This is a genomic window from Nocardia sp. NPDC057353, assembly GCF_042667085.1.
Classification (GTDB): domain Bacteria; phylum Actinomycetota; class Actinomycetes; order Mycobacteriales; family Mycobacteriaceae; genus Nocardia.
The window spans coordinates 57,672-115,342 of sequence record NZ_JBHVAK010000005.1 but is presented as its reverse complement, the minus strand read 5'-3'; the positions used below and the strand labels follow the sequence as shown (position 1 = coordinate 115,342).

Here is a 57,671-nt window from a genome sequence, read left to right as displayed (position 1 = left end):
TTTCCGCCACGAAGTGCGCACCGCCTTCGCCGAGGTGGGGATCGCGCCGGAGGCGCTGCCGGACGCGGGCAGCCTCGGCGAGCTGAGCGACGAGGCGCTCGCGGTGTTGCTGGAGTCGGTCCCCGCCGACCTGGCCGTGCTCACCGCGGACCGGATCCGCCGGATCTACCGGGGCGCGGTGCGCGCGGTGGAGCACGTCACCCGGTACCGCCCCGCCGCCTACGACGGCCGGATCGACTTCGTCGGGGTCACCCGGCTGGACCCGGGCGCCGCGCCGCACGCGGGCGCCGCGGCCTGGCGGCCGTATACCGACCGCCCCGTGGCCGAGCACTCGATCGACTCCACCCATCTGCGCATGATGGAGCCGGAGGCGCTGGTCCAGCTGGGGCCGGTGCTGGCCGGGCTGCTCGGCGCGGACGGTGCCGAGCGGACGGCAGGTACTTCCCGATAGAGTGCGGCGCGGCCATGCCCCCGAGACCGGCGCCCCGGTATCTCGGGTGCAACACGGCCGCTGCGCCGACGATAGAACGAGTGTGCGGCAGGCGGCGACCGCTGCCTACACTGAGAATCTGCTCTGCCTTAGGGGATGCACACGATGGACTCCCACCGCCGTTCGAACCGGGACAGCCGTCGGCGCAAGACGCGTAGCCCGCTGTTCGCTCAGCTGCTGACCGGTGCGGTCGAGGCCGCGGCGGAGTCCGTTGCGATCAGGTACAACCCGACCGGCGAGCCGGGCGACCAGGAGCAGCTGAGCTACCGGGAACTGGACGAGGCCTCGTCCAAGCTGGCCCGCGAGCTGATCAATCGGGACGTCGGCCCCGGCGCGGTGGTCGCCATCGCCGTCACCAGGTCGGTCGAGTCGGTGCTCGCGGTCTGGGCGATCGCCAAGGCGGGCGCGGCCTACGTGCCGATCGACCCCACCTACCCGCGCGAGCGGATCGAGCACATGGTCGCCGACTCCGGTGCCGAGTTCGGGCTCACCCTGAGCAGGCACCGGCCGGTGCTCGGCACCGCCGCCTACTGGATCGAGCTGGACGACCCCACCGTCGCCGAGCGGATCGACCGGCACCCCGGCCACCCGGTCTCCTACGAGGACCGGGTGCGGCCGCTGCACGCCGAGCACCCCGCCTACGTCCTCTACACCTCCGGCTCCACCGGCAAGCCCAAGGGCGTCGTCGTCACGCACACCGGGCTCGGCGCGCTGGTCGCGCACGAGCGCGACCACTACGACGTGCGGCCCGGCTCGCGGATGCTGCACATCTGCTCGCCGAACTTCGATGTCTCGGTGCTGGAGCTGCTGCTCGCCTTCGCCACCGGCTCGACCCTGGTGATCGCCCCGCCCGGGGTCTTCGGCGGGTTCGAGCTGGCCGACCTCATCCGCCGCGAGCGGGTCACGCACATGCTGATCACGCCGGGCGCGCTGGAGTCGGTGGACCCGGGCGGGATCGACGAGCTGCGCTCGGTCATGGTGATCGGCGACCGCTTCGGCCCGGAGCTGGTCCGGCGCTGGGCGGTGCCACCGCGGAACTTCTACAACGCCTACGGCCCGACCGAGGCCACCATCGCCGCCACCGGCACCCCGGCGCTGCGCGCGGGCGAGCCGATCACCATCGGCACCGCCTACCCGGGCGTGCAGGTGTTCGTGCTGGACAGCAGGTTGCGGCCGGTGCCTGCGGGCGTCGTCGGCGAGCTGTACCTGGCCGGGCCCGCGCTGGCCCGCGGCTACCTGAACCGCACCGCGCTCACCGCGAGCCGCTTCGTGGCCTGCCCGTTCGGCGGCGAGCTCGGCGAGCCGGGTGCCCGCATGTACCGCACCGGCGACCTGGCCAGGCGCACCGAGCTCGGCGCCCCCGGGCGCCCCGACGACACCGCGCACGCTCCCCTGGAGTTCCTCGGGCGCACGGACTTCCAGGTCAAGGTGCGCGGCTTCCGGGTGGAGCTGGGCGAGATCGACGCCGCGCTCACCGCGCACGAGGACGTCGACTACGCCGCCACGCTCGGCAAGCTGCTGCCCTCCGGGGTCACCGCGCTGGTCTCCTACGTGCTGCCCCGGCCGGGCGCGGTGCTGGACACCGAGAAGCTGCTGCTCTTCGCGGGGCGCGCGCTGCCCGGCTACATGATCCCGTCGGCCGTCGTCGTGCTCGACCACATCCCGCTGAACCCGGTGGGCAAGCTGGACCGGGCCGCGCTGCCCGAGCCGGTCTTCGCCGCGCGCGAGTTCCGCGCCCCCGACACCGCCGCCGAGCGGGCCGTGGCCGAGTCCTTCGCCGCCGTGCTCGGCGCCGAGGAGCCGGTGGGGGCCGACGACGACTTCTTCGAGCTGGGCGGCAACTCGCTGCTCGCCGCGCGGGCCGCGGCCAGGATCGGCACCGCGCTGGCCGCCAAGGTTCCGGTGCAGCTGCTCTTCGAGGCCACGACGGTGGCCGCGCTGGCCGAGCGGGTGGCGGCCTACGCGGGCACCGGGGGAAGGCCGCCGCTCACCCCGCAGCCGCGCCCGGAGCGCATCCCGCTCTCCTACGCGCAGCAGCGCATGTGGTTCCTGAACCGCTTCGACCCGGCCTCGGCGGTCAACAACATCCCGATGGCGGTGCGGCTCACCGGCGCGCTCGACGTGGCGGCGCTGGAGCGGGCCGTCACCGACGTGGTCGACAGGCACGAGGTGCTGCGGACCGTCTACCCGGAGCTGGACGGCGTCGGCTACCAGGACATCCTGCCGGTGCAGGACCCGCTGGTGCCGCGGCTGGAGCTCGGCAGCGCCACCGAGGACGAGGTGCTCGGGCTGATCGTCGCGGCCGCCGCGCGCGGCTTCGACGTCACCGCGGCGCCGCCGGTGCGGGCGACGCTGCTCCGGCTCGGCCCGGACGACGCGGTGCTGATCTGCGTGGTGCACCACATCGCCGCGGACGGCTTCTCGCTGGCCCCGCTCACCCGCGACCTGATGACGGCCTACCTGGGCCGGGCCCGCGGCGCCGAGCCGGACTGGGAACCGCCCACCGTGCAGTACGCCGACTACGCGCTCTGGCAGCGGCACGCGCTCGGCGCCGAGGACGACCCCACCTCGACCATGGCGCACCAGCTCGGCTACTGGCGGGCCCGGCTCGCCGAGCTGCCGCCGCAGCCGGAGCTGCCCGCCGACCGCCCGCGCCCCGCCGAGGCCTCCTACCGCGGCGACACCCTGCCCTTCCGGGTGGACGCCGCCACCCACGCCGGGCTGCGCAGGCTGGCCGGCGAGCACGACGCGACGCTGTTCATGGTGGTGCACGCCGCGCTCGCGGTGGTGCTGAGCAGGCTCTCCGGCACCGACGACGTGGTGGTCGGCACGCCGGTCGCCGGCCGCGGCGACGCCGCGCTGGACGACGTCATCGGCATGTTCGTGAACACCCTGGTGCTGCGCGCGCGGGTGCACTCCGGGCAGCCCTTCACCGAGCTGCTGAGCGAGGTGCGCAGCGGCGACATCGGGGCCTTCGGCCACGCCGACGTCCCGTTCGAGCGGCTGGTCGAGCTGCTCGACCCGGTGCGCTCACCCGCCCGCCACCCGCTCTTCCAGGTCATGCTGACCTTCCAGAACGCCGAGCGCCCCGAGCTGGAGCTGCCCGGGCTCTCGGTGCGCCCGATCGACCTGCACAGCACCGGCCAGGCCCGCTTCGACCTGCAGCTCACCCTGGTCGAGCACCCCGGCTCCGGGCTGGAGGCGGCGATCGACTTCGCCACCGACCTCTTCGACCCGCCCACCGTGCGCGACTTCGCCGACCGCTTCGTCCGGGTGCTCGCCGCGGTCGCGGCCGACGCCACCGTCCCCGTCGGCGACCTGGACCTGCTCGCGCCGGGCGAGCAGGAGCTGGTGCTGAACGCCTGGAACACCGCGGGCGCGCCGGTGCCCGAGCTCACCCTTGTCGACCTGGTGGCGGCCCGCGCCCAGGCCAGGCCGTACTCGGTGGCCGTGCGCGGCCCCGGCGAGCTCGGCACCGAGCTCGACTACGGCACGCTCTGGGCCCGCGCCGAGCAGGCCGCGCGGGCGCTGATCGAGCTCGGCGCCGCCCCGGAGACCGTGGTCGCGGTCGCCGCGGGGCGCACCGAGGAGCTGCCGGTCGCGCTGCTCGCGGTGCTCATGTCCGGCGCCGCCTACCTGCCGCTGGACACCGGCTACCCGGCGCAGCGGCTGAGCTTCCTGCTCGCCGACGCCGCCCCGGTAGCGGTGCTCGCCACCGGCGCCGAGCGGGAGCTGCTGCCGCCCACCGACATCCCGGTGGTCACGCTGGCCGAGCTCGGCACCGGCGCCGAGCCGGACGAGCACGTCACCCAGGTGCTCGCCCCGCAGCGCAGGCTCGCTGCCGCGCGCCGCGGCGCGCTGCGCCCGGACAACCTGGCCTACATCATCTACACCTCCGGCTCCACCGGGACGCCGAAGGGCGTCCGGGTCACGCACCGCGACGTGCTCGAGCTCTTCGCCAACACCCAGCTCATCTTCGACTTCGAGGCCGACGACACCTGGACCCTGTTCCACTCCTTCGCCTTCGACTTCTCGGTCTGGGAGCTGTGGTGCGCGCTCGCCACCGGCGGCACCGTCGTCCTGGTCGACCAGCTGACCGCGCGCTCGCCGGAGGCGTTCCGCGCGCTGCTGGTGCGCGAGCGGGTCACCGTGCTGAACCAGACCCCGTCCGCCTTCCGGCAGCTGGCCGAGGCGGACCGGGTCGCGGTGGCGGGCGGGGCCGACCCGCTGGCGCTGCGCTACGTGGTCTTCGGCGGCGAGGCGCTCGACCTGCGTGGGCTGCGCGGCTGGTACGAGCGGTACCCGCGGGACGCCCCGTGGCTGGTGAACATGTACGGCATCACCGAGACCACGGTGCACGTCACCTTCCAGGTGCTGGACGAGCGGATGGCCGCGGAGGCGGTCGGCGTGATCGGCCGCGCGCTGCCTGGCGTCAGGGTCTACGTGCTGGACGACCGGCTGCACCCCGCGCCGGTCGGGGTGATCGGCGAGATGCACGTGAGCGGCGGGCAGCTCGCCCGCGGCTATGCCGGGCGGCCCGCGCTGACCGCGGCGCGCTTCGTCGCCGACCCGTTCGGCCCGCCCGGCGCCCGCATGTACCGCAGCGGTGACCTCGGCCGCTGGGCCGGGTTCGGCACCGGCATGGCGCTGGAGTACCTGGGCCGCGCCGACCAGCAGGTGCAGGTGCGCGGCTTCCGGATCGAGCCGGGCGAGGTGGAGGCCGCGCTGCTCGCGCTGGACGGCGTCGCCGAGGCGGCGGTGCTGGTCCGCGCGGGCGAGCACAGCGGCGAGCGGCTGGTCGGGTACGTGGTGCCCGGCCAGGTCTGGGACGCCTTCACCGACTCAGGGCCGGACCCGGCCGCGCTCCGCGCCGAGCTGGCCGCGGTGCTGCCCGCGCACATGGTGCCGGACGTGATCACCGTCCTGCCCGCGCTCCCGCTCACCCGCAACGGCAAGCTGGACCGCGCGGCGCTGCCCGGCCCCGAGGTGGTCGGCGCGGCGCAGGCGCAGGCCCCGGCGGGCCCGATCGAGCAGGGCGTCGCCGACGTCTTCGCCGAGCTGCTCGGCGCCACCGAGGTCGGCCGGGACGACGACTTCTTCGGCCTCGGCGGCAACTCGCTGCTCGCCACCCGCGCGGTGGCGCGGGTGAACGCGGCGCTGGACGCCGCGATCGTGGTGCGCGACCTGTTCGACGCGCCGACCGTCGCCGCGCTGGCCGCGCGGGTGGTGGCCGCCGCCGCCGCGGACGGCGCCGCCGAGCGGCCGCCGCTGGTGCCGGTGCGCAGGCCGGACCGGGTGCCGCCCGCCCCAGCCCAGTACCGCATGTGGCTGCTGAACCGGCTGGACCCGGAGTCGCTGGTCTACAACATCCCGCTGGCCATCCGGCTCACCGGCGAGCTCGACGTCCCCGCGCTGCGCACCGCCGTCGCCGACGTGCTGGAGCGGCACGAGCCGCTGCGCACCCGCTACCCGCTCGGCCCGGACGGCATGCCGTACCAGGAGGTGCGGACGGTCGAGGAGACCATGCCGGAGGGGCTGCCGGTCCGCCGCGCGATCGATCCGGGCAGGCTCGTCGCCGAGCTCATGGGCAACCCGTTCGACGTCGCCGAGCACGTCCCGGTGCGCGCGCTGCTGGTGCAGACCGGCCCCGTCGAGCACCTGCTCGTCCTGGTCCTGCACCACATCTGTGTCGACGGCGCCTCGGTGGCGGTGCTCGCCCGCGACCTGGTGACCGCCTACGCCGCCCGCGCGGAGGGCGCGCTGCCCGGCTTCGCGCCGCTCGCGGTGCGCTACGCCGACTACGCCATCCGGCAGCAGGAGGTGCTCGGCTCGGCCGACGACCCCGGCTCGCTCGCCGCCAGGCAGCTGGCCTACTGGCGCGAGCAGCTGGCCGGGCTGCCCGCCGTGCTCGAGCTGCCGTGGGACCGGCCGCGCCCGACCACCCCGACCATGCGCGGGCTGAGCGCGCGGGTGGTGATCCCGGCCGAGGTGCACGAGGAGCTGATCCGGCTCACCCGCAGCCGCAACGCCACCGTCTTCATGGCCGTGCACGCCGCGCTCGCGGTGCTGCTCGCCCGCTTCGCGGACAGCAGCGACCTGGCCATCGGCACCCCGTTCGCCGGGCGCGGCGACCGCGCGCTGGACGACCTGGTCGGCATGTTCGTCAACTCGCTCACGCTGCGCACCGTGCTCGCGCCGGAGGAGAGCTTCACCGAGCTGCTCGACCGGGTCCGGGAGACCGACCTGAACGCCTTCGCGCACGCCGAGGTGCCGTTCGAGCAGGTCGTCGAGCACGTGGTCGCCGGGCAGGTGGGTCCGCACCACCCGCTCTTCCAGGTCATGCTGGCCTTCCAGAACGTGGAGCCGCCCGCCCTCGAGCTGCCGGGGCTGCGGGTGAGCGCGCTCGACCCCGGGGCCGTCACCGCCAAGTTCGACCTGCAGGTCGTGGTGGAGCCGCGGCCGCGGGTCGACGGCCACGCGGGGGAGCTGGTCGCGCTCTTCACCGTCGCCGCCGACGTCTTCGACGAGGCCGCCGCGCAGTCCTTCGCGCGTCGCTTCGCCCGGGTGCTGGCCGCCGTCGCCGATGACCCGGAGATCGCGGTCGGCGCCATCGACCTGCTCGACGCCGCCGAGCGGGAGCGCGCGCACGCCCGCACCCAGCTCGCCGCGGCCCCGGTCGCCGAGGCCACGCTGCCCGAGCTGATGAACGCCGCGGTCTGGGCCGCGCCGGTCGGGGTCGCCGTGCGCTACGCCGAGTTCGACGGCACCGCCGTCGAACTCACCTACGCCGAGCTGGACGAGCGCTCGAACCGGGTGGCGCGGGCGCTGATCGCGCGCGGCGTCGGCCCGGAGGACATCGTCGCGGTCGCCATGCCGCGCTCGCCGGAGTCGGTGCTCGCCATCTGGGCCATCGCCAAGAGCGGTGCCGCCTACCTGCCGATCGACCCGGACCACCCGGCCGACCGGGTGGCGCACATGATCGCCGACTCCGGGGTGCTGCTCGGCCTCACCGTCGCCGGGGTGCGCGACGCCCTGCCCGGCACCGCCGAGTGGCTCGTGCTGGACAGCGAGAACACCGCCTACTCCGGATATCCGGCGGGCGCGATCGAGCAGACCGACCGGCGCAGGCCGCTGGAGCCGCGGCACCCGGCCTACGTCATCTACACCTCCGGCTCCACCGGGCTGCCCAAGGGCGTCGTGGTGACGCACGCCGGGTTCGCCCGGCTCGGCGCGCACCAGCGGGAGAAGTACGGCATCACGCCGGAGTCGAAGGTGCTGCACTTCGCCTCGCCCTCGTTCGACGCCTCCTTCCTGGAGCTGCTGGTCACGCTGGTCGGCGCGGCCACCGCCGTGGTGGCGCCGCCGACCGTCTACGGCGGCGCCGACCTGGCTGCGCTGCTGCGCCGGGAGCGGGTCACGCACGCCATCTTCACCCCGACCGCGCTCGCCTCCATGGAGCCGGACGACCTGGACGACCTGCGGGTGATCCTGACCGGCGGCGAGGTGCTCAAGGCCGACCTGGTGCGGCGCTGGGCGCGGCCGATCGGGGAGAGCGGCATCCGGGAGTTCTACAACGCCTACGGCCCCACCGAGGCCACCGTCGCCACCACCGTCACCGAGCAGCTCAGCGGCAGGCTGGTGCCGACCGTCGGCACCGCCATCCCGGGTAACGGGGTGTACGCGCTTGACCGCAGGCTGCGGCCGGTGCCGGACCGGGTCGTCGGCGAGCTGTACCTGAGCGGCGCGCAGCTGGCCCGCGGCTACCTGGCGCGCCCCGCGCTCACCGCGGAGCGCTTCGTCGCCGACCCGTTCGCCGCGGACGGCTCCCGGCTCTACCGCACCGGCGACCTGGTGCGCTGGACCAGGGCGGGCGACCTGGAGTTCGTCGGGCGCACCGACTCCCAGGTCAAGATCAGGGGCAGGCGGATCGAGCTCGGCGAGATCGACGCCGTGCTCGCGGGCCACGACGACGTGGACTTCGTGGCCACGCTCGGCGTCGACCGGCCCGGCGGCGGCACCATCCTCGCCGCCTACGTGCGGCCGGTGCCCGGCCGCAGCCCGGAGCCGCGCGAGCTCTTCGCGCTGGCCGAGCGGAGCCTGCCCGGCTACATGGTGCCCGCCGCCATCACCCTGCTGGACGAGGTGCCGCTGGCGCCCACCGGCAAGCTGGACCGGGCCGCGCTGCCCGCGCCGGTGCTGCGCGGCGCCGCCTACCGCGCGCCCGCCACCCGGCTGGAGGCGCTGGTCGCCGGGGTCTTCGTGGAGCTGCTCGGCGCCGAGCGCGCAGGCGCCGACGACGACTTCTTCACGCTCGGCGGTAATTCGCTCAGCGCCACCAGGCTCGCCGCCAGGCTGGGCGCGCGGCTGGACACCACGGTCCCCGCCCGGCTGGTCTTCGAGGCGCCGACGGTGGCGGCGCTGGCCGCCCGGCTCGCCGAGATCCAGGGCTCCGGCGCGCGCCCCGCGCTCACCCCGGTGCCGCGCCCGGAGCGGCTGCCGCTCTCCCCGGCGCAGCAGCGCATGTGGTTCCTGAACCAGTTCGACACCAGCTCGCCCACCGACACCATCCCGGTGGCGCTGCGCCTCACCGGCGCGGTCGACCTCGCCGCCATCCGGGCCGCCGTCGCCGACGTGCTGGAGCGGCACGAGGCGCTGCGCACCGTCTACCCGGCGGTGGACGGCGCCGCGCACCAGGTGGTGCTCCCGGTCGCCGGGGTGCTGCCCGACCTGGACCCGCGCCCGGCCGACCCGGCCGCGCTGCCCGCCCGGCTCGCCGACTTCGCCAATGTCGGCATCGACGTCACCGAGCAGCCGCCGGTGCGCGCCGCGCTCTACGAGCTCGGGCCGGAGGAGTACGTCTTCGCGCTGGTCCTGCACCACATCGCCGCCGACGGCGCCTCGGTCGCCCCGCTGGTCCGCGACCTGAGCACCGCCTACCTGGCGCGCGCCGACGGCCGCGCCCCCGGCTGGGCCCCGCTGCCGGTCCAGTACGCCGACTACACCCTGTGGCAGCGCGAGCTCCTCGGCGCCGAGGACGACCCCGAGTCCATGGCCGCCGCGCAGCTGGGCTACTGGCGGGCCGCGCTCGACGGCATCCCCGTCCGCCTCGACCTGCCCGCCGACCACCCGCGCCCCGCGGTCGCCTCCGGCCGCGGCGCCAGGCACGGCTTCGAGATCCCCGCCGCCACCTACACGGCCGTCGAGGAGCTGGCCAGGAAGCACAACGCCTCGGCGTTCATGGTCGTGCACGCCGCCTTCGCGGTGCTGCTGGCCCGGCTCTCCGGCACCCGCGACATCACCATCGGCACCCCGGTGGCCGGGCGCGGCGAGGCCGCGCTGGACGACCTGGTCGGCATGTTCGTCAACACCCTGGTGCTGCGCACCCCCGTCGACCCCGCCGCGCCCTTCACCGAGCTGCTCACCCGGGTCAGGGAGGCCGACCTCGGCGCCTTCGCGCACGCCGAGCTGCCCTTCGAGCGGCTGGTCGAGGTGCTCGACCCCGAGCGCAGCGCCGCGCACCACCCGCTCTTCACCGTCGCGCTGTTCTTCCAGAACCTGGACCGGGTCGCCATCGAGCTGCCCGGGCTCACCGTCACCGGCCTCGACACCGAGGCCGCCCGCGCCCGCTTCGACCTGCAGCTCACGGTGAACCCGGGGCAGCACGGCGCGGGCGCCGAGTTCACCTACGCCACCGACCTCTTCGAGCCGGAGACCGTCGCGGGCTTCGCCGACGGCTTCCTCCGGCTGCTCGACGCGCTGGTCACCCGGCCCGCCGCCGCGGTGGGCGACGCCCCGCTGCCCGCCGCCGCCGACCGGGCGGCCGCGGTGTGCTCCGGCCCGGAGTTCGAGGTGCCGGTGGAGGAGCTGCTCGACGGCTATCGCCGGGTGGTGCGCACGCTCCCGACGCAGGTCGCCGTGGAGTACGAGGGCCGGATCCTGACCTACGCCGAGTTCGACGCCGCCGTGAACCGGCTCGCCCGGCTGCTCATCGCCCGCGGCGCCGGGCCGGAGACCGTGGTCGCGCTCTCGATTCGGCGCTCCCCGGAGCTGGTGATCGCGATCTACGCGGTGCTCACCGCGGGCGCCGCCTACCTGCCGCTCGACCCCGAGCACCCGGCCGAGCGGATCGAGACCGTGCTCACCATCGCGGCACCGGTCTGCCTGCTCACCACCGCCGCCGACCGGGTGCCCGCGCCCGCCGGGCTGCCGGTGCTCGAACTGGACAGCCTGGACGCGGCGGGCTTCGGCGCCGAGCCGCTCGCCGCGCACGAGCGCCGCGCCCCGCTGCACCCCGAGCACCCCGCCTACGTGCTCTTCACCTCCGGCTCGACCGGGCAGCCCAAGGGCGTCGCGGTCCCGCACCGCGCCATCCACCAGCAGATCAGCTGGATGCTGGCGCGCTACCCGCTGGAGCCGGGCGACCGCTACCTGCAGAAGACCGCGACCACCTTCGACGTCTCGCTCTGGGGCTGGCTGCTCCCGCTGCGCGCGGGCGCGCGGCTGGTGCTCGCCACCCCGGACGGCCACCGCGACCCGCGCTACCTGCTGGACACCATCGCCGCGCGCGGCATCACTGTCACCGACTTCGTGCCGTCCATGCTCACCGCGCTGGTCGCGGCGGCGGGGCGGGCCAGCGCCGACCTGGCGAGCCTGCGCGAGCTCTTCGTGATCGGCGAGGCGCTGCCCCCGGAGACCGCAGCCGCCTTCGCCGCCGCCACCCCGGCCCGGCTGCACAACCTGTACGGCCCCACCGAGGCCGCCGTTTCCATCACCGGCTGGACCGCGCGCCCCGGCGCGCCGGTGGCCATCGGCGAGCCGCAGGGCGGCAGCCGGGTGTACCTGCTTGACGAGCGGCTGCACCCGGTGCCCTCCGGCGTCGTCGGCGAGCTCTACCTGGCGGGCGGGCAGCTGGCCCGCGGCTACCTGGGCCGCCCCGACCTGACCGCCGACCGCTTCGTCGCCGACCCCTTCGGCCCGGCGGGCTCCCGCATGTACCGCAGCGGCGACCTGGTGCGCCGCACCGCCGCGGGCGAGCTGGAGTACCGTGGCCGCGCCGACTTCCAGGTGAAGTTCCGCGGGCAGCGGGTCGAGCTGGGCGAGATCGAGGCCGCGCTGCTGGCCGCGCCGGGCGTGGCGCAGGCCGTCGTGGTCCCGGTGCCGGTGGCCGAGGGCGAGCACCTGGTCGGCTACGTCGTGCCCGCCGGGGGCACCGAGCTCGACCGGGACGCGCTGCGGTCCGGGCTCGCCGCCCGGCTGCCCGGGTACCTGGTGCCCGCCGCGCTGGTCGTGCTGGACGCGCTGCCGCTGAACAGCGCGGGCAAGCTGGACCGCAGGGCGCTGCCCGCGCCGGAGTTCACCGCGCGCGCCTTCACCGCGCCCAGCGGCCCGGTGGAGGAGCTGGTCGCGGCCGCCTACGCGGAGGTGCTGGAGACCGCAGGCGTCGGCCGGGACGACGACTTCTTCGCGCTCGGCGGCAACTCGCTGGGCGCCATGCGGGTCGCGGCCAGGATCGGCGCGGCGCTGGAGCGCCGGGTCCCGGTGGCGCTCGTCTTCGAGCTGCCGGTGGTCTCGGCGCTGGCCGCCCGGCTCACCGGCGCCCCCGTCGAGGACGCCCCCGCACTGGTCGCGGCGGTGCGCCCGGCGACCGTCCCGCTCTCCCCGGCACAGCGCCGGATGTGGTTCCTGAACCAGTTCGACACCGCCGCCACCGCCTACAACATCCCGGTCGCGGTGCGGCTGCGCGGCGCGCTGGACACCGCGGCGCTGCGCGCCGCGCTCGCCGACCTGATCGACCGGCACGAGACGCTGCGCACGCGCTACCCGGACACCGGCGCAGGCCCCGAGCAGCAGATCCTGCCGCCCGGCGGCGGCCTCGAGCTCGGCGTCGAGCCGGTGGCCGCGGCCGAGGTCACCGAGCGGGTGGCCGAGCTGGCCGCGACCCCGTTCGACGTGGCCGCCGAGGTTCCGGTGCGGGCCGCGCTGCTCGCCGTCACCGACCCGGAGCCCGGCGCCGCCGAGCACGTGCTCGTCGTGGTGCTGCACCACATCGCCGCCGACGGCTGGTCCATCCGCCCGCTCACCCACGACCTGGTCGCCGCCTACCGGGCCAGGGTCGACGGCGCCGCCCCCGAGTGGCCGCCGCTGCCGGTGCAGTACGCCGACTACGCGCTCTGGCAGCGCGGCACCGTCGGCGACCCCGACGACCCCGACTCGCTCGGCGCCGCCCAGCTGCGCTACTGGCGGGACGCGCTGGACGGGCTGCCCGCCGAGTCCACGCTGCCCGGCGACCGGCCGCGCCCGGCGCAGCCATCGCTGCGCGGCGGCTCGGTCGCCTTCACCGTCGACCCCTCGGTGCACCGCGCCCTGGACGAGCTGGCCCGCGGCACCGGCGCCTCGCTCTTCATGACCGTGCACACCGTGCTCGCGGTGCTGCTGGCCCGGCTCGGCGGCGGCGACGACATCGCCGTCGGCACCGCGGTCGCGGGCCGCGGCGTCGCCGAGCTCGACGACGTGGTCGGCATGTTCGTCAACACCCTGGTGCTGCGCAGCCGGATCGACCCCGCCGAGCCCTTCGCCGAGCTGCTGGCCAGGCAGCGCGAGGTCGACCTGGCCGCCTTCGCGCACGCCGACGTCCCGTTCGAGGAGGTCGTCGCGGCGGTGGAGCCGGAGCGCGCGCTGAACCGCAGCCCGCTCTTCCAGGTCGCGCTCGCCTACCAGAACCTCCCCGCCACCAGCTTCGCGCTGCCCGGACTCGAGCTGACCGTGCTCGACCCGCAGCTGCGGGTGGAGCGCTTCGACCTCTCGGTCGCCATCGGCGCGGCCGGGCCGGAGCGCGGCGCCGCGCTGGTCGGCTCGGTCGGCTACGCGCTGGACCGCTACGCCGAATCCACCGTGCGCGCCTTCGCCGGGCGGTTCGTCCGGCTGCTCGCCGCGGTGGCCGCGGCGCCGCGCACCCCCGTCGGCGACCTGCCGCTGGTCACCGAGGCCGAGCTGGGCGGTTCGTCCCGGCTCGGCGGCAGGCCCGCTCCCGACCTGCTCACCCTGTCCGAGCTGCTCACCGGCGCCGCCGCGCAGGCGCCCGCCACCGTCGCGGTGCGCGCGGGCGAGCGGGTCTGGACCTACGACGAGCTGCAGACCCGCTCGGCGCGGCTGGCCCGCGCCCTGATCGACAGCGGCATCGGCCCCGGCGACGTGGTCGCGATCGGCATGCCGCGCACGCCGGAGTCGGTGCTCGCCGTCTGGGCGGTGGCGCAGACCGGCGCCGCCTTCGTCCCGGTCGACCCGGACTACCCGCCGGAGCGGGTGGCCTACATGGTCACCGACTCCGGCGCGGTCCTCGGCCTCACCCTCGCCGCGGTGCGCGACCGGCTCCCCGCCGACCTGCCCTGGCTGGCGCTCGACGGCCGCGGCTCGGACAGCTGGATCAACGAGTTCGGCGCCGCCCCGGTCACCGACCGGGACCGGCTGGCCCCGCTCAACCCCGCCGACATCGCCTACGTGGTCTACACCTCCGGCTCCACCGGCGCGCCCAAGGGCGTCGCGGTGAACCACCTCGGGTTGGCCGGGCTGGTGGTGGCGCAGCGGGTCGCGCTGCGCGCCTCCGGCGAGTCCAGGGTGCTGCACGTGGCCTCGCCCTCCTTCGACGCCTCGATCTTCGAGCTGCTGCTCGCCGTCGGCGCGGCCGCCACCCTGGTCATCGCGCCGCGCAGCGCGTCGAGCGGCGACGAGCTGGCCGAGCTGCTGCGCGCCGAGGCGGTCTCGCACGCCGTGCTCACCCCGTCGGTGCTCGCCACCCTCGACCCGGCCGCGCTCCCGGAGCTGGTCTCGCTGCTCGCCGCGGGCGAGGCGAGCCCGCCGGAGCTGGCCGCCCGCTGGGCGATCCCGCTGCCGGACGGCCGGGTCCGCGAGGTGCACAACGGCTACGGCCCCACCGAGGCCACCGTCATGACCAACAGCGCCAAGCTGCAGCCCGGCGCGCCGGTGACGCTCGGCGAGACCGTCGCCGGGATCACCGAGTGGGTGCTCGACGGCAGGCTGCACCCGGTGCCGACCGGCGCCGTCGGCGAGCTGCACATCGCGGGCGCCGCGCTCGCGGAGAGCTACCGCAACCGCCCCGACCTCACCGCCGCCCGCTTCGTCGCCTGCCCCTGGCTCCCGGGCCAGCGCATGTACCGCACCGGTGACCTGGTGCGCCGCACCGCCTCCGGCGACCTGGAGTTCCTCGGCCGCAACGACCTCCAGGTGAAGATCCGCGGCCTGCGGATCGAGCCGGGCGAGCTGGAGGCCGTGCTCACCGCGCACGAATCGGTCGGCTTCGCGGTGGTGCAGCCGCGGCAGCTGCCCGGCGGCGCGGTCGGGCTGGTCGGCTACGTGCTGCCCGCCGACGGCCGGGAGATCGGCGTCGAGCAGCTGCACGCCTTCGTCACGCACCGGCTGCCCGCGCACCTGGTGCCCGCGGCGCTGGTGGTGCTGGACAGCATCCCGCTCACCCCGGGCGGCAAGCTGGACCGCGCCGCGCTGCCCGCCCCGGTCCCCGCAGGCGGCACCGCGCGGCCGCCGGTCGACGCCACCCAGGCCCGGCTCGCCGAGATCTTCGGCCGGGTGCTCGGGCTGGAGCAGATCGGCGTCGACGAGTCCTTCTTCGCGCTCGGCGGCGACAGCATCTCGGCCATCCAGGTGGTCGGCGGGGCGCGTGCGGCCGGGTTGGTGATCACCGCGCGCGAGGTCTTCGAGCAGCGCACCGTTGCCGGGCTGGCCAGGGTCGCGCGCACCGCCGCGCACCCGGGCACGGCCACCACCGAGCTCTCCGGCGGCGGCATCGGCTCCATGCCGCTGCTGCCGGTGCTCGCCGACTTCCTCGACCGCGGCGGCATCGTCGACCGCTTCGGCCAGTTCATGGTGCTCGCGCTGCCGCCGGGGATCGACCGGGACGAGCTGGTCGGCACCCTGGCCGCCGTGGTCGAGCGGCACGACGCGCTGCGCGCCCGGCTGCGCCCGGTGGGGGGTGCGCACTGGGAGTTCGAGACCAGGGCGACCGGCTCGCTGGAGCTCGTCGACGCCGCCATCACCCGGCTCGACGTGCCCGCCGCCGCAGGCGAGGCCGAGCTGAACCGCTTCGCGGCCGTCGCCGCCGACACCGCGCTGGCCGAGCTGGCCCCGGCCGCGGGCCGGATGTTCGCCGGGGTCTGGCTGCACCGCCCCGACGACCGCGACGCGCTGGTCCTCGCCGTGCACCACTACGTGATCGACGGCGTCTCCTGGCGGGTGCTGCTGCCCGACCTGGTCACCGCGTGGGCGCAGATCTCCGCGGGCATCGAGGTCGAGCTGCCGCCGGTCGGCACCTCGCTGCGGCGCTGGGCGCACGGCCTCGCCGAGGCCGCGCCGGGCCGGGCGGACGAGCTCCCGCTCTGGCGCTCCATCCTGGCCACCCCGGACCCGCTGCTCGGCGTGCGCGCGCTCGACCCGCGCCGCGACACACACGCGGGCACCGGCCGCTTCGAGGTGCCGGTGCCCGGCCCGGTGGCCGCCGCCGTGCTCACCCGGCTGCCCGCGCTCTACCACACCGGCCCGGACACCGCCCTGCTCACCGCGCTGGCCATGGCGGTGCGGGCCTGGCGCGCCCGGCGCGGCGTCGACGCCGCCACCACCGTGGTCCGGCTGGAGGGCCACGGCCGCGAGGAGCAGGCGGTGCCCGGCGCCGACCTGGCCCGCACCGTCGGCTGGTTCACCACCGTGCACCCGGTCGCGCTCGACCTCGGCGCGGTCGAGCTCGGCCCCGACTACGAGGGCGGCGCCGCCACCGCCGAGGCGGTGCGCGCCGTCAAGGAGAACCTGCGCGCCGTCCCCGACCGCGGCATCGGCTTCGGCATGCTGCGCCGGTTCGCGGGCGGCGAGCTCGCCGAGCCCGCGCACCCGGGCCAGATCTCCTTCAACTACCTGGGCCGCGCGGGCGGCATCGCGGGCGCGCACGTCATGGACTGGCTGCCCACCGGCGAGTTCGGCCGGATCGAGCTGGACCCCGCGCCCGAGCTGCCCGCCTCCGGCGTGATCGAGATCGACGCCATCGCCGACGACCTGGACGGCATCCGGCTCACCGCCACCTTCCGCTACGTCGCGGGCATCCTGGACGAGGCCGACGTCCGCGACCTCGCCGAGGACTGGCTGGCCGCGCTGGAGGCGCTGGCCGGGCACCTCGCGCACCCGGCCGCGGGCGGGCTCACCCCCTCCGACGTCGCGCCCGCCGCGGTCACCCAGCGCGAGCTGGACCACTGGCGCGCCGCGGGCGGCGGGCTGGTCGACGTGCTCCCGGTGACCCCGCTGCAGGCCGGGTTGCTGGTGCACAGCGCCGAGCCAGGCACCGACTACTACGTCATGCAGTTCGCGCTGGAGCTCCCGGCCGACGTCGACCTCGACCGGCTGTACGCCGCGGGCACCGCGCTGCTGGACCGGCACGCCGTGCTGCGCACCGGCTTCGCGCACACCGCCGACGGCACCCCGGTCCAGCTGGTCTACGACCGGGTGGAGCTGCCGTGGCAGCTCGTCGAGTGGGTGCCCGACGCCGAGCTGCCCGCGCTGCGCGCCGCCGAGCGGGCCGAGCCGATGGACCCCGGTACCGCCCCGCTGCTCCGGATGACGGTGTACCGCACCGAGTCCGGCCGCGCGCACCTCGTGCTCACCCTGCACCACCTGCTGCTCGACGGCTGGTCGATGCCGCTGCTCGTGCGCGACCTGCTCGTGCTCTACGCGGGCGGCGGGGCCGAGCTGCCCACGCCGCGGCCGTACCGCGACCACGTGCAGTGGCTCGCCGAGCGCGACCGCGGCGCCGCCACCGCCGCGTGGGCCGCCGCGCTGGACGGCGTCGAACCGACCCTGCTCGCCCCCGCGCTCGCCGCCTTCGCCGGGCCGGTGCGGAGCGAGCGCGCCGACGAGGTCGGCACCGCCGTCGTCGACATCGACATCACCAGGACCGCCGCGCTCGGCGCGCTGGCGACCGGCACCGGCGTCACCATCGCCACCGTGGTGCAGGCGGCCTGGGCGCTGGTCGTCGGCGCCGCCGTCGGCAGCGACGACGTGGTCTTCGGCGCGGTCGTCGCAGGCCGCCCCGCCGACCTGGCGGGCGCCGAGGACATGGTCGGGCTCTTCGCCACCACCGTGCCGGTCCGGGTGCACACCGGCGGGCCGGGCACCGTGCGTACCCTGCTCACCCGGCTGCAGTCCGAGCAGGCCGCGCTGCTCGACCACCACCACCTCGGGCTCGCCGAGATCCAGCGCGCCCCCGCGCACCGGACCGGCTCCGCCGACCCGCTCTTCGACACCCTGGTCGCGGTGGAGAGCTACCCGGTGGACACCGAGGCGCTGCGCGCCGCCGCCGAGCACGCCACCGGCGCGCCCGGCGCAGGCGCGCTCGACGCCGTCACCTACACGCACTACCCGATCACCCTGCTGGTCGACGTCGGCGACCGGCTCGGCATCCGGGTGCTCTTCCGGCGCGACACCGTCGAGGACGCCGTCGCCGCCGTGCTCACCCAGCGGCTGCGCGTGGTCCTCGACCGCATCTCGCTCGGCCCCGACCGCAGGCTGGCCGCGCTCGACCTGCTGCCCGGCCCCGAGCGCGCCATGCTGGACGCGCTCAACGACGGCGCGCTCGCCCCGCCGCCCGGCGAGGACACCCTGGTCTCGCTCTTCCGCGACCAGGTCGCGCGCACCCCCGACGCCCCCGCGGTGACCTTCGGCGACGAGACGCTGAGCTACGCCGAGTTCGGCGCCCGCGTCGCCGGTCTCGCCGGTGCGCTGGCCGCGCGCGGCGCAGGCCAGGAGCGGCTGGTCGCCGTCGCGCTGCCGCGCTCGCTCGACCTGGTGACCGCGATCTACGCGGTGCTGGAGACCGGCGCCGCCTACGTCCCGCTCGACCCCGCCGACCCGGCCGAGCGGATCGACGCCGTCCTCGCCCGGATCCGCCCCGAGTTCGTCCTCGCGGGCGCCGATTTCCACACCGGGAGCGGCGCCGAGGTGGTCGATATCGCCGCGGTCGAGCCCGGCGCGGCGCCCGCCTACGCCAACCGCCCCGACACCCTGGCCTCCGTGGTGCACACCTCCGGCTCCACCGGCACCCCCAAGGGCGTGCTGATCACGCACCGGCAGCTGGTGAACCAGCTGCGCTGGGCCCAGTCCGCGCACCCGCACGACGGCTCCGACGTCGTACTGCACAAGACCCCGGTCACCTTCGACATCCACGCCTGGGAGCTGTTCTGGCCGCTGCAGACCGGGGCGCGGCTGGTGATCGCCGAACCCGACGCGCACCGCGAGCCCGCGCTGCTGCGCGCCCTGATCGAGCGCGAAGGCGTCACCACGGTGCACTTCGTGCCCGCGCTGCTCGACGCCTACCTCGGGCTGCTCGCCGAGACGCCGGGGGAGCCCGCGGCGCTGCCGCGCCGGGTCTTCGCCGCGGGCGAGGCGCTGAGCCGGACCACCGTCCAGCGCTGCGCCGCGCTGCTCACCGGCGAGCTGCACAACTGGTACGGCCCCGCCGAGGCCACCGTGGTCACCGCGCACCGCGCCGACACCGACGGCGCGGCGGGCCCGGTGCCGATCGGCACCCCGGTCGCGGGCACCGACATCCACGTGCTCGACGGGCTGCTGCGCCGGGTGCCGATCGGCGCTCCCGGCGAGCTGTACCTGGCCGGGGTCCAGCTGGCCCGCGGCTACGCGGGCGAGCCAGGCCGCACCGCCGAGCGGTTCGTCGCCGACCCGTTCCGCCCCGGCGAGCGGCTCTACCGCACCGGCGACGTCGTCCGGCTCGGCAGGCGCGGGCTGGACTACCTGGGCCGCAACGACTTCCAGGTGAAGCTGCGCGGGCAGCGGGTCGAGCCCGGCGAGGTGGAGGCGGTGCTGCGCGCGCACCCCGCCGTCGCCAGGGCCGCGGTGACCGTCGCCGACGGGGTGCTCGTCGCCTACCCGGTGCCGGTCGCCGGGCAGGTCGTCGACCCGGCCGAGCTGCTCGCCTTCGCCCGCACCCGGCTGCCCGGGTACCTGGTGCCCGCCGCCGTCGTCCCGCTGGCCGAGCTGCCGCTCACCGGCACCGGCAAGCTGGACCGCCGCGCCCTGCCCGCCCCCGACTTCGCGCCGCGCGCGGGCCGGGAGCCTGCGGGCGAGACCGAGCTGCTGGTCGCCGCCGCCTTCGCCGCCGCGCTCCCCGGCGCGGCCGCCGTCGGCGCCGACGACGACTTCTTCGCGCTCGGCGGAACCAGCCTGGACGCCGTGCGCGCCGTGGCGCAGTTGGCCGCCGACACCGGCGTCCCCGTCCGCGTCCCGTGGCTCTTCGACGGAACCACCGTCGCCGACCTCGCCGCGCGCATCGACGCAGCCCGCGGCCTCCCCGCCACCGCCGGCGCGCACGCGACCTCCGGTGCCCCTGCGGCCTCCGGCGCGCACGCAGCCGCGGAAGCGCTGCCGCAGCCCGACGCCTCTGCGGTACCGGAGTCCGGCTCCCACGAGGGGCCGCAGCCCGACGCCTCTGCGGTACCGGAGTCCGGCTCCCACGAGGGGCCGCAGCCCGATGCCAACGCGGTGTCGGAGCTCGGCTCCCTCGAGGGGCCACAGCCCGACGCCTACCCCGTGCCGGAGTCCGGCGCACCCGCCGGCGATTTCGGCGTGCCGAGCGCCGACCTCGGCACCGCTGCCGCGGTGGGCGCAGACGATATGCCGACCGCCGTCTACCAGCCGGTCACGACGGGCAGGCACGCCGCCGAGCCCGCCCCCGCGGACCCGGCCCTCGCCGTCGTCCTCCCGCTGCGCGCGGGCGACGGGAAGCAGCCGCCGCTGTTCTGCATCCACCCCATGGCCGGACTGGCCTGGTGCTACCAGCCGCTCGCCACCCGCCTCGCCCCGGAGATCCCGGTCTACGGCATCCAGTCCCCGGTCCTCTCCGCCCCGATCACCGGCCCGGAGGCATGGGACGGCCCGGAATCGCTGGCCGAACTGGCCGAGCGCTACGTCGCCGAGATCCGCGCCGTGCGCCCGGAGGGCCCGTACCACCTGCTCGGCTGGTCCCTCGGCGGCGTGCTCGCGCACGAGGTCGCGGTCCGGCTGCGCACCGCGGGCCACGAGGTCGGGGTACTCGCCATGCTCGACGCCGACTTCGCCTTCGACCTCGCCACCTGGCGCGAGACCACGGTGCGCATGCTCGCCGAGATCGGCATGCACGACGTCGACCCCGACCGGCTCGCCGAGCTCTCCGACGAGCACCTGTCCGCGCTGCACCGCAGCATCCCCGCCGAAATGGTCGAGGTGGACCGGGTCCGGCTGCGCGCCGCCTACACCACCGCGGTCCGCTCGGTGCTGCTGCTGCCCCGGCACCGCCCCGGCGTCTTCGACGGCACCGTGCACTACTTCCGCGCCGCCGCCGACGACCGCCGCGACCACGACGTCATCGCCTCCTGGCGCCCGCACGCCGCCCGCGTCCTCGACCACGAGGTCGCTGTCAAGCACGAGCAGATGACCGACCCCGCCGCCCTCGACACCGTCGTCCCCCTGCTCGACGCCCTCCTCACCGCCGACGCCCCCACCGAGATCCGCCCCCTCAGGATCCCGGCCGCAGAGGCTCCTTCGGCCGCGCAGCGCGACGTCGAGGAATCCGCCGTCGAATCGCCCTGGGCCACCCCCGCGAACGGCGTGCCCGTCCCCGCCGCCGATCCCCGCCCGGCCCACGGCGGAGAATCCGACCCCCCGGCGCCCGAGCCCGACCTCCCCGCCGCCGAGTCCCCGTGGGCCACCCCGTCCAACGGCGTGCTCGCACCCGGTGCCGACGGTTCGCCTACCCACGCCGAGCCGAACACCCCCGCCGCCGAGCCCGCCTGGGCCACGCCGTCGAACGGTGTCCCCGCCACCCCGGCCCGCGAACCCGCGCGGGCCACAGCGCCGGAGCCCACCCCGGCCGAGCACGAGTCCGCCACCCCGTGGGCGTCCCCGTCCAACGGCGCCTCCGTCCCGACACCTGCCGACGCCACCCCGTGGGAAACCCCCGCGAACGGCGCCGCGGCGCCCGACCTCGCGTCCCCGGACGGCAACGGGGACCGGGTCCCGCGCCACCGCGCCCAACCGGAGACCCCGAACCCCTTCGGCCCCGCCCTCACCGAACCCGAACCGCAGCACCGGGCGGAGCCGAGGACCCAGGTCCCGACCATCTCCACCTCGACCCTGACCACCGCGGTCCTCCCGTCCCGCCTCCCGATCACCACCCCGACGGCGGCCGCGCTCGGCCTCGGCGTGCACGTCCGCGCCGCCGCGGTCGACGTCCCGGCGGGCACCGCCCCCTCGGCGGTCCGCGCCGCGATCGACGCGGTCATGCAGCGCCACCCCCTGCTGTGGTCCCGCTGGCGCCAGGAGCCGGGCGCACCGGGTCCGGTCTTCGAGCTCCCGCCCCCGGCCGAGCGGGTGGACGAGCCCTTCGTGAGCCTCCCGCTCTCCGGCGAACTCCCGCCCCTGGACCGCCTCGTCGGCGAGGTCTCGGCCGAGCTCGACCCCGCCGCGGGCCGCAATATCCGCTTCGTGCACGCCGCCCGCCCGGACGGCTCCGCCACCCTGCTGCTGGTCGCCTCGGCGCTCGTGGTCGACGACACCACCTGGCGCATCCTGGCCGACGACCTCTCCGCCGCGTGGTCCGGCAGCAGGCACGCGGGCAGGGCGGGCTCCGACGACGGGGTCACCGAGCTGCTCACGGCCCTGCGCCGCCGCCTCGCGGGCGCCGAGCGCGCCGAGCTGGACTGGTGGCGCGGCACCCTCGCGGGCCGCCCCGCCGAGCCGCCTGCCCCGGCGGGCGGCCGCCGCCGCATCTCGCTCACCATCACCGGCGACGGCACCGCCGCGGTGGCCGCCGCCGCGGCCGCGCACGGCGCCGAGGTGCTCGACGTCCTGCTCGCCGCCACCGTGCTGGCCACCGACACCGCCGCCGACCAGGCCGTCACCAGGGCCATCGGCCCCGTGGTCCGGCTGCAGGCGGACGGCAGGACCGCGGACCGCACCGACGGCGTCGCGGGCGCCTTCGACGTCGCCTACCCGCTCCCGCTGCCCGCGGCGGGCGTCGACGTGGCCGAGGCGCTGGTCGGCGGCCCGGCCGCGGGCGCGCTGCTGGAGCGGATCGCCGCCGCGCGCGCCGCGGTGCCGTCCGGCGGCGCGGGCTACTCGGTGCTGCGGCACGTCACCGCCCGCCGCGAGCTGGCGGCCGCGGCGCAGGGCCGCTACGCGCTGCGCTACCGGGACGTGCGCCCGGCCCGGGTGCTGATCGAGCCGCCGGTCCAGGACCTGCTGCTGGACCTGCTGGTCGACGTCGGCCCGGACGGCCTCCTGGTCCGCTTCGACTACGTCGAGGCGGCGTTCAGCCAGGACGAGATCCGGGTCTTCGCCGAGCACTGGGTGCGCGCGCTGGGCGGGCTGGCCGAGCACGGCTCGCAGCAGCCCGCCGCGCGCTGACCCACGCCGCGCGCCGCACCCGATCGCCGGTGCGGCGCGGGCGGTCGGGCATGATGGGGCAAAGTCACAGTAACGTCACGCGGGGCCGCGGCGACTACACAGACCGTAGGGTTCGGGGCGTGTGTCCGCGTCAGGACGTGCCAGTCGACAAACCCGAGACGAAGTGAAGGTGTGAAATTGATACGTCGACCCAGCCGGCGCCGCGGTACCCGCGCGGCCGTGATGATCGCGACGACGGCGGTGCTCGGTGGCCTGCTGTCCGGTCTCGGCACCTCGACGGCGGCGGCCGACCCGATCATGGACCAGAAGGCGCTGCTCGGTAACCCGGTCGCGCCGAACGGCTCGAAGATCGTCAAGGCGGAGTACAAGGATGCCCGCAGCCTGCGGCTGCACGTGTACTCCGCGGCCATGGACGAGAACATCCTGATCGATGTGCAGCGCCCCGCGGACACCTCGGAGCCGCGTCCGACGCTCTACCTGCTCAACGGCGCGGGCGGCGGCGAGGACGACGCCTCCTGGCAGGCCAAGACCGACGCGCTCGAGTTCCTCTCGGACAAGAACGTGAACGTCATCCAGCCCATCGGCGGCAAGTGGAGCTACTACACCGACTGGATCGCCGACGACCCGGTGCTCGGTCGCAACAAGTGGAAGACCTTCTTCACCGAGGAGCTGCCCCCGCTGGTCGACGGCGCGCTCGGCACCAACGGCGACAACGCCATCGCGGGGCTCTCCACCTCGGGCACCACCGTGCTCGCGCTGCCGATCGCCAAGCCCGGGCTGTACAAGGCGGCCGCCGCCTACAGCGGCTGCGCCATGACCAGTGACCCGGTCGGCTCGGAGTTCGTGCGGCTCACCGTCGAGGTATGGGGCGGCGGCGACACCGACAACATGTGGGGCCCGGAGGGCAGCCCGGAGTGGGCCGCCAACGACCCGTACGTGAACGCCGAGAAGCTGCGCGGCACCGAGCTCTACATCTCCACCGGCAGCGGCCTGCCCGGCAGGCACGACACCCTGGACGGCCCGTACGCCCTGCCCGGCTCCTCCGGGCTGGCCAACCAGCTCGTGGTCGGCGGCGTCATCGAGGCGGGCACCAACTACTGCACCCACAACCTGGCGACCAAGCTGAAGGACCTGGACATCCCGGCCACGGTCAACTTCCGCCCGGACGGCACCCACTCCTGGGGCTACTGGCGCGATGAGCTCCCCGCGTCCTGGCCGACCCTGGCCCGCGGCCTCGGGCTGTAGCAGTACTCCGGTGAACGCCCCGGCCGCAGCGGCGGCCGGGGCGTTCGCTATTCCGGGAGCAGGAAGGCCAGCGCCGCCTCCAGCGCGGCGTCGGCGTACTCCGCGGTGAGCCCGCCGAGCCCGAGCGCCCAGCGCATCTGCACCGGCCCGAGCAGCAGGTCCACCGCCAACTCGGTATCGGCTCCCGGCGGCAGCGCGCCCGCCAGCCGGGCGGCGACGGCGGCGCGCTGGGGGAGCAGCAGCCGCTCGCGGTACTCCCGCGCCAGCGCAGGGTCCTGCTGGATCTCCACGTACATGGCGCGCAGGAAGCCGTCCGCGACCGGGTCGGTGAGCGCCGCGACCGCGCCGCGCAGCAGCGGGCGCAGGTCGGCGCGGAGGTCGCCGGTGTCGGGCAGCTCCGCGGGGGCGTCGCGCTCCAGCATGGCGTCCAGCACCACCGCGCCCCTGGAGGGCCACCAGCGGTAGATGGTCTGCTTGCCGACGCCCGCGCGCGCCGCGATGGCCTCGACGGTGAGCTTCGGGTACGGGAGCTCGGCGATCAGCTCGCCGGTGGCGGTGAGGATCGCGGTGCGGGCGCGTTCGCTGCGCCGGGACTCGTTCACCGCGCCAGCTTACAACGAGACGATACGTCTCGTCTTGACGGACGGTATGCGGTTCGGCATGCTTTGACGAGACGAGACGTAGCGTCTCGCTAAAGAGAGGGAGAACATGACGCGAACCTGGTTCATCACCGGCGCCAACCGCGGCCTCGGCCGCGCCTTCACCGAGGCGGCGCTGGGCGCGGGGGATCGCGTCGTCGCCACCGCCCGCGATCCGCGCACCATGCCGATCGAGCACGAGCGGCTGATCGCCCTGCCGCTCGACGTCCGGGACCGGGCGGCGGTGGTGGCGGCAGCCGCGGCCGCCGTCGAGCAGGCGGGCCACATCGACATCGTGGTCAACAACGCCGGCTACGGCCTGGTCGGCGCGGTCGAGGAGCTGTCGGAGGAGCAGCTGCGAGATCAGCTGGAGGTCAACTTCTTCGGCGCGCTCTGGGTCTCCCAGGCGTTCGCGCCGCACCTGCGCGAACGCGGCAGCGGGCACCTCGTGCAGATTTCCACGGTCGGCGCGGCGGGCAGCCTCCCGCTCTTCGGCGCGTACAACGCGAGCAAGTGGGCGCTGGAGGGCTTCAGCGCCGCGCTCGCCGACGAACTGCGCCCCTTCGGGGTCCATGTCACCCTGGCCCAGCTCGGCGGCTTCGCCACCGACTGGGCGGGCTCCAGCATGCGCTTCGGCACCGCCGTCCCGGCCTACGACGCCTGCCGCACCGGCATTTTCGGCACACCCACCTATCCCGGCGGTGCGGCACCGGTCCATGCCGACGCGCAGGCCGCGGCGGGCCGCGGCGCGAGCGCGGCGAATCCGCTCGAATCGGCAACCGGTTCCGGCTCCGAGCCGTCAGCCGAATACTCGGACGCCGCACCGGAACTCGCCGCCCGTGCCCTGCTCGAGCTCGTCGCCGAGCCGAGCCCCCCGCTGCGCCGGATCATCGGTCCCGGCGCCAGGGAAATGGTCACCGCAGCGCTCGACCAGCGCCGCGCCGACTATGCCCGCGACCCCGCATTCCGCTGGCCCACGGGGGAGTGAGGCGCACCGCGGACGCGCTCCCAGCGCCGGGCGAATCGCGTCCCCGACCTCGCCGCCCGCGACCGACCGCGACGTCCGACGTCAGTCGGCGAAGACCGGCTTCCGCTTGGTGAGCATCGCCGTCGCGCCCTCGACGAAGTCGGGCGACTGCAGCAGCTCGATCTGCCCGCTCTTCTCCGCCGCCAGCGTGGCGTCCAGCGCGGTCAGCGTGGCGGCGTTCAGCGCCTGCTTGGTGAGCTCGAGCGCCCGCCGCGGCCCGGCGGCGACCTTCGCGGCCGCGGCCTCGACCACCGCGTCCAGCTCGGCGTCGGCGACGACCGCGGTGAAGAGCCCGGCCGCGTGCGCCTCGGCGGCGGGCAGCCGCTCGCCGAGCAGCGCCAGCTTGGCCGCGAGCGGACGGCCCGCGGCGGCGGCGACCAGCGCGGCCGCGCCGCCGTCCGGCATCAGCCCGATATTGATGAAGGCGAGCAGCAGGTAGGAATCCTCGCTCGCGTAGACCAGGTCGGCGGCGAGCGCGATCCCGACCCCGACCCCCGCCGCGGCGCCCCGCACCCGCACGATCACCGGCACCGGCGCGTCGACGATCGAGCGCACCAGCCGGTTCGCGGCGTCCATCACGTGGTCCGGGGTGATCCCGCGCTGCGCCTCGGAGCCCGAGGCCGAGAGGTCGGCGCCGGTGCAGAAGTCGCCGCCCTCGCCGGTCAGCACGATGGCGCGCACCGAACGGTCATCGGCGGCGGCCAGGAAGGTGTCCCCGAGCGCGACCATGGTGTCGTAGTCGATCGCGTTCTTGCGCTTGGGCTTCGTGATCGTGACGCGCAGGATCTTGCCGTCGCGCACGGCCGAGAATCCGGCCGGAGCCGCCGTCTCGACGGAATCGGGGTTGCTCATGTCGGTCTCCTGGTAGGAAGTTCAGCGGGCGCCGTGCGATGAATGATGGTTAACTTTGCGAATTGTGGTTAACTTAGGTTGACTGGTCCGGCGCTGTCAACAGACGGCGTGCCGGAGGGAACGGAGAGGTGTATGGTCGCGGATCGCAGCGAGGCCGGTCTCGCCACCGCGCGGCCCGATTCCGGCCAGCCGGTGCGCCGCCGCCCGAAGGACCGCAAGGTCCAGATCATCCGCGCCGCCGCCCGCGCCTTCAGCGAGCGCGGCTACTACCCGGTCGGGGTCGACGAGATCGCGGCCGAGGTCGGCATCTCCGGGCCCGCGCTCTACCGGCACTTCACGAACAAGTACGCGCTGCTGGTCGCGGCCGCCGAGGAGGGCGCGCGCGCCCTGCTGGAGGTGGCCCGCGCCGCCGACGATCCCGCCGCCGACCCGCCGGAACGGCTGGACAAGCTGATCCGCGCCATCGCCGAGCACACCATCGAGATCCGCCGCGAGGCCGGGCTGTACCGCTGGGAGCGGCGCTACCTGGAGCGCGACGACCGGGTCCGGATCCGGCGCATCTACGACGACCTGAACGCCACCCTCGCCGCGCCGATCGGCGCCCTGCGCCCGGCGGCCACCGAGGCCGACGTCGCCATGCTCTCCGCCTCGGTGCTCAGCGTGGTCGCCAGCATCTCCGCGCACCGCACCGCGCTCTCCGGCACCAGGCTGCTCCCGCTGCTCACCGGGATGTGCTGGGCGGTGCTGCGCGCGGAGCTGCCGCCCGCCCCCGATCAGCCCGATCCCGGCCCCGCCGTGCGCGGCCTCCCGGTGACCTCGAAACGCGAACAGCTGCTCACCGAGGCGATCCGGATCTTCGGCAGGCAGGGCTACCACGAGGCCAGCATCGAGGAGATCGGCGCCGCCGTCGGGATCAACGCCTCCAGCGTCTACCGCTACTTCAGCAGCAAGGCCGACCTGCTCGCCGCCGCCTTCTACCGCACCGGCGACCGGGTCGCCATCGCGCTCACCGAGGCGCTGGCCGAGGCCACCGACCGCCCGGACGCGGTGCGCCGGATCGCCGAGCGCTACGCCAGGCTCACCTTCACCATGCCGGAGATCATGCCGGTCTACTACGCCGAGTTCAGCAACCTGCCGCAGGCCGAGCAGCACAAACTGCGCGCCATCCAGCGGCAGAACGTGCTGGAGTGGGCGAACCTGCTCGACGGCGACCCGATCGAGGCCAGGTTCCGGGTGCACACCGCGCTCGGCCAGGTGATCGACGTCGGCAGGCTGATCCGCTTCGACAGCCGCCCCGAGCAGCTGGCCCGGGTGCACGCGCTCATGCTCGCGGTGCTGCTCGGCGGGCGGGGAGCACCGCCCGCCGCGTCCTGAGCCTCAGCCCAGGCGGCCGTGCCGCAGCCGGAACATGACCCTGGCCGCGCGCAGGTGCCGCCGGTGCCGGTGGAAAGTGGAGAGATTCACCTGCGCCCGGTAGCGCTTGCGCGCGATCGCCAGCGTCCGGCTGAACTCCTGCAACCCCTGCACGCCGTGGCTGTGCCCCTGCCCGTACTCGCCGACCCCGCCGAACGGCAGCGCCGGAATCCCCGCGTACGCCGATGACGAGTTGATCGTCACCACCCCGACCCGCAGCTTCTCCGCGAAGGCCGCCACCTCGGCCACGTCCCTGGCGAAGACCGAGACCGCGATGCCGTTGCTCGCCGCGTTGATCCGCTCCGCCGCCTCCTCGATATCGGCCACCCGGTTCACGATGAGGACCGGGCCGACGCCCTCGCCGGTCACCGCGGTGCTGTCCTCCGGCACCTCGGTGAGCACGATCGGCTCGATGTAGGGCTCCCGGATCGAGTCCAGCCCACCCACCACCGCGCGGCCGCCCCGGGTCAGCGCGTCCCGCACCTGGGCGCGCACCACCTCGATCTGCGGCTCCAGGATCATCGGGCCGTAGGAGGCGCGCCGGTCGGCGCCGGGCCGCAGCGCGCGGGCCTGCTCGGCGACCAGGTCCAGGAACGGCTCGTAGATCGAGGCGGGCACGTAGGCGCGCTGGATGCCGGTGACGTTCTGCCCGGCGTTCGACATGGCCCCGAAGACCGCGGCCTCGGCGGCGTCCCGGAGCCGGGCGTCGACGTGCACCACCATCGAGCCCTTGCCGCTGCGCTCGACCACCACCGGGGTCATCGAGCGGGAGCACTCCGCGATCACCGCGCGGGCGCCCGCCTCGGAACCCGCGTAGGCGATCTTGTCCACCCCGGCCCGGCAGAGCGCGATGCCGGTGCGGTCGTCGCCGGTGATCGCCTGCAGCACCGGCTGCTCCGGCGCCACCTCGGCCCAGCTCTCGGCCAGCCAGACGCCGACGCCGGTGGTCAGCTCGTGCGGTTTGAACACCACCGCGTTCCCCGCCGCCATGGCGTAGGCGATCGAGCCCATCGGGGTGAAGACCGGGTTGTTCCAGGCCCCCAGCACCCCTACCACGCCGAGCGGCAGGTACCCGACCGAGGCGTGCTGGTTGCGGCTCAGCCAGGTGGAGCGCAGATTTCGGCGGCCGAGCGCCCGCGCGGCATTGCGCGCCGCCCAGTCCAGGTTCTGCACCGCGAGCATGACCTCGATCGTGGCATCGGCCGCAGGCTTGCCGGTCTCGGCGCTGAGCAGCTCGACGAGCTCGCCCGCGCGCCGGGCGATCAGCCGCTTCCAGGCCAGCAGGATCCGTTTTCGGGCGGTGAAGGTCATTCCCGCCCACCACTTCTCGGCGCGCCGCGCGGCGCGCACCGCCTGCTCGACCTCCCGTGCGCCCATGATCGCGTAGTCGCCGACGGTCTCGTCGGTGCGCGGATCGCGGATGGTCACGGTGTGCGGTCGGTCCGGTCCTCCCGGGAGCGCCGCCACCGTCGGCTGCGCGGACTCGGCCATGGTCACCCTTTCGAAATCGGTGTGCCCACCCTGCTACCGGCGATTCCGGCCCCCGAACAGCAGGGTATGCGGGTGATGCGGTGGCGGACAAGGACGTCCGCACCCCGGCCGGGCAGCGCCGCCGGTGTGACCGGCACCGCAACCCTGACCTGTGATGAATACCACAGTTGAATCGTGCACGATTGGGTACCGGTCGACCGCGCGTGATCGGGAAAGGCTGCCGGTAACATCGCGCCCGACGCGGAGGATCATCAGCCCGGGACGTTCTCGTTCCCGCAGGCGCGAGCCCGCCGCACCCCGCCGATAGTGGAGAGTTGATGCCGAGTCCGAATGCAGTGGAGGCGCCCGTGCGCGAAACGACTTCCCCCGGGGTCCGCGAGGCCGCGGTCTCGGTGACGGACGTTCGGAAGTCCTTCGGCGATGTCCACGCCCTCCAGGGCATCGGCTTCCAGGCCGAACGCGGCAAGGTGCTCGGCATTCTCGGCCCGAACGGCGCGGGCAAGACCACCACCGTGAAGATCCTGGCCACCCTGCTGCGCCCGGACTCCGGCACCGCGATCGTCGCGGGCCACGACGTGCTGCGCGACCCGGCGGGGGTGCGCCGCGCGATCATGATGACCGGCCAGTACGCCGCGCTCGACGAGAACCTCTCCGGCCGGGAGAACCTGGAGCTCTTCGGCAGGCTCATGGGGCTGACCAAATCCGCCGCCCGCAAGCGCGCGGACAGCCTGCTGGAGGAGTTCGACCTGGTGAGCGCGGGCCGCCGCGCCGTGCGGCACTACTCCGGCGGCATGCGCAGGCGGGTCGACATCGCCTGCGGCCTCGTCGTCCGCCCCGAGGTGGTCTTCCTGGACGAGCCGACCACCGGCCTCGACCCGCGCAGCCGCCAGGGCGTCTGGGAGCTGGTCACCGCGCTCAAGGAGCAGGGCATCACCGTGCTGCTGACCACGCAGTACCTGGAGGAGGCCGACGTCCTCAGCGACAACATCATCGTGATCGACCACGGCACCGTGATCGCCGAGGGCACCGCCGACCAGCTCAAGGAGCGCACCGGCGGCAGCTGGTGCGAGATCGTCCCGCTCGACCCCAAGCGCCTCGACTTCGCCGTCGCCGCGCTCGGCGACCTGGTCCCGCAGGCCGTCCGCGACGACTCGGCGGGCCACGACCGGCTCTCCATCCCGGCCCCCGGCGGCGCGAGCACGCTCGCCGAGGCGGTGCGCAGGCTGGACGCCGCTGGCATCCAGCTCGCCGACATCGCGCTGCGCCGCCCCTCGCTGGACGACGTCTTCCTGAGCATCACCGGCCACTCCGGCGGGACGCCGTGACCGCGACCGCCGCGCCGAGCGCCGCGCTCTTCGCCGAGCTGCCCGAGGCCAAGCCGAACTCGTTCGCGCAGTGGCGCGCGCTCACCGGCCGGGTCATCTGGGTGATGGCGACCAAGGGCGAGCTGATCGTCGCCATGCTCACCCCGCTGGTCTTCACGCTCGGCTTCTACCTGCCGCTGCGCTACGTCATGCAGTTCCAGGGCATCGACTACGCGCAGTTCGTCATGCCGATCATCGTGCTGCAGACCATGGCCTTCACCATGATGTCCAATGCCCAGCTGGCGGCGTTCGAGGCGCTCACCGGGTTGAGCACCAGGATGCAGAGCATGCCGATCGGCAAGCTGGTCCCGCTCACCTCGCGGATCTGCGCCGGGGTCGTGCGCTCCACCTGCTCGCTGACGGCGGCGCTGGTCTTCGGGCACCTGATCGGCTTCCGGTTCAGCGCGGGCTGGGGGCAGGCGGTGCTGTTCTGCGTCTTCTCGCTCGCGGTCGGCACCATGCTCGCCATCGGCGCGGACGCGCTCGGCAGCCTGACCAAGAGCCCGGAGTCGCTGAGCCAGGCGCTCACCCTGCCCACCATCATCTTCGGCATGCTCTCCTGCGGCTTCGTGCCGGAGACGAGCTTCCCGGAGTGGATCCGGCCCTTCGTGCGCAACCAGCCGATCTCGCAGTTCTCCTTCGCGTTGCGCGACATGGCGGCGGACGGCGTCACCTGGGACGTCCTGCTGCCGCCGCTGCTCTGGCTGGTCGGCGGGTTCGTCGCCTTCATCCCGTTGGCGATCTGGGCGAGTGTGAGGCGGTCATGAGTACGGTCGAGAAGGTCGAGCGGGAGATCACCTGGCAGGGCAGCCCGCTGCCGGAGACCAGCCCCGCCGCGGAGAACTCGGTGCGCAGCTGGGCCGCGCACAGCCTGCTGCAGTGCAAGCGGCTGCTCCTGGTCTGGGCCCGCGACCCGGGCACCACCATCCAGACCCTGGTCTACCCGGCGCTCACCCTGCTCATGTTCAAGGTGGTGCTCGGCGACTCCATCACCCGCGCCACCGGCATGCCGAGCATCTACGGCCAGGTCGCCATGCTCACCCTGATCGCGGCCATGACCGGCTCGGTGGTGAGCGCGCTCGGCTTCAAGGCGGAGAAGGCCACCGGGCTGCTCGGTCGGTTCTGGACCATGCCGGTGCACCGCGCCGCCGGGCTCACCGGCAGGCTGCTCGCCGAGGCGCTGCGGGTGCTGGTGACCACGCTCTTCGTCATCGGCGTCGGGCTCACCATCGGCTTCCGCTTCGAACAGGGCCCGCTCGCCGCGCTCGGGCTGATCGGCATCCCGGTGCTCTTCGGCATGGGCTTCGCGGTCCTGGTGACCGCGCTCGCCACCATCTCCGAGGGCGTCATGCTGGTGAACATCATCGGCATCGTCAACACCCTGCTGATGTTCTTCAACTCCGGCTTCGTCCCGGTCTTCGCCTACCCGACCTGGCTGCAGAGCACGGTGGAGAACCAGCCCATGAGCTGCGCCATCGAAGCCATGCGCGGCCTCTCCTACGGTGGCCCGGTAGCCGAGCCGCTGCTCAAGACGGTCCTCTGGACCGTCGCCCTGATCGCCGTCTTCGCCTACCCCGCGGTGCGCGGCTACCAGCGGGCCGCCGAAACCGGCCGCTGAACCGATGGCGCGTCAGCCCTCCCGGACCCGTTCGGGAGGGCTGAACTCGTAGTCCAGCCAACGGTTTCGGTTGGTCCAACCGACCAGGTCGTAGCGCCAGCGGAACGGCCAGGTGTGCGCGACGGTGTCGAAGAGGACGGCGCCGAGGGCGGTGTAGTCGTCGTGCGCGGAGAGCAGGGCGCGCTGCCCGCGTTCGTCCTGGGTGAAGAAAGATTCGAACATGGCGATCGATTGGTCGGTGGTCAACCGCCCCAGCCCCCAGAGCCCGCGCTCGCGCATCCAGTAGACGAGCCGCGCCCGCCAGGGCCAGAGCGCGGCGACCGGGTCGGACCCGCGGCGCACCGCCTCGATCGCGGTGTCGACGAGCGCGAGCGAATCGGCCACGCTGTACCCGGTGCAGGGGTGCATCATCCCGCCCCTGGAGCCGAACGGAACCGCCTGCGCCGCACCGCGCTTCGGCGGCGGCTGGTCCAGCGGGTAGTGCGCGGCCTCGCTCGGCTCGTCGCCGGTGAGCCGGATCCCGTGCGCGGCCAGCCGGTTCAGCGTGCGGCGGCGCAGCTCGTGCTGCGGCATTCCGCCGCGCAGCCCGAGGCTGGTCTCCTCGAAGATCACCGTGCCGTCGCCGAGCGGGACGGCGTAGAGGAAGGAGGGCGGCTCGTCCGGCCCGGCGCCGTTCTCCGGGCGCCAGTCCAGCAGCAGCCCCTCGCCCTCGGCCACCATGGGCGCCGCGACCTCGGCGTCGACGAAGATGCCGTGCGCGCTGGCCGCCCGACGCCTGCCGAGCGTCGGCAGCCCGCGGCAGTCGAAGACCGTGCCCGCCCGCACCACCGTGCCGTCACCCAGCGTCACCTTGTGGGCGGCCACGGAGACAGCCCGCCCCGCGAGCACCGTCGCCCCGTCCAGCGGCAGCGCGTCCCGCAGCCCCGGCTTGGAGAGCACGCAGTACGGCCGCTCGATCCGGTGCTCGGCCGCGGTCCACACCGTCGGCGCCGCGATACGCGAGGCGATCACCTCGCCGGGCAGCCACTCCGGCAGTTCGTCGACCCAGCAGGAGAAGGTGGGCGGCCAGAGCCGCTCCGGCCGCGGATCGATCGCCGCCACCCGGAGCCCCGCCGCGACCGCGCGATGCGCGAGCGCCCGGCCGGTCGGCCCGAGCCCGACCACGCAGATGTCGACCTCGCTGTCCATACCTGGCATTCAACCGGCGCGCGGCGACCCGGACAATATGGGCTCGGTCATGGTGTCCGATCAGCCGCTCCGGCCGGTGCCCTCGGCCGGCTACCGCGGGGTGACCCACGTCGTGATGTCGGCGTGCACCACCTCGACCCCGTTCGCGTCGTAGATCGAGACCGGCACCACGACCTCCGCCCCCTCGGTGATCGCCGCGAAGTCCGGTATCTCCGCCAGCTCGGCGACCGCGCGCAGCCCGGTCTCCGCCTTGGCCAGGTACTCGACCCGCATCGCCTTGGGAATCCAGCGGTGCGTCGTCGGCACCGTCGCCTCGCTCAGCATCCCCATCGCCACCTCGGCCAGGTTGCAGGCGGCGATGGCGTGGAAGGTGCCGATGTGATTGCGGATCCCGAACCACTTCGGCGACGTCACCTCGCACACCCCCGGTGCCAGCCGCACCACCGTCGGCAGCACGGTGCCGAAGTACGGCACCCGCGCCACCATCCCCAGCGAGAACAGCGCGTGCCCGAGCCGGTTGTCCGGGAGCTTCTTCCACCCGCGGTAGGTGGTGGTCAGGTTGGTCATGCGCGGTATCTTACTGCTCGGTAAGTTGAGTGATGCCCCGGTTCGACTCCTGCCCGGTCAGGGCGCGACGGGAGTGCTCCAGCTCGCGCAGGCGCTCGTCGAAGTCGACGCGGGCGGGCGGCGCGATGCCGACCTCCGCCCGGAGGGAGTGCCGCAGCGTCCGGGTGGCACTGCCGACCTCCAGGTAGAGGTAGGTCTCGAGCACGGCGATGCGCTCCGTTGCGCCGGGCTCCACGTCGAGCGCCGCGCGATATGCCGCGTCGATGCAGCGACTGACCTCCGACGTCACCGACAGCGCGCGGTCGGAGAGCACCATCTGCGCCTGCGCGAAGCTCTTCCGGAACTCCTCCCACGCCGCGTCCAGCTTCGCCTGGTCCGCCTGCCCCTCGGCCCGATCCGCCAGGTAGCGCCGCGCCGCCGCGCGGAAGTAGTGGGCGGAGGTGCTCAGCTCGGCGTAGAGCGAACGCTTTTCGTCGAGCGCGTCCTTGCCCGCGGCCTCGCGCCGCTCCTCGGCGCGCAGCCGCGACTGGAACTCCGCGTCGAGCCGCCGGGTCCGCAGGGCGAAGAACTGGGCCGCGATCGCACCCCCCAGCGTTCCCCCCGCGGTGATCGCGGCCACCGCCACATTCGTCAGATCCATCCCCATGGAGCGACCCTATCCGGGGCGATTTGAAGTCGCTCCCGCCCCTCGTGCATACTGTTCGGGTTGCCTTGCACCGGGTCGTGCCCTCGTGGCGCCCCGGGTGAGGCGAGCAGAACCTCGTGCATCTCATCGGGAGACCGGTGCGGGTGCGTCCGGGACGTCGTTCCGAGGCCGTGATGAGTTTTCGATCCGGGGCCGAAGAATGAGCGGAATGGCGACACGCCCGACCGCGTGGACCGGAGAACCATGACAGATGAACAGCGGCGAGTGACCGGGAGTTGTCCGGTCGTGGTCTCTCTCTGAGGCGTCTTCGTGTGTTCGGGCTGTGCAAATCGAGGTGGAGCGGAAGCCCAGCTTCTGTAGCCACGAAGGAAAGCGGAGAAAAGGACACTTAGCGTGGCGGGACAAAAGATCCGCATCAGGCTGAAGGCCTATGACCACGAGGCGATCGACGCGTCCGCGCGCAAGATCGTCGAGACGGTGACCCGCACCGGGGCCCGCGTGGTCGGCCCGGTGCCGTTGCCGACCGAGAAGAACGTGTACTGCGTCATTCGTTCGCCGCACAAGTACAAGGACTCGCGCGAGCACTTCGAGATGCGTACGCACAAGCGTCTGATCGACATCCTCGACCCGACGCCGAAGACGGTCGACGCGCTCATGCGCATCGACCTGCCGGCCAGCGTCGACGTCAACATCCAGTGACGGGGACCGCAGACATGACTGACAACAAGAACCGGCCCGCCGCGGGCATCCTCGGCACCAAGCTCGGCATGACGCAGGTCTTCGACGAGAAGAACCGCGTCGTCCCGGTGACCGTCGTCAAGGCGGGCCCGAACGTCGTGACCCAGATCCGCACGGTCGAGCGCGACGGCTACAGCGCCGTCCAGGTCGCCTTCGGCGCCATCGACCCGCGCAAGGTGAACAAGCCGACCTCCGGCCAGTTCGCGAAGGCCGGGGTCACCCCGCGCCGCCACGTCGTGGAGATCCGCGTCGCCGATGCCTCCACCTTCGAGGTGGGCCAGGAGATCAGCGCCGAGGTCTTCGAAGAGGGCAGCTACGTCGACGTCACCGGCACCAGCAAGGGCAAGGGCTTCGCGGGCACCATGAAGCGGCACGGCTTCGCAGGCCAGGGCGCCTCGCACGGCGCCCAGGCGGTGCACCGGCGCCCCGGCTCGATCGGTGGCTGCGCCACCCCGGGCCGCGTCTTCAAGGGCATGCGGATGTCGGGCCGGATGGGCAACGACCGCGTGACCACCCAGAACCTCTCGGTGCACAAGGTGGACGCGGAGAACGGCCTGCTGCTGATCAAGGGCGCGATCCCGGGTCGCAAGGGCGGCGTCGTGATCGTCAAGAGTGCCGTGAAGGGTGGTGCGCACGCATGAGCGTGGACACTGAGAAGAAGCCCGCCGCGAACCTCACGCTGGACGTGAAGGAGCTCGGCGGCAAGACCAACGGGACCGTGGATCTCCCCGCCGAGATCTTCGACGTCCCCGCCAACATCCCGCTGATGCACCAGGTGGTGAACGCCCAGCTCGCGGCGGCCCGCCAGGGCACGCACGCCACCAAGACCCGCGGCGAGGTCCGCGGCGGTGGCAAGAAGCCGTACCGGCAGAAGGGCACCGGCCGCGCCCGTCAGGGCTCGACCCGCGCGCCGCAGTTCGCCGGTGGCGGTGTGGTGCACGGCCCGCAGCCGCGCGACTACAGCCAGCGCACCCCGAAGAAGATGAAGGCCGCCGCCCTGCGCAGCGCCCTCTCCGACCGGGCGCGCAACGAGCGCATCCACGTGATCACCGAGCTGGTGTCCGGGCAGGCCCCGTCCACCAAGACCGCGAAGACCTTCCTCGCCGAGCTCTCGGAGCGGAAGAAGTTCCTGGTCGTCGTCGGTCGCGAGGACGTCGCCGCGTGGAAGAGCGTGGCGAACCTGCAGAACGTGCTGCCGATCGCCCCCGACCAGCTGAACACCTACGACGTGCTGAACAGCGACGACGTGGTGTTCTCGGTCGAGGCACTCAACGCCTTCGTTCACGGTCCGGCTGAGTCGGCCCAGGAGGAGAGCAAGTGACCACCATCGCCGACCCCCGCGACATCCTGCTGGCGCCGGTCATCTCGGAGAAGTCCTACGGCCTGATCGAAGAGGGCACCTACACCTTCATCGTGCACCCGGACTCCAACAAGACGCAGATCAAGATCGCGGTCGAGAAGGTCTTCGGCGTCAAGGTGACCAGCGTCAACACCGCCAACCGTCAGGGCAAGCGCAAGCGGACCCGCTTCGGTTACGGCAAGCGCAAGGACACCAAGCGTGCGCTCGTGACCATCTCGGCCGACAGCAAGCCCATCGAGATCTTCGGAGGCCCGGTCGCGTAAGCGGGCGGGAATCCAGAAAGCAGAGAAGAACTCATGGCTATTCGCAAGTACAAGCCGACCACCCCGGGTCGCCGCGGCTCCTCGGTCTCGGATTTCGCCGAGATCACCCGCTCGACCCCGGAGAAGTCGCTGCTGCGCCCGCTGTCCAAGAGCGGTGGCCGCAACGCGCACGGCCGGATCACCACCCGGCACCGCGGCGGCGGCCACAAGCGCGCCTACCGCGTGATCGATTTCCGTCGCCTGGACAAGGACGGGATCCCCGCCAAGGTCGCGCACATCGAGTACGACCCGAACCGGACCGCCAATATCGCCCTCCTGCACTACCGGGACGGCGAGAAGCGCTACATCATCGCCCCCAAGGGCATCGCGCAGGGCAGCCCGATCGAGTCCGGCCCGACCGCCGACATCAAGCCGGGCAACAACCTGCCGCTGCGCAGCATCCCGACCGGTACCACGATCCACGCGGTCGAGCTCCGGCCGGGCGGCGGCGCCAAGCTGGCCCGCGCGGCCGGTATGAGCATCCAGCTGCTGGGCAAGGAAGGCGCCTACGCCGTCCTGCGTATGCCCTCCGGCGAGATCCGCCGCGTCGACGTGCGCTGCCGCGCCACCATCGGCGAGGTCGGCAACGCCGAGCAGTCGAACATCAACTGGGGCAAGGCGGGCCGCATGCGCTGGAAGGGCCGCAGGCCCACGGTGCGTGGTGTCGTCATGAACCCGGTCGACCACCCGCACGGCGGTGGTGAGGGCAAGACCTCCGGTGGCCGCCACCCGGTCTCGCCGTGGGGTCAGCCGGAAGGCCGCACCCGCAAGCCGAACCGCCCGAGCGACAAGCTCATCGTCCGTCGCCGTCGCACCGGCAAGAAGCGCTAAGGAGGAGGTAAGAAATGCCACGCAGCCTCAAGAAGGGCCCGTTCGTCGACGACCACCTCCAGAACAAGGTGGACGTGCAGAACGACAAGGGCACGAAGCAGGTCATCAAGACCTGGTCGCGTCGCTCCACCATCACCCCCGATTTCATCGGCCACACCTTCGCCGTCCACGACGGCCGCAAGCACGTGCCGGTGTTCGTGTCCGAGAACATGGTCGGGCACAAGCTGGGTGAGTTCGCGCCGACCAGGACGTTCAGGAGCCACGTCAAGGACGACCGGAAGAGCAAGCGGCGATGACGAGCACCGAAACTCAGAACCAGACCGCACGGGCGACCGCGAAGTTCGTCCGGGTCACCCCGATGAAGGCGCGCCGCGTCGTGGACCTGGTCCGCGGCAAGCGGGTCGAGGACGCACTGGCGATCCTGAAGTTCGCGCCGCAGGCCGCGAGCGAGCCGGTGGCCAAGGTCGTGGCGAGCGCCGCGGCGAACGCCGAGAACAACCTCGGCCTGAACCCCGCGACGCTGGTCATCTCCACGGCCTACGTCGACGAGGGTGCCACGCTGAAGCGTTTCCAGCCGCGGGCCCAGGGCCGCGCGTTCCGGATCCGCAAGCGCACGAGCCACATCACCATCGAGGTCGAGAGCGTGCCCACCGCCGGCGCCACTCGCAGCCGCCGGAAGGGAGGGGCCAAGTAAATGGGACAGAAAATCAACCCCCATGGCTTCCGTCTCGGTATCACCACCGACTGGAAGTCCCGCTGGTACGCCGACAAGCAGTACTCGGATTACGTCAAGGAAGACGTCGCGATCCGCAAGCTGCTGGCGACCGGCATGGAGCGCGCGGGCATCTCGAAGGTCGAGATCGAGCGCACCCGTGACCGCGTCCGGGTGGACATCCACACCGCGCGTCCCGGCATCGTCATCGGCCGCCGCGGCGCCGAGGCCGACCGGATCCGCGCCGCGCTGGAGAAGCTCACCAAGAAGCAGGTGCAGCTGAACATCCTCGAGGTCAAGAACCCCGAATCGGATGCCCAGCTCGTCGCCCAGGGCGTGGCCGAGCAGCTCTCCAACCGCGTGGCGTTCCGGCGCGCGATGCGCAAGGCCATCCAGTCGGCCATGCGTTCGCCGAACGTCAAGGGCATCCGCGTGCAGTGCTCGGGCCGCCTCGGTGGCGCCGAGATGTCGCGCTCGGAGTTCTACCGCGAGGGCCGGGTGCCGCTGCACACGCTGCGCGCCGACATCGATTACGGCCTCTACGAGGCCAAGACCACCTTCGGTCGCATCGGTGTGAAGGTGTGGATCTACAAGGGCGACATCGTCGGTGGCAAGCGCGAGCTTTCCGCCGCCGCTGCCGCGCCGGAGCGTCCGCGCCGTGAGCGGCCCAGCCGCCCGCGTCGCTCCGGGTCCACCGGCACCACCGCGACCAGCACCGAGGCCGGACGTGCCGCGACCGCCACGGCGGTCGCCGACGCTCCGGCGGAAACTCAGGAGGGCTGACGCATGCTGATGCCTCGCAAGGTCAAGTTCCGCAAGCAGCACCACCCGGGCCGCAGCGGAATGGCGAAGGGCGGCACCGCCGTCACCTTCGGTGACTTCGGCATCCAGGCGCTCGAGCCAGCCTACGTCACCAACCGGCAGATCGAGTCGGCGCGTATCGCGATGACCCGCCACATCAAGCGTGGCGGCAAGATCTGGATCAACATCTACCCGGATCGCCCGCTCACCAAGAAGCCCGCCGAGACCCGCATGGGTTCCGGCAAGGGCTCGCCCGAGTGGTGGGTCGCGAACATCAAGCCCGGCCGCGTGATGTTCGAGATGAGTTTCCCCAACGAGGAGATCGCTCGCGAGGCCCTGCGCCGCGCGATGCACAAGCTCCCCATGAAGTGCAGGATCGTGACCAGGGAGGAGCAGTTCTGATGGCTACCGGAACACCGGCCGCAGAGCTCCGCGAGCTCAACGAGGACGAGCTCGTCGCCCGCCTGCGTGAGTCGAAGGAAGAGCTGTTCAACCTGCGCTTCCAGATGGCGACGGGTCAGCTCGACAACAACCGTCGCCTGCGCGTCGTCCGTCACGAGATCGCGCGCATCTACACGGTCATGCGTGAGCGCGAGCTCGGTCTGGCCACCGGACCCGCTGGCAAGGGAGATGCGGCATGAGCGATGAAGTGACGAAGGAAGAGCGCAACTCGCGCAAGGTTCGGACGGGCTACGTCGTCTCGGACAAGATGAACAAGACCATCGTCGTCGAGCTGGAGGATCGTACGCGGCACCCGCTGTACGGCAAGATCATCCGGACCACCTCCAAGGTGAAGGCGCACGACGAGAACGAGACCGCGGGCGTCGGTGACCGCGTGCAGCTGATGGAGACCCGTCCGCTGTCCGCCACCAAGCGCTGGCGTCTGGTCGAGGTGCTGGAGCGGGCCAAGTAGGTCTTGCTTTTCGCACGGTTGCAGAATGGGCCGCTTCCTTCGGGAAGCGGCCCTTTCGTTTCCCCCGGAATCGGTGGCATGGCATTTCCGCTGTCTCGTGTGAGGCTTGTTCCGTTCTGCCGGAATCGAGGAGGGGTTACATGCGTGCTTTTCTGAAGTTCGGTGCGGTCGCGGCGGTCGCCGCCGGGCTCGGTGCGGCCGGGGTGGTGGCCGGGGGTTCGGCGCAGGCGGCGCCCACCGGGTGCTCGGTGCAGCGGGGGCTGTCCGATGCGACCGGATTCTGCGTCGAGGGCGATGGGGTGCACCGGGTGGCGATCACCTGCGTCGGGATCATGTCGATCGCCATCGACCGCAATTTCGCTCTGCCGTTCCCCGGGCAGTGGTCGGAGCCGGGGCCGGTGGTCGCACCGGGGACGCCGTCCTCGGCGAGCTGCTTCGGGCAGCCGTTCGAGGCGGGGATCGTGATCGATGCCTACGCGAACTGCGGGACGCCGCATCCGCAGTGGGAGCACTACATCGACTGGCGGCGCTGCTAGCTGGTCATGGCGTAGGTGCGGCTGAGCTTGTGGGCGGCTTGCATGGCCTGGTCGACGACCGAGCGGGGGAGGCCCATCTCGGCGCCGATGCTGGCGGCGCTGCGGGAGCGGTCGGCCATTTCGAGGATTTCGGCGAGCTGTTCGACGGGGACCTTGGACCAGCCGCGGGCCACTATCGTCTTCGCGGCGGCCCAGGCGCCTGCCTCGTCGGATTCGATGACGGGGTCGTGGTTGGGGAGGGAGGCTTCGGGTTCGTTCGAGGTGAGAGCCGACGTGAGGTCCTTCGGCTCCGCCGGTACCGGTTCGCGGGACGGTTCCTGGCGGGCTTCGGCTGCCGCTTCGGTGAACGGGAGCGGTTCCTGCGTCGGGGGTTGGGTGACCGTCACCGCGCGGAGGTGGGCTCGCGGCGGGGCTACGGGACGCTGGTCCGAGTCCGCGTTGGGGCTCGTGGACGCGGTGTCGGTGGTGGGCTGCTCCGGGCGCTCGGCATCATTGCGCTTCGGCGTGGCCGGGTGCCGCGGACCGGCCTGCTCGGTCGGGTGACCAGCTGCGGTGGCGGCTGGATGCTCGACGCCGTTCCGGGCGGCGAACTGCTCAGGGGCGCCGCCCGTACGTGGTCCGGTCGTGGGAGTGCTCTGCTCGAGCTGCGGTGGTGTGGGAATGACGCCGCTCTCAGCGGCGGGAGCCGTGCTCGAGTGCGGCACCGGAGTGTTGTCCACGTCGACTGCGGACGCTGGATCGGCCTGCGTGACCGACTCGGCGCTTGTGACGGGCAGCGGTGCCTGCGCAGCGGTGGTGAGCCGTGTATCCGTAGGCGCTGCCTCCACGGGGTGCACCTCGGGCACGGAGCTCGACTGTGCAGCGTCCGGCACATAAACGGGCGCCGCCTTGGTCAGCGCAGCATTGGCCGGGGGCGCAGTGGGCATGGGCGCGGGCGCGGCGGGCGCCGCAGTGGGCATGGGCGCGACGGTCGGCTGTGCGGAGGCATCGGCGACCGCCGTGGCAGGCGGTGATGCTGCGGTCGCGCCCGGCTGGGGGTGGGACTTCGTGGCGACCTGCGGCACGTCGGCTGGGTCGCTCGGCGCGGTATCGGTCCGTGCGCCGACCGGACCGGTGGCTGCCTCGGCAGCCGTGCGATCCGGAGCACGCTCGGCCTCTCGCACTGGGCCCGCACCAGCGGTCCTGGACGCCTCGATCCCCATCTGCTCGAACTCGGCGTGCGCGCGAGCTACCAGCTCGGCGAGATCGACCTCGCCCTGCGGGGCCGGGTACCGCTCGGCGAAGGCCTGGGTACGGGCGGCGGGCGCCTCGACCATCGAGTCGATCGGCAGATCCACCGAGGCGTCGTCGATGAGCTGCGCGTACCGGGCGGCGACCCAGGAGTGCAGCCAGATCACGACCCCGACCATGATCGGCGCGATCGCGAACTCCAGCGCCTTGCCGAGCTGACCGGAGGCCAGGTGTGGCCCGGCATTCAGCCCGATGGTCGTCCCGAGCAGCGCTAGCTCGACCAGGATCACTCGCCCGCGCGGCAGCTCCCGCCCCCAGCGCGCGGCGGTGGTCGCGGCGATCATGATGACGATGATGGGGATGGAGATCATGGCTTCGATGCCGTAGCTCAACCAGTAGAGCGGATCGGACATGTCCCCGCTCGGCACCAGATTGCGCTGGACGTTCACCCCCGCCCACACCATACCGAGCACGACGACGCCGATCAGGGCTCTGGACGACCACTCGGCCCTGCGGTACAGCTGCGCGATCCTGGCATCCTGCGAGGCGACCCGTCGGCGAGCGGCCAGGGCCTTGCGGTGCCAGCGGGCGTCCGAGTCCTCGGTGCGACGCAGCGCGGCGTCGGCGCGCCGGTCCCGCTTCTCGGCGTCGAGTTCGTCCTGCATGGCCCGGCGCCGCTGGCCGCGCCGCTGCGCGCGGATCCACTCGGCCAGCTCCCGCTCGGCCGCGACCTCACCGTCGGACAGCACGTCGAGCAGGGCATTGTCGTGCTGCAGGGGCAGTTTGCCGCGTGCCGTCGCCACCTGGTGGGCGAGGGCGGCGATCTCGGCGTGCCCGGTCGGGTTCTCGTCGCGCATCGCGAGCCTTCCCGGACCGAGGCCCAGGGATAGCAGCCGCCGATCCGATGGTTCGAACGTATGTGTGATCGGGCCGAGAGTAGTCCGTAGCGACTTTCCGGTCAACGCGTGGCGGGTGTGGCGAAAGAGTCAGGCGATGCTGGTCTGCCAGACCAGGGCGGCCGCGAGCGCTCCGGCTCCGTTCACCGACCAGTGCAGCGCGATGGGGGCGAGCAGGCTGCCGCTGCGTCGGCGTAGCCAGGTGAACACGACGCCTGCCGAGCCGGTGACGACCACCGCGAGGACGATGCCGAGCACCTGCCCGAGCCAGCCGCCGCCGAGCACCGCCCCGAGCCCGGCGTTGCCGCTGGTGAGCCCGAAGGAGGAGGCGATGTGCCAGAGCCCGAAGAGCAGCGAGCCGGTGAAGAAGACGCCGCGTGCGCCGTAGACCCGGTCGAGGGTGCCGTGCAGCACGCCGCGGAAGGCCAGCTCCTCGGGGATGGCGGTCTGCAGCGGGATGACGATCATGGAGGCGATGAGTGCGCCGGAGATGGTGGCGTATCGATCGGCGAGGAAGAACGGACGGGTCATGGGGAGCGCGGCGCCGATGGCGACGACGGTGAGCACCAGGGCGACGGCGCCGACGGCGTAGAGCGTGCCGCGTCGCCAGTGTCGCGGTGAGAGCCCCAGCTCGTGCCACCCGAGTCCGCGCCTGCGCATGAGCGCCAGCAGCACGACCGCGGCCACCGGGACGCTGATCACATTGGCCCAGGCGGTGGTGAAGTGCGCGATGAGATTGGTGCAGGCCAGCACGACGACGACGACGGCGACGTCGAGGTAGGCGTGCACGCGGTGCCGCGGCTCGGGGTCGGGGACGTTCGGGGCCGCGGGGCCGCTCACGCCCTGATCCGGTTCATGCACCGGGCCCAGTGTACGGACGCTACCTGAGTGCGAGGAAAGAGCCATCGATCAGCGCTTACCCCGCTGAACGGGTTCCAATTCCGGCCCAGCCCGCCAGGTCGTCCCAGGCCTGCAACCGCCGGGTGGTGCGGAATTCCCGCTCCGCGCCGCTGATCGGATCGGTGAACGCCAGCCGGGCGGCGAGCAGCTGTAGCGGGCGGGTGAAGTCGTCGATCGGTTTGTCGGTGAGCTGGGGGTAGAAGTCGTCGCCGAGGATCGGCACCCCGAGGCTGTGCATGTGCAGGCGCAGCTGGTGGGTGCGGCCGGTGTGCGGGCGCAGGCGGTAGCGGGCGAGTCCGTCGCGGTGTTCGAGCAGCTCCACCTCGGTCCGCGCGTTCGGCTCGCCGGGTACCTCGAAAGCGGGCAGGATGTGCTTTTCCTTGACGATCCGACTCGTCACCGTGCGGGGAAGCGTTAGTTTCGGGTCGTAGCGCGCGATGGCCTCGTACTCCTTGCGGACCTCGCGGCGGTGGAAGAGCGTCTGGTAGGTACCGCGGCGGGCCGGATTCGCCACGAAGAGGACGAGCCCGGCGGTGGTCCGGTCCAGTCGGTGGGCGGGGATCAGCTCGGGGAGGTCGAGGTCGCGGCGGAGCCGGACCAGGGCGGTCTCCAGGATGTGTCGCCCGCGCGGGATGGTGGCCAGGAAGTGCGGTTTGTCCACCACCAGGAGGTCGTCGTCGCGGTGCACGACGGTGATGTCGAAGGGGACCGGCGTCTCGTCGGGCAGGTCGCGGTGGAACCAGACGGCGCCGCCGGGAACGTAGGGGGCATCCGGTGCCAGCGGGCCGTCCAGGTCGACGATGGCCCCCGCGGCCAGCATCTCGTCGATCCGGGCCGCGGGCACGCGCGGCAACCGCTCCACCAGGTGATCGCGGATGGTGGCCCAGCCGCCGTCCTCGGGCAGCCGGAGCCGGGCCGGGTCGAGCCCGTGCCGCTTGGGCAGCGGCGGCTGCTGGCGCCGTCTCACCGGCCCGACCCTAGCCGGTCAGAATCCGCGCAGCCGGTCCGGGACGATGCGGATCGTCGCCGAGTAGGTAGCGGCGAACTCTTCTCCGGAGATACCAAGGCTCGCCAGCCCCTCCCGGTACTTGGCGAGCAGCGCGTCGGTCTCGGCGTCCGCGGGCGGCACCTCCTCGATGTGCGCGGTCCCGGTGAGGACGACGACGTCACCGCCGGTGCTGGTGCTGTTCAGGTGCAGCGAGACCCGCGGGTTGCGCCGGATATTGCGGACCTTGGCCTGGTCCGGCTTGCTGAAGATCAGCACGGTGCCGTCGGACCAGAGGAACCACACGGGGTTCGGCTGCGGGGTGTTGCTGGGGCCGACGGTGGTGAGCCAGACGATCTGATCGGAGTCGAGGCGCTCGGCGACGCGTGCGCCGAACTCGGTGTCGGTGTCGACGACGGAGGAGGTCATCTCCGGGTCAACAGCTGTGCACACCGGGGGAATTCCGAAAGTTCGGGACAAATGCGTATCCACCGAAGGATCGAGAGATAGCACGAAACGGGAAACGGGGAAAGCAGTACACGCCCAGCTATCTGTCGGTTGTTCGGTCGACTAATACTCGCGGGCACATCCAGCAGAATCGGGCCGATGGGGCCGGAATGTCGTGCGCGGGCGTGCTGCCGTACCGGAGCGCACCGGAGTTCGAGAAGACGATGAAGAATCTTTCCGTAGTACTGGAGCGGGGCCGTGCATGGTGGGCGGTCCGCCGCACCGCCGAAAAGACCGTGATCATCGCGGTGGTCGGCACCTTCGGCGCGGCGACGGTCGCGACCGGGAGCGCTATCCAGGGCTTTCTCCTGACATTGGTGCTGCTCGCGGTCCTGGCGGCGATCGGGGCGCTGGTGCGGAATCAGCTCGGTTTCCGGCACGGTCGGAATCCGACGCTCCTCGTCGAGCGGGCCGCCGATCGGCTGGACGGGCTGTTCCGCGGCCGAGGCGGGCGGGACCGAATTCCGAATATCGCCGTCGTGGTGTTCAACAGCGCGGATCTTCGCGCGCTGGAGGCGCAGGTCGGCTTGGACGAGGTAGCGGCCGAACTCACCGACCACTACCGGACCCTCGCTCGGCGCCATGTCGCGATTGCGGCCGATTCCGACGCACCGCTGGAGATTTTCGTGGAGGCAGACCCCGAGCAACCATCCGGCCGCTGCGAGATCCGCGACTTCGACAGTTACCTCCCTGCCGCTCCGCGCCACGGTGCCGCCATTCCGCCACCGACGCGGTCGTTCGCCCCCGGCCACGATGGTGTGCCCGCGCTTCGTCTGACGACGGACGGCCGGGTCGTGAAGACCACGGCGTCCCGGGCGACGGTGGGGCGCTCCGCGCGCGCCGATCTGCAGATCGTCGAGGACGATCTCTCCGTTTCCCGCATCCACGCGGTCTTCACGTACGGCGACGGCGACTGGTGGATGGCGCGCTGCGGTGCGAATCCCATTCTGGTGAACGGCGTCGCGCTCACCGGGTGGCAGGTTGTCCGCGACAGCGACCTCATCACCTGGAGCGATGTGCCGGAACCCCTCGAATCCCAGGTGCGATTGTCATGACTGCAGACGACCGGCCGAGTGGCCTCCGATCGATGTGGGTGCGGCTGCTGCTGTGGCCGACCGGCGTCGACCGGGCCGAGCTCGACGACGGCCACGGCCGCAGGCGCTATTTGGCGGCGGGCGCGCTGGTGTATCTCACCGCGCTCGCCGCCTTCGCCGCGATGACCATCGCCCAAGTGGTCATTTTCGGGCCGTTCCACCCCGGCTACCTGATCGCGTCGACCGTCTGGGCGCTGATCGTGCTGAGCATCGACGTGTGGATCACCTCCACGATCGACTACGGGCGGCTGGAACCGGACCAAAAGCAGGCGCGCGGCGCCAAGTTCCTGGCCTTCTTCGGCCGCCTGGTGATGAGTGCCGTGATCGGCATTCTGATCGCGGAGCCGATCCTGCTCCTCGCCTTCGACCAGGAGGTGCGGGTCGCGGTGGAGAAGATCCACAGCCGGGAGGCGGGAGAGGTCGCCGAGCGGGTGACCGGGCGGGCCGAGTTCACGCGCCGGAAGGAGGATCTGGAGCGCGCCTTCGGGGTCGGCGTGCCCCGCGACCCGGCCTCGGCCATCGCGCGGTACGACGCGGCGAAGGACAAAAAGGACAAGGCCTTCGCGGCCTGGCAGTGCGAGCACGCCGGGACCTGCGGGACCATGGCGGCGGGGTACGGCACCGAGGAGCGGCGGCTGTACGGAGTCTTCGAGAACGCGTTGACCGAACTAGCGGCCGAGGAACAGGCGCTGGCCGCCGCCGAGATCACCTACAACACCGGCAAGGCCCAGCTCGATCGGGACATCCAGGAGGCGGTGGTCGACGAGACCGCGACCATCGACGACAACTGGGGTCTGCTGATTCGGGAGCAAGCGCTGCACGAGGTGGAGTCGGAGAGCTCTCGCGCCATGATGGCCGCCTGGCTGCTCCGGGCCGCGCTCATGCTGGTCGACCTGATGCCGCTGTTGATCAAGACCTTCTCCTCCCGGACGCCGTACGAGCAGCGTGTCAGGGCCCGGACGATCACCGACTACTTCGGCATCGAGACCCAGGCCAGGGAGCAGGCCGAACACCGGATGACGTTGATTCGCAGGGGGCACGCGCTCGATCTCGCCGACGCCGATCACCAGCGCCGCATCACCGACGCCGTGGCGAGTGCGATGGCGAAGGCGGCGTCCAACGCGGCGGTGAAGCAGGTGGGAGGCGCCGATATCGAAGGTCTGATCCGGGACCATCTCGGGGACGCACTGATCCGGCTGAGCCCTGAGGCGCCGAGCGGGGTGCGCGTGGCGCGCCGTTCCGGCAAACCGGCCGTGACGTCGAGGGGCGGTCATCACCGCAGGTCCGGTGGGCCGGAGGCGCCGACGATCCACCCCGATCGGCTGCGCGCGCCTGCGCCGCCGTTCCGCACCGACCCGGGGCGCGACCCGGGCCCACGCACCGCGCCGTTCCCCTTCCTGCTAGGTGACCGCTGGCTGGTGGAGAGCACCCTCGACGCGCGCGACCGGCGGCGCCGATCGGATGCCACGCTCTACCTGGCGCGGGACAACTCGGGGGAGTTCGACGGCGAATTCGTGGTGAAGCTGCTGCACAACGTGGTCGACGCCGAGGGCAATCCGATGGGTGCGGCGCGGAAGGAGGCTGAGTTCCGCGGCATCGAGAACGAGCATTGGGCGCCGATCTACGACGCCAAGGCCGACCGGACCGGGTTCTTCGTGGTGACCCGCCGCTACCCGGACACCCTGCTCGGGCTGGCCCAGCGCCGCCCGCTCACCCTGGCTGAGACCTGGCGGTTCGCCGACCAGTTGCTCCGCGGGTTGATCGCGGCGTGGGCGATTCCCCGGATCCACCTCGACATCAAGCCGAGCAATATCGCGATCGACGAGGAGGGGGTGGTGAAGATCTTCGACTGGGGCATCTCGAAGGATCCGGACACCTCGACCGGGGATACCAGCGGCGGCCCGTCCTACACCACGCACTACGCCCCGCCGGAACAGATCGCGCGCGCCGGGAACTGGGTGCACGAGAACGCGGATCTCCGCGCCTTCGCGGCGACCTGGTACTGGATGCTCACCGGCGTGCCACCGCTGCAGGCGGAGGCGCTGGAGGCGCGGGTCGTCACGCCGACCGGCCGGATCGACAATGAGAGCGGGTACATCGCCTTCCTCCGCACGGCGCGGCCGCGCCCCGCCGGGGTGCTGGTGCCCGGTATCCCGGGAGAACTGGGCCAGGCGCTGAGTCAGTGGCTCGACCCGGTTCCGGAGAACCGGAACCCCGGGGATCGAGCAAGCTATGCGGAGCGATTGCTCGGCCGGATGCACCGGATCGGGGAGGCAATCCGGGATTCCGAGACCGACGGGATGCGAGTTGGCGCGGCGAAGTCCGAGCACCTCAACGACGGCGCGAGCGACGATTCGCCGCCGTACCGCGGGAGTGAGCCGACGGTACTGGTGCCCGGCGAGCAGCCGACCTATCGCACGCGGCTGTCGCACAGCGACTTCGACGGCCCGACGACGCTGTCGCGGCGGAACCGGTGACACCGGATGAGTGAGGCGGCGGCGGGCGGCCCGGATCTGTTCGCCCTCGCGCTCCTGGTCGTGCTCGTCGTGGCGGTTGTGCCGGTGGTGATCGCGATCCGAGGGCCGCGGCGCGGTGCGGCTCCCGCGCCGCCGCCGGAGTGCGAGCCGCCCGCGCTCCCTCTGGTCCGGCAGCCGGAGCTGAGCGCGCCCGCCGGTGACCTCACCGATCCGATCTTCGAAACGATGCCGCTGCTCGTCCCCCGAATCCGCCGGGACCGCGCCGCGCTGCCCGCCGCCTCGCCCGCAGTGCCGGACGCGCCGCACGCCGCCTGGCTGATCCCCCTGGCGACCGAGCCTGCCGCCCCGCTGCCGCTCGCGAAGACGACCATGACGTTGGGGCGCGACCGCTCCAGGGACATCGTGCTCGGCCACGCGACCGTCAGCCGCGAGCACGCGACGGTGGCGCGCCGCGCGGACAGTACGTGGTGGCTCACCGGGCATCGGACCACCAACGGCACCTTCGTCGAGGGGGAGCTGCTGACGCCGGAGGAACCCAGGCAGCTGCTGACCGGTGACCGGGTCCAGCTGGGCGACCTCGACCTCGTCTTCCATGCCGCGGGTGGGCTCGGCGCGGCTGTCCGGCCGTGTGCGGTCGCCTTCGATGCCGCAGGCGCCACCTCGGTCGGCGGGCGCGAGTCCAACCACGACGTGTACGTTATCCGTCGCAGCTGGCTGGCGATCGCCGACGGAATGGGCAAGGACGGCCGCGGCGCGCTGGCCGCAAAGGTCATTGACGACGCACTGCGCTCGGAGGAGATCACCAGCACCCCGCTGACCGATGCGATCGCCCGGATCAACACCACGCTCTACGAGACGCCGCTCCGCGATCGGCAGCTGCTTCCGGCGATTGGCAGCACGCTCGACATCGCCCGCATCGAGCCCGGCGGCACCGTGGCGGGCGTCCACATCGGGGACGGGAGCGTCTTCCTGCGCACCGCGCGAGGCGAGGTGGTCGTGCTAACCAGTCCGCACACCGCGGGGGATCGGTGGGAGGCAGGCTCCGGCGAGCAGGTATCTCACCGGCTGACCCGCGGTGTCGGCTTCGAATCGACGGTGCAGCCCGATCTCTGGCAGCAGCCGGGAGTGCCGGGCGACCGCTACCTACTGGCCACGGACGGTCTGCTGGATGCCTTCGGGTCCGGTGGCAGGCAGCGGGTGGCGACCGCGCTGCGCGAGTCCGCCGCACAGTCGCCGCGGGAACTCGTCGACCACCTGATGGCGGCGATGGGCCGGCGGGGTCCCGGCGACAACGTCACGGTGATCGTGGCCGACGTGGTCGTGGACGCGGCGGGCGAATAGCGTCGCGGCAGGCGCAGAAGTGCCTAATTTCGGGGAAAAGTCGGGCAGAGATGCTGCGCCGACACCCGCCCCCGTCCTAGCGTCCCCTACGCGCACGCGGCACCGGGTGGGACGTCCCCGGTGCCGGGTGCGTGCGACCTACAGGGGGAACAATGGCCGGCGCGCCGACATGATCGAACTGGGCTGGACGATCGCCATCGGTTTGCCACTGGTGGTCCTGATCTCGGTGATCCTGTGGCCGTCGGGAGGCCCCTGACCCCGAACGGGCCGAAAAACCAAGATCACCGCGCGTAGGTGTGCCGTACCCGTCGGCTTCACCCCGGACGCTTGGCACCGCCCAGCAACATAAGGTAAGGCTAAGCAGACCGGGTTTCGAGCGTTGGGAGTATCCGGTGAACAGACTTCTCGTGGTCGGAGCCGGACCGAAGGCCATGGCCGTGGCGGCCAAGGCGCACGTGCTCAGGCAGCTCGGGCTGCCCGCCCCGCAGGTGACGGTGGTGGAGGCGCACGCCGTGGGCGGCAACTGGCTCCCGGGCGGCGGCTGGACCGACGGCAGGCACCGGCTCGGCACCAGCCCGGAGAAGGACATCGGCTTCCCATACCACTCCACCTGGGCGCGCGGCCACAACCGGGCGATCAACGAGGCCATGCACGGATTCAGCTGGACCGCCTTCCTGATCGACCGCGGTGACTACGCCGAGTGGGTCGATCGCGGCAGGCCGAGCCCGCACCACTACGTCTGGGCCAAGTACCTGCAGTGGGTGGCGCGGCGCTCGGAGGTCGAGGTGGTGCTCGGCACGGTCACCGAGGTCGCGGCGGCGGCGGACGGGTGGCTGGTCACCGTGCGCGACGCGGACGGGACGCACGCTCAGCTGGACGCGGACGGGCTGATGATCACCGGGCCGGGGAAGAGCGGGCGGGCGCTGGCCGAGCATCCGAAGATGCTGAGCGTCGCGGACTTCTGGGAGTTGGCGGGGAGGCGGGCGCTGCCGCCGTCGTCGCGGGCCGCGGTGATCGGCGGGGGTGAGACGGCGGGCTCGGCGATGGACGAGCTGGTCAGGCACGACGTGCTCACGGTGTCGGTGATCTCGCCCGCGGCCACCATCTATACCCGCGGTGAGAGCTACTTCGAGAACTCGCTCTACTCCGACCCGACGAAGTGGCGGGCGCTGAGCGTCGCGGAGCGGCGGGACGTGGTGCGCCGGACGGACCGCGGCGTCTTCTCGGTGCGGGTGCAGGAGACGCTGCTCGGCGACAACCGGGTGCACCACCTGCAGGGCCGGGTGGTGCGGGTGGCCGACCACGGCGACGGCATCGCGCTCACGCTGCGCAACGAGCGCCGCCCGGACCAGACGCACGCCTTCGACCTGGTGGTGGACGCCACCGGCGGGCAGCCGCTGTGGTTCACCGAGCTGTTCGACGCCGACGCGGCGGACCTGCTGGAGCTCGCGGTCGGCGGGCCGGTGACGCAACCTCGGCTGGAAGCGGCAATCGCGCACGACCTCTCGGTGAGCGGGCTTGGTGCCAAGCTGTACCTGCCGAATCTGGCGGGGCTGTCGCAAGGCCCCGGGTTCCCCAATCTGAGCTGCCTGGGCGAGCTTTCGGACCGGGTGCTCGCCTCCGCGTCGGCCCGGGCCTCGGCCCCGGCCCGGGTCGCGGCCCGGGTAAGCGAATAGGCTAGGCTTGCCTTACTTATTGTCGATGGCGAGGTTCGGTTCATGCGTATCGTGTCGTTCGGTTTCCAGACCTGGGGCCGCCGCACCCTGCAAGCACTGATCGATTCGGAGCACGAGGTGGTCCTCGCGGTCACCCACCCGGCCAGCGAGCACGCCTACAAGGGCATTTTCTCCGACTCGGTCGAGGAGCTGGCCCGCGAGCACGGCATCCCGGTGCACCTCACCGAGCAGGCCGACGCGGAGACCATCGACCTGGTCAAGCAGGCCGAGCCGGACGTCATCGTGGTGAACAGCTGGTACACCTGGATGCCCGCCGAGCTGTACGCGATGCCGCCGCACGGCACGCTCAACCTGCACGATTCGCTGCTGCCGCGGTTCACCGGCTTCTCCCCGGTGCTGTGGGCGCTGATCAGCGGCGAGTCCGAGTTCGGGCTGACCGTGCACCGGATGGACGAGCAGCTGGACACCGGCGACATCCTGGTGCAGCACCGGCTGCCGATCCCGGCAGGCGCCACCGGGACCGAGCTGGTCGAGGCGGGCATGGAGCTGATCCCCGGCGCGGTGCACGAGGCGCTGGCCGCGCTGGCGAATGGCACCGCGGAGTGGACGCCGCAGCGCAAGGAGGAGCGCACCTACTTCCACAAGCGCTCGGAGCGGGACAGCCTCATCGACTGGAGCTGGGAGGCCGTTGATCTGGAGCGGTTCGTGCGCGCGCTCTCCGCGCCGTACCCGCGGGCCTTCGCGTACTACCGCGGGGAGCGGGTCGAGGTGCTGGCGGCGAAGGTCTCCGAGGCGCGGTACGGCGGGACCGCGGGGCGGGTCATCGTGCAGGAGGGCGGGGGTGCCGTGGTCTGCGGGCCGAACCCGATCCGCGGGAAGAACCACGGGCTGGTGATCACCAGCGTGCGCACCGCCGACGGGATCGAGCACACCGGCGCCGAGTTCTTCCGCCGCGGCGGCTATCTCACCGATTCACCTGCCTGAGCGGAGCTCCGCCGTGTCGATCCTCGCCGATCTCGCCGTCCCCGCCGTGGCAGGCGGGCCGCGCAGGCCGCTGGCCGACGGGCGGCGGCGGGCGCTCTTCCTGCAGACCAGGGACCCGGAGGACACCGCGCTGAATGTCGCGGTGGGGTACCGGGTGGACGGGCCGCTCGACCCGGAGCGGTTGCGGGCCGCGTTGGCCCTGGTCGCGGCGGAGCACGAGATTCTGCGCACCACCTACGGTTTCGATGCGGAGGGGCAGCCGTTCGACGAGGTGCGGGCGGATATCGCGCCGAGTTGGCAGGTGCACGATGTCGCCGAGCTGCCGGAGGCGAGCCGGGCGCGCCGGGTCGAGGTGCTGGTCGGGCGGGAGCTCGGGCGGCCGTTCGACCTGAGCGGCGAAGCACCGCTGCGGGTCACGCTGATTCGGACCGGCGAGACGGAATACGTGCTGGCCCTGGTGGCGCACACGATCGCGTGGGACGAGGAGTCGGCGGGCGTCTTCGGCGCCGCGCTCGGCGCCGCCTACAGCGCCGTCGGCGGGGAGCAGGCCGCGGGCGATGCTCCGGATCTCGCGGGCCTCGACCGGGTGCCGAGGCTCCCGGGTGTGACCGCGGACGAGCCGAGCGAGGCGGACCTCGAGTTCTGGCGGGCGACGCTGACTCCGCTGCCCGACCCCGCCGAACTGCCCGCCAAGCCGGTCAACGGCCCGGCCCGCCGAGTCCGGCGGGTCACCCGCAGGCTCCCCGCCGGGCTGCTCAACCGGGTGCCGGACACCGAGACCGGCCACCCCGACCCGGCCTTCGGCGTACTCGGCGCCGCCTTCGCCGCACTGCTGCACCGCTACACCGCCGCCACCGACCTGCTGGTCGCGGTGCCGGTGAGCGGCCGCGGCCCCACCGACCTGCTCGGCTACTTCGGCAATACCGTCCTGCTGCGCGCCACGGTGGACTCCGCCGCGCCCTTCGCCGAGCTGGCGGCCGGTTTCAGCGCCGCGGCGAGTGCGGCGTTCGCGCACGCCCACGTCGGGATCGATCACGTGGTGCGGGTGCTGAACCCGCGGCGCGCGGGCGCGGCGGACGGGCTGGACCGCCTGGTGCGCATCGCGTTCGGCGTGCGCTCCGCCGACCCCGGTTTCGCGCTGGGCGCGGCGAACGCCGTCCCGCTGGAGCTGGGCAACCGCACCGCGGCGGTGCCGCTGCGGATCGACGTGATCCGGGACGGCGCGGACGCGCGGGTGCAGGCGGAGTACCGGGACGGCCGCTTCGACGACGGGCTGATCGCGCAGCTGCTCACGCACTACCTCCGGCTGCTCGCCGACGCGGTGACCGCCCCGGAGCGGCCGGTGGGCGAGCTGGACCTGCTCGGTCCGGAGGAGCGCGAGCGGCTGCGCGCGCAGTCGCACGGCGAGCTGGTCCCGACGCCGCCGAGCACGCTGGTCGCGCTCTTCGAGCACCGGGTGCGGCAGGCGCCCGCGGCCCCCGCGCTGCTGGTGCCCGGCCGCGACCACGACCGCACCATCGCCTACGCCGAACTCGACCGCAGGGCGAACCGCCTGGCCCGCGAGCTGGTCGCGCGCGGGGCGGGCGCCGACGACCTGGTCGCGCTGCGGCTGGCGACCTCGGTGGAGTACGTGGTCGCGGTGCTCGCGGTGCTCAAGGCGGGCGCCGCCTACCTGCCCATCGACCCCGCGTACCCGCAGGCCAGGATCGACTATGTACTGGCCGACGCCGCGCCCCGGCTGGTCCTGGACCGGGAGTCGCTGGCCGCGGCCGAGCGGGCCGCCGCCGCGCTGCCCGCCGCGCCGCTCACCGATGCCGACCGGGTGCGCCCGCTGCGCCCGGCGAACCTGGCCTACGTCATCTACACCTCGGGCTCCACCGGGCAGCCCAAGGGGGTCCCGGTGGCGCACGCGGCGATCGCGGAGCACCTGGACGGCTTCTGCGCGGAGTGGGGGATGACCGCCGACGACCGGCTGCTGCAGTCTTCCTCGATCGGCTTCGACGCCTCGCTGCTGGACATCTTCGTGACCTTCACGGTCGGCGCCTGCCTGGTGGTGCCGGAGCCGGACGCGCTGCGCGACCTCGCCTACACCGCCGAGGTCATCGCGCGCTGCCGGGTCACCGTGCTGCACATGGTCCCCTCGACGCTGAGCACGCTGCTGCTGCTCCCCGAGGTCAGCGACTGGCGCGCGCTGCGCCGGGTGCCGGTGGGCGGGGAGGCGCTGCTCGGCGAGGTCGCGGACCGGTTCGCCGCGGTCTTCGACGCGGAGCTGCGCAACCACTACGGCCCCACCGAGGCGGTGGTCTGCGCCACGCACCAGGTGGTGGCGGGGCCGCAGGGGGCGGGCATCGTGCCGATCGGGGTGCCGAACCGGAACGTGCACGTGCACCTGCTCGACCACCGGTTGCAGCCGGTGCCCGCGGGGGTGCTCGGCGAGATCTACCTGGGCGGGGCGCAGCTGGCGCGCGGCTACCTGAACCGGGCCGGGCTCGCGGCCGAGCGCTTCGTCGCCGACCCGTTCCTGGCGGGCGGGCGGCTCTACCGCACCGGCGACCTGGCCCGGCGGAACCCGCGCGGGGAGATCGAGTTCGTCGGGCGCGCCGACGACCAGGTGAAGGTGCGCGGGCACCGGATCGAGCTGGGCGAGGTGCAGGCCGCGATCGCGGCGCACCCGGCGGTGGGGCACTGTGCCGTCGTCGCGGTGCACGACCCGGCGCGCGGGACCGCGCTCGCCGCCTACCTGGTGCCCGCGGGCAACGGGCTGGTGCTCGACCCGGAGCAGGTGCGGGCCACGGCGGCCGCGAGCCTGCCGGAGTACATGCTGCCCGCCAGTTTCACCGTGCTGGAGCGGATTCCGCTCACCGAGCACGGCAAGCTGGACCGGGCCGCGCTGCCCGCGCCCGCGGCGGCGAGCTCGCCGGTCTCCCGGGAGCCGGCGACCGGCACCGAGATCCGGTTGGCGGCGCTCTTCGCCGAGATCTTCGGCGCGGAGCGGGTCGGGGCCGACGATTCCTTCTTCGAGCTGGGCGGGCACTCGCTGCTGGCCGGGCGGCTGGTGGCGCTGATCCGGGCGGAGTTCGGGGTCGTGGTCGATGTGCGGGCGCCGTTCGACACGCCGACGGTGGCCGGGTTGGCCGCCGCCATCGAGGCGGCGCCGGTGACCACGTCGTCGCTGCCCGCGCCGGCCAGGCAGGTGCACAGGCCGGAGCGGGCGCCGCTCTCCCTCGCGCAGGAGGCGCGCTGGCGCGCGGCCTTCCCGGCCGGGCGGGCGGAGTTGCCGCTCGTCGACCCTGTCGAGCAGGCGGAACTGCCGCTCGCTGAGCCTGGCGAGCTGCCGCTCGCTGAGCCGGCCGAGCTGCCGCTCGTCGAGGTGGCCGAGAGCGGGCCCGCGGACGACGGCGCGGCGCGCCGTGCTGCCGAGCCGCTGGGTTCGGCGCGAGCCGGCTGTAGAGCGAGCGCGACACCGGCCGAGCTCGTGTCGGGAGGCGGATCACGCGGGGAGCAGCTCTCCGGGGTGTCCTTCGCGGTTCGCTTCGACGGCCCGCTGGACCGGGCGGCGCTGGTCGGAGCGGTCCGGGACACGCTTGCCAGGCACGAGATCCTGCGCACCCGGTTCACGCCGGGCGCGCGGGGAATGCCGGTGCCGCAACGGATTCCGGCCGAGGAGATCGAGATCCCGGTGCGCACGATGGGCTCGGCTGCCGCGCTGAACACTGCGGTGGCCGAGGCCGCCGCTGCGGTCCCGGATCCGATGGCCGGGCCGGGCATCAGGCCGGTGCTGCTGACCACCGACGCCGAGACGCACGTGCTGGTGCTGGCCGCGCACCAACTGGTGGCCGACCACTGGTCGTTCCGCCCGGTGCTGCGCGACCTTGCCCCCGCCTACCGCGCCAGGCTGCGCGGCGACACCGCGCACCGCCCGCTGCCCGAGCTGAGCTTCACCGACTACGCGCTCTGGCAGCGCGCCGCCGCGGGCCAGTTGCAGGCGCAGGCGGAGTACTGGCGCACCGCGCTGGCAGGGTTGCCCGCTGCGGCCCACATCGCCACCGACCTGCCGCGCCGCGAGCCGGGGTCGGCCCAGGGCGAAACCAGTACGCACATAGCGCGATTCACCGTGGAGCCGGTGCTGCGCGGACGGCTGCGCGCGCTCGCCGAGGCCGCGGGCGCCTCGGAGTTCATGCTGTACCAGGCCGCGGCCGCGATCCTGCTGCACCAGCACGGCGCGGGCACCGATATCGCGCTCGGCGCCGGCATCGCCGGGCGCACCGACCCTGCGCTCGCCGACCTGGTCGGCCCGGTGGCGAACACCCTGGTGCTGCGCACCGACCTGACCGGCGACCCCACCCCGCGCACGGTGCTGCACCGCTCCAGGGCTACCGCGC

General features: G+C 73.3%; 35 protein-coding genes and 1 pseudogene (2 of these 36 cut by a window edge). 26 read left to right on the top strand and 10 right to left on the bottom strand.

Annotation, left to right across the window (positions count from 1 at the left end):
- The 3 genes and pseudogenes from ACFUUZ_RS04255 to ACFUUZ_RS04245 all read left to right on the top strand — a co-directional run.
- Positions 1–451 (top strand): annotated as a pseudogene (locus ACFUUZ_RS04255) (amino acid adenylation domain-containing protein) (its annotated part extends 14,813 nt beyond the left edge of the window); the annotation flags it as partial.
- A gap of 144 nt (positions 452–595) precedes the next feature.
- On the top strand, positions 596–22,957 hold the full coding sequence (locus tag ACFUUZ_RS04250; RefSeq protein ID WP_378692397.1) for a non-ribosomal peptide synthase/polyketide synthase: 22,362 nt from the start codon (positions 596–598) through the stop codon (positions 22,955–22,957).
- Between the two features lie 222 nt (positions 22,958–23,179).
- Positions 23,180–24,202 (top strand): alpha/beta hydrolase, encoded by a 1,023-nt coding sequence (locus ACFUUZ_RS04245; protein WP_378692415.1) that lies wholly within the window; start codon positions 23,180–23,182, stop codon positions 24,200–24,202.
- A 47-nt stretch (positions 24,203–24,249) separates the two neighbouring features.
- Here the strand turns inward: ACFUUZ_RS04245 and ACFUUZ_RS04240 are convergent, their stop codons facing one another.
- Complete coding sequence (locus ACFUUZ_RS04240) at positions 24,250–24,804, bottom strand: TetR/AcrR family transcriptional regulator (RefSeq protein WP_378692395.1); 555 nt, start codon at positions 24,802–24,804, stop codon at positions 24,250–24,252.
- A gap of 106 nt (positions 24,805–24,910) precedes the next feature.
- On the opposite strand from ACFUUZ_RS04240, the gene ACFUUZ_RS04235 reads away from it, so the two are divergent.
- A complete protein-coding gene (locus ACFUUZ_RS04235; protein WP_378692394.1) occupies positions 24,911–25,828 on the top strand; it encodes an SDR family NAD(P)-dependent oxidoreductase in 918 nt (305 codons plus the stop codon).
- 81 nt (positions 25,829–25,909) lie between these two features.
- Here the strand turns inward: ACFUUZ_RS04235 and ACFUUZ_RS04230 are convergent, their stop codons facing one another.
- Positions 25,910–26,719, bottom strand: a complete 810-nt coding sequence (locus ACFUUZ_RS04230; protein WP_378692392.1) for an enoyl-CoA hydratase — start codon at positions 26,717–26,719, stop codon at positions 25,910–25,912.
- A 132-nt stretch (positions 26,720–26,851) separates the two neighbouring features.
- Here ACFUUZ_RS04230 and ACFUUZ_RS04225 point away from each other — a divergent pair, with 132 nt between their 5' ends.
- On the top strand, positions 26,852–28,093 hold the full coding sequence (locus ACFUUZ_RS04225) for a TetR/AcrR family transcriptional regulator (RefSeq protein ID WP_378692390.1): 1,242 nt from the start codon (positions 26,852–26,854) through the stop codon (positions 28,091–28,093).
- Positions 28,094–28,096: 3 nt separating this feature from the next.
- Here the strand turns inward: ACFUUZ_RS04225 and ACFUUZ_RS04220 are convergent, their stop codons facing one another.
- A complete protein-coding gene (locus ACFUUZ_RS04220) occupies positions 28,097–29,623 on the bottom strand; it encodes an aldehyde dehydrogenase family protein (protein ID WP_378692388.1) in 1,527 nt (508 codons plus the stop codon).
- Positions 29,624–29,940: 317 nt separating this feature from the next.
- Here ACFUUZ_RS04220 and ACFUUZ_RS04215 point away from each other — a divergent pair, with 317 nt between their 5' ends.
- The 3 genes from ACFUUZ_RS04215 to ACFUUZ_RS04205 are packed head-to-tail and all read left to right on the top strand — an operon-like array spanning position 29,941 to position 32,605.
- Positions 29,941–30,948: an ATP-binding cassette domain-containing protein gene (locus ACFUUZ_RS04215; protein ID WP_378692386.1), complete on the top strand. Its 1,008-nt coding sequence runs from the start codon at positions 29,941–29,943 to the stop codon at positions 30,946–30,948.
- Positions 30,945–31,754 (top strand): ABC transporter permease, encoded by an 810-nt coding sequence (locus ACFUUZ_RS04210; RefSeq protein WP_378692384.1) that lies wholly within the window; start codon positions 30,945–30,947, stop codon positions 31,752–31,754. Before ACFUUZ_RS04215 ends, ACFUUZ_RS04210 begins: the two co-directional genes overlap by 4 nt.
- Complete coding sequence (locus ACFUUZ_RS04205; protein ID WP_378692382.1) at positions 31,751–32,605, top strand: ABC transporter permease; 855 nt, start codon at positions 31,751–31,753, stop codon at positions 32,603–32,605. The genes ACFUUZ_RS04210 and ACFUUZ_RS04205 overlap by 4 nt, the downstream gene beginning before the upstream one ends.
- A 12-nt stretch (positions 32,606–32,617) precedes the next feature.
- On the opposite strand, the gene ACFUUZ_RS04200 is transcribed toward ACFUUZ_RS04205, so the two are convergent.
- From ACFUUZ_RS04200 to ACFUUZ_RS04190, 3 genes are all read right to left on the bottom strand, one after another.
- Positions 32,618–33,793: a lycopene cyclase family protein gene (locus ACFUUZ_RS04200; protein ID WP_378692380.1), complete on the bottom strand. Its 1,176-nt coding sequence runs from the start codon at positions 33,791–33,793 to the stop codon at positions 32,618–32,620.
- 90 nt (positions 33,794–33,883) lie between these two features.
- Complete coding sequence (locus tag ACFUUZ_RS04195) at positions 33,884–34,360, bottom strand: hotdog fold domain-containing protein (protein ID WP_378692378.1); 477 nt, start codon at positions 34,358–34,360, stop codon at positions 33,884–33,886.
- Between the two features lie 10 nt (positions 34,361–34,370).
- Complete coding sequence (locus tag ACFUUZ_RS04190) at positions 34,371–35,006, bottom strand: hypothetical protein (RefSeq protein ID WP_378692376.1); 636 nt, start codon at positions 35,004–35,006, stop codon at positions 34,371–34,373.
- Positions 35,007–35,399: 393 nt separating this feature from the next.
- Between ACFUUZ_RS04190 and rpsJ the strand changes: the two genes are divergently transcribed.
- The 12 genes from rpsJ (at position 35,400) to ACFUUZ_RS04130 (ending at position 41,199) form a co-directional block, all read left to right on the top strand.
- On the top strand, positions 35,400–35,705 hold the full coding sequence (rpsJ, locus tag ACFUUZ_RS04185) for a 30S ribosomal protein S10 (RefSeq protein WP_003938093.1): 306 nt from the start codon (positions 35,400–35,402) through the stop codon (positions 35,703–35,705).
- A gap of 14 nt (positions 35,706–35,719) precedes the next feature.
- Positions 35,720–36,385 carry a 50S ribosomal protein L3 gene (gene rplC, locus ACFUUZ_RS04180; RefSeq protein ID WP_378692374.1) on the top strand — a complete coding sequence of 222 codons (666 nt, stop codon included), beginning with the start codon at positions 35,720–35,722 and terminating at the stop codon, positions 36,383–36,385.
- Positions 36,382–37,065, top strand: a complete 684-nt coding sequence (gene rplD, locus ACFUUZ_RS04175; RefSeq protein WP_378692372.1) for a 50S ribosomal protein L4 — start codon at positions 36,382–36,384, stop codon at positions 37,063–37,065. Before rplC ends, rplD begins: the two co-directional genes overlap by 4 nt.
- Positions 37,062–37,367: a 50S ribosomal protein L23 gene (gene rplW / locus ACFUUZ_RS04170; RefSeq protein ID WP_040686547.1), complete on the top strand. Its 306-nt coding sequence runs from the start codon at positions 37,062–37,064 to the stop codon at positions 37,365–37,367. The genes rplD and rplW overlap by 4 nt, the downstream gene beginning before the upstream one ends.
- A gap of 33 nt (positions 37,368–37,400) precedes the next feature.
- Complete coding sequence (rplB, locus tag ACFUUZ_RS04165; protein WP_067646953.1) at positions 37,401–38,237, top strand: 50S ribosomal protein L2; 837 nt, start codon at positions 37,401–37,403, stop codon at positions 38,235–38,237.
- 14 nt (positions 38,238–38,251) lie between these two features.
- A complete protein-coding gene (gene rpsS / locus ACFUUZ_RS04160) occupies positions 38,252–38,533 on the top strand; it encodes a 30S ribosomal protein S19 (RefSeq protein WP_067646950.1) in 282 nt (93 codons plus the stop codon).
- Positions 38,530–38,931, top strand: coding sequence for a 50S ribosomal protein L22 (rplV, locus tag ACFUUZ_RS04155; protein ID WP_378692370.1), 402 nt, complete (start codon positions 38,530–38,532; stop codon positions 38,929–38,931). The genes rpsS and rplV overlap by 4 nt, the downstream gene beginning before the upstream one ends.
- Complete coding sequence (gene rpsC / locus ACFUUZ_RS04150; RefSeq protein WP_378692368.1) at positions 38,932–39,732, top strand: 30S ribosomal protein S3; 801 nt, start codon at positions 38,932–38,934, stop codon at positions 39,730–39,732. It abuts the gene before it with no gap.
- Between the two features lie 3 nt (positions 39,733–39,735).
- On the top strand, positions 39,736–40,152 hold the full coding sequence (rplP, locus tag ACFUUZ_RS04145) for a 50S ribosomal protein L16 (protein ID WP_378692366.1): 417 nt from the start codon (positions 39,736–39,738) through the stop codon (positions 40,150–40,152).
- A complete protein-coding gene (gene rpmC / locus ACFUUZ_RS04140) occupies positions 40,152–40,391 on the top strand; it encodes a 50S ribosomal protein L29 (RefSeq protein WP_378614269.1) in 240 nt (79 codons plus the stop codon). Before rplP ends, rpmC begins: the two co-directional genes overlap by 1 nt.
- The gene (rpsQ, locus tag ACFUUZ_RS04135) at positions 40,388–40,663 is read left to right on the top strand and encodes a 30S ribosomal protein S17 (protein ID WP_378692364.1); all 276 of its coding nucleotides are present in this window, start codon (positions 40,388–40,390) and stop codon (positions 40,661–40,663) included. The genes rpmC and rpsQ overlap by 4 nt, the downstream gene beginning before the upstream one ends.
- A 140-nt stretch (positions 40,664–40,803) precedes the next feature.
- Positions 40,804–41,199, top strand: coding sequence for a hypothetical protein (locus tag ACFUUZ_RS04130; protein WP_378692362.1), 396 nt, complete (start codon positions 40,804–40,806; stop codon positions 41,197–41,199).
- On the opposite strand, the gene ACFUUZ_RS04125 is transcribed toward ACFUUZ_RS04130, so the two are convergent.
- The 4 genes from ACFUUZ_RS04125 to ACFUUZ_RS04110 form a co-directional block, all read right to left on the bottom strand.
- Positions 41,196–43,286, bottom strand: coding sequence for a hypothetical protein (locus tag ACFUUZ_RS04125; protein WP_378692360.1), 2,091 nt, complete (start codon positions 43,284–43,286; stop codon positions 41,196–41,198). The two genes, ACFUUZ_RS04130 and ACFUUZ_RS04125, sit on opposite strands and share 4 nt — an antisense overlap.
- A 129-nt stretch (positions 43,287–43,415) precedes the next feature.
- Positions 43,416–44,231 (bottom strand): CPBP family intramembrane glutamic endopeptidase, encoded by an 816-nt coding sequence (locus tag ACFUUZ_RS04120; protein WP_378692358.1) that lies wholly within the window; start codon positions 44,229–44,231, stop codon positions 43,416–43,418.
- A gap of 10 nt (positions 44,232–44,241) precedes the next feature.
- Positions 44,242–45,192, bottom strand: a complete 951-nt coding sequence (locus ACFUUZ_RS04115; RefSeq protein WP_378692356.1) for an RluA family pseudouridine synthase — start codon at positions 45,190–45,192, stop codon at positions 44,242–44,244.
- An 18-nt stretch (positions 45,193–45,210) separates the two neighbouring features.
- Positions 45,211–45,639 (bottom strand): TIGR03667 family PPOX class F420-dependent oxidoreductase, encoded by a 429-nt coding sequence (locus ACFUUZ_RS04110; RefSeq protein WP_378692354.1) that lies wholly within the window; start codon positions 45,637–45,639, stop codon positions 45,211–45,213.
- Between the two features lie 203 nt (positions 45,640–45,842).
- Here ACFUUZ_RS04110 and ACFUUZ_RS04105 point away from each other — a divergent pair, with 203 nt between their 5' ends.
- From ACFUUZ_RS04105 to ACFUUZ_RS04080, 6 genes are all read left to right on the top strand, one after another.
- Positions 45,843–46,772 carry an FHA domain-containing protein gene (locus ACFUUZ_RS04105; protein WP_378692352.1) on the top strand — a complete coding sequence of 310 codons (930 nt, stop codon included), beginning with the start codon at positions 45,843–45,845 and terminating at the stop codon, positions 46,770–46,772.
- Positions 46,769–49,288, top strand: a complete 2,520-nt coding sequence (locus ACFUUZ_RS04100; RefSeq protein ID WP_378692350.1) for a DUF4407 domain-containing protein — start codon at positions 46,769–46,771, stop codon at positions 49,286–49,288. The genes ACFUUZ_RS04105 and ACFUUZ_RS04100 overlap by 4 nt, the downstream gene beginning before the upstream one ends.
- Before the next feature lie 6 nt (positions 49,289–49,294).
- The gene (locus tag ACFUUZ_RS04095; protein ID WP_378692348.1) at positions 49,295–50,629 is read left to right on the top strand and encodes an FHA domain-containing protein; all 1,335 of its coding nucleotides are present in this window, start codon (positions 49,295–49,297) and stop codon (positions 50,627–50,629) included.
- A gap of 392 nt (positions 50,630–51,021) precedes the next feature.
- Entirely contained in the window at positions 51,022–52,305 is a 1,284-nt protein-coding gene (locus ACFUUZ_RS04090; RefSeq protein ID WP_378692346.1) for a SidA/IucD/PvdA family monooxygenase, read from the top strand.
- Between the two features lie 42 nt (positions 52,306–52,347).
- Complete coding sequence (locus tag ACFUUZ_RS04085) at positions 52,348–53,289, top strand: methionyl-tRNA formyltransferase (protein ID WP_378692344.1); 942 nt, start codon at positions 52,348–52,350, stop codon at positions 53,287–53,289.
- A gap of 13 nt (positions 53,290–53,302) precedes the next feature.
- On the top strand, positions 53,303–57,671 hold the 5' portion of the coding sequence (locus ACFUUZ_RS04080) for an amino acid adenylation domain-containing protein (RefSeq protein ID WP_378692342.1). Its footprint extends 1,343 nt past the window's final position; only the first 4,369 of its 5,712 coding nucleotides appear in the window; its start codon is at positions 53,303–53,305; its stop codon lies off the right edge, out of view.

Coding starts and splice junctions, on each gene's coding strand:
- ACFUUZ_RS04250 (WP_378692397.1), top strand. CDS start 596: ATGGACTCCCACCGCCGTTCGAACCGGGACAGCCGTCGGCGCAAGACG.
- ACFUUZ_RS04245 (WP_378692415.1), top strand. CDS start 23,180: ATGATCGCGACGACGGCGGTGCTCGGTGGCCTGCTGTCCGGTCTCGGC.
- ACFUUZ_RS04235 (WP_378692394.1), top strand. CDS start 24,911: ATGACGCGAACCTGGTTCATCACCGGCGCCAACCGCGGCCTCGGCCGC.
- ACFUUZ_RS04230 (WP_378692392.1), bottom strand. CDS start 26,719: ATGAGCAACCCCGATTCCGTCGAGACGGCGGCTCCGGCCGGATTCTCG.
- ACFUUZ_RS04225 (WP_378692390.1), top strand. CDS start 26,852: ATGGTCGCGGATCGCAGCGAGGCCGGTCTCGCCACCGCGCGGCCCGAT.
- ACFUUZ_RS04220 (WP_378692388.1), bottom strand. CDS start 29,623: ATGGCCGAGTCCGCGCAGCCGACGGTGGCGGCGCTCCCGGGAGGACCG.
- ACFUUZ_RS04215 (WP_378692386.1), top strand. CDS start 29,941: ATGCCGAGTCCGAATGCAGTGGAGGCGCCCGTGCGCGAAACGACTTCC.
- ACFUUZ_RS04205 (WP_378692382.1), top strand. CDS start 31,751: ATGAGTACGGTCGAGAAGGTCGAGCGGGAGATCACCTGGCAGGGCAGC.
- ACFUUZ_RS04200 (WP_378692380.1), bottom strand. CDS start 33,793: ATGGACAGCGAGGTCGACATCTGCGTGGTCGGGCTCGGGCCGACCGGC.
- ACFUUZ_RS04195 (WP_378692378.1), bottom strand. CDS start 34,360: ATGACCAACCTGACCACCACCTACCGCGGGTGGAAGAAGCTCCCGGAC.
- ACFUUZ_RS04190 (WP_378692376.1), bottom strand. CDS start 35,006: ATGGGGATGGATCTGACGAATGTGGCGGTGGCCGCGATCACCGCGGGG.
- rplC (WP_378692374.1), top strand. CDS start 35,720: ATGACTGACAACAAGAACCGGCCCGCCGCGGGCATCCTCGGCACCAAG.
- rplD (WP_378692372.1), top strand. CDS start 36,382: ATGAGCGTGGACACTGAGAAGAAGCCCGCCGCGAACCTCACGCTGGAC.
- rplB (WP_067646953.1), top strand. CDS start 37,401: ATGGCTATTCGCAAGTACAAGCCGACCACCCCGGGTCGCCGCGGCTCC.
- rpsS (WP_067646950.1), top strand. CDS start 38,252: ATGCCACGCAGCCTCAAGAAGGGCCCGTTCGTCGACGACCACCTCCAG.
- rplV (WP_378692370.1), top strand. CDS start 38,530: ATGACGAGCACCGAAACTCAGAACCAGACCGCACGGGCGACCGCGAAG.
- rpsC (WP_378692368.1), top strand. CDS start 38,932: ATGGGACAGAAAATCAACCCCCATGGCTTCCGTCTCGGTATCACCACC.
- rplP (WP_378692366.1), top strand. CDS start 39,736: ATGCTGATGCCTCGCAAGGTCAAGTTCCGCAAGCAGCACCACCCGGGC.
- rpmC (WP_378614269.1), top strand. CDS start 40,152: ATGGCTACCGGAACACCGGCCGCAGAGCTCCGCGAGCTCAACGAGGAC.
- rpsQ (WP_378692364.1), top strand. CDS start 40,388: ATGAGCGATGAAGTGACGAAGGAAGAGCGCAACTCGCGCAAGGTTCGG.
- ACFUUZ_RS04130 (WP_378692362.1), top strand. CDS start 40,804: ATGCGTGCTTTTCTGAAGTTCGGTGCGGTCGCGGCGGTCGCCGCCGGG.
- ACFUUZ_RS04125 (WP_378692360.1), bottom strand. CDS start 43,286: ATGCGCGACGAGAACCCGACCGGGCACGCCGAGATCGCCGCCCTCGCC.
- ACFUUZ_RS04120 (WP_378692358.1), bottom strand. CDS start 44,231: ATGGCTCTTTCCTCGCACTCAGGTAGCGTCCGTACACTGGGCCCGGTG.
- ACFUUZ_RS04110 (WP_378692354.1), bottom strand. CDS start 45,639: ATGACCTCCTCCGTCGTCGACACCGACACCGAGTTCGGCGCACGCGTC.
- ACFUUZ_RS04100 (WP_378692350.1), top strand. CDS start 46,769: ATGACTGCAGACGACCGGCCGAGTGGCCTCCGATCGATGTGGGTGCGG.
- ACFUUZ_RS04095 (WP_378692348.1), top strand. CDS start 49,295: ATGAGTGAGGCGGCGGCGGGCGGCCCGGATCTGTTCGCCCTCGCGCTC.
- ACFUUZ_RS04085 (WP_378692344.1), top strand. CDS start 52,348: ATGCGTATCGTGTCGTTCGGTTTCCAGACCTGGGGCCGCCGCACCCTG.